The organism is Granulicella cerasi (assembly GCF_025685575.1).
Taxonomy (GTDB): domain Bacteria; phylum Acidobacteriota; class Terriglobia; order Terriglobales; family Acidobacteriaceae; genus Granulicella; species Granulicella cerasi.
Genome location: NZ_JAGSYD010000002.1, coordinates 690054 through 746278, shown reverse-complemented (window position 1 = coordinate 746278; position 56225 = coordinate 690054). Strand labels below are relative to the sequence as shown.

Sequence of the window (56225 nt, the reverse complement as noted above, 5' to 3'; positions counted from 1 at the left end):
AGGTGGTGAGCGCGGTGGACCTGCTGATGGACGCGGGCGTGGAGCAGGTGACGTTGGCCGACACGGCTGGTGTTGCCGACGCGAATCTCGTCGGCGCGGTGATGTCGCTCGCGCTGGACGTGCATGACAACGTGGAGATCGGCGTGCGTCTGCGCGGTGGACGCAGTGAGATGGCGGGCAAGGTGAAGGCTGCTTACGCTGCTGGTTGCCGCCGCTTCGATAGCTGTGTCGCTGGTCGCGGGGCGCTCGAGCTTGTCGGCGATGCAGCTGCTCCGATGCTGCCGACGGAGGTGTTGATCGCCGCGCTGCGAGAAGCGGGGGCGGAGCTTCCGCGTCTGCGTCCGCTCGATGGGTTGGTAACGGCGACGGCTGATCTGGCGAAGCGTTTTGGCTGAGCGCGCAGGTACACTATCGCCGATGGAAGCTTTGCTCGAACGTGGATTCTCCGAGACTCGGCTGCGCGTGCGCTATGCCGAAACCGACCAGATGGGCGTGGTGTATCACGCGAATTATCTGGTCTGGATGGAGGTGGGCCGCGTCGAGTTCGTGCGTGAGACGGGCTTGGATTACGCGGCGATGGAGCGTGAGGACAACGCACTGATCGCCGTGGTGAACGTCAACGTGCGCTATAAGTCGCCTGCTCGTTATGACGATGAGATTCTGGTGCGGACCAAGCTTGCTGAGGCGCGTGGATCGATCATTCGTTTCACGTACTCCGTGGTGCGCGAGAGCGATGGCGCAGAGCTTGCGACAGGCGAGACGGTGCACGTGGTCGTCGATCGCGAGATGAAGCGGACGCGGATTCCGGCGCGTTTTGCGGAGCGATTTGAGAAGCTGTTGCCTGCAAAGGATGAGGCATAGACGATGCTCGCAAACGGCACACGCATTTCTGTCGCGATGATTGCGCGCAACGAGGAGAAGAACCTCCCACGCACGCTGGCGGCGCTGCAGGGATGGGTTGACGAGATCATCGTGGTGGACTCGGGGTCAAAGGACCGGACGCCGGAGATCGTGCGCGAGCATGGTGCGCAGCACCACTGGAACCTCGACTTCAAGGGGCATCCGGAGCAGAAGAATATTGCCATCGCGAAGTGCACAGGGGACTGGATTCTGCTGCTCGACGCGGATGAAGTCGTGACGTCGGAGTTGGCTGCAGAAATTCAACGAGAGCTGGGCGCGCAGCCGCAGTTCGAGGCGTATTACATTCCGCGGCTGAACATCTTCATGACGACGTGGATGCGTCATGGTGGCCTGTATCCGGATGCAAAGCTGCGTTTGTTTCGTCGTGGCTCGGCGGTGGTGGACGAGTCGATTGGTCCCCACGGTACGCCGCAGTATGGCGGCAACAAGGGATTGCTGAAGAGTGATCTGCAGCATTACGGCTACCCTGACTTTGCGAACTATCTGGACCACATGAACGAGTACAGCTCAGATGCTGTGCCGGCGATGTTGCGCAAAGGCGTGAAGCCAGGCGCGATGCTCGTGCAGTCGTGGGTGAATCCTGTCTTCAGCTTCGTGAAGAATTACATCTTCCGTGGCGGCTTTCTGGATGGTTACGACGCGCTGATCTTTCACGTGAACCATGCGGTGTATGTGCACTGGAAGTATGTGAAGGCGTGGGATGCGCTGCGTCGGCAGCAGTGAACTCTAACGCACCGTGCGGGTAGCGTGGAGTTCGATCTGCTTGAGCGTGCGCAGGTCGCGAAGGCCTGATTCGCCGGGGCTGCGGAGGGTTTCGCCTTCGCGGACGCAGGCGGCAAGATGCTCGGCCTCAAGCTGGAAGAGTGTGGGCGCTTTGCTGTCGTCGGCGAGGGAAATGTCTTCGCTCCCACGACGGCGTAGTTCGGCTTCGAGCTGTGTGCGCTTGTAGCCGAAGGCGTTGCGCAGTGTGAGCATGCCGCTAGAGCCGCGGACGGCGAGGATGTCGGCATCGCGTTCGATGTAGGACGAGTGGCAGGTGAAGGTGGCGCCGCTCTCGAGCGTGCCTTGCCAGCGTGTGTCGAGTTCGAGATCGTTGGCGTTCTGCAGGATGTGTGCGGCGGTGAGCTTGGTTTCGCCGAAGATCTCATGCAGGGCGTGAACGGGGTAGACGCCAACGTCGAAGAGCGAACCACCGCCTGCGGTCTCGGTGTTCATGCGCCAGCCGTCTTTGGCGACGATACCGAAGTTCGCGCGCACATGCTGAATGATGCCGAGTGCGCCGCCTTTGATGAGGCGCTCGGCCTCGCGGTGCATGGGATCATAGTCGAGGCGGTAGCTGAGCATCAGCAGGCGATTGGCGGCGCTGCACGCAGCGATCATTGCTTGTGCGTCGGCGACAGTGGCGGCCATCGGCTTTTCGCAGAGCACGTGCTTACCCGCGGCGGCCGCTTCTTCGGTGAAGCGGCGATGCAACGATACGGGCAGAGCGAGGTACACCGCGTCGATGTTGCGGATGGATCCGAGCGAGGAGATTTCGTCGTAGGTGAACGCCTGCGTGACGCCATAGCGGCGACCGAAGCGTGCAGCCTTTTCGCGGCTGCTGGAGACGATCGCAGCAACGCGCGCCGTCTCCGAGTGGCGCAGCGCTTCGCACATTTTTTCTGCGCCGTGGCCGGTGCCGAGCACGGCATACCCAAAGCGACCGTCATCACGGTTGCTGTGGCGTGCAAAGAGCGAAGTGAAGAGGGACATCAGGCAGCGGCGGCGTTGACGTCGGCGTTGGGAGCCTGACGTTGCGGATTGCTGGGGATGCGGCGGCTGCGTTCCCAGGTCTTGGTGAACTTCCAGCTCGTGTAGGTGGCGTGATACAGGTGCAGCAGCAGACCCTCGCGGCCGTCGAGGAAGCCGAGCAGGATGAAGTACGTCCAGAGGAACTTCAGGTGCGGCACGAGGAACGCGCCGAGGAAGAAGCGGAAGTACGATTTGCTGAGTTCGCGTCCTCGGCTGGTGGCAATTTCAGCGCCCATGTTCGAGTAGCGGTCCATGTGCTCGATGTAGTGAGAGAGCGTGGGGTACGCGTGGTGCACGAGATCGTAATCCAGCGTGTCGATGGCGCCTTCGAACTGGATGACCTCGTGAACGGGCCGGTCCTCGAACTGCGGCGTGGCTTCAAAGCTTGCAGCGGTGCGGCGGAAGAGACGCAGCTTGCGATCGGGGTAGAATCCTCCGCGCTTGATCCAGCGACCGAGGAAGAGATTGCGGCGCTTCAGATAGTAAGCGTCAACGGGCGGGTTAGTCGGCAGCAGCATGCGGACCTGGTGCTGCAGCTCGGGCGAAAGTTCTTCGTCGGCGTCGAGCGAAAGCACCCACGTGCCGCTGCATTGGCCGATGGCGAAGTTCTTCTGCGCGGCGAAGCCCGGCCAGCAGCGCTCAATCACCTGCGCGCCGTAGCTGCGCGCGATCTCCACGGTGCGGTCGGTCGAGCCTGAGTCGACAACGATGATCTCGTCGGCCCACGCGACGCTGGCGAGCGTGCGGCCGAGGTTTTCTTCTTCGTTGAGCGTGATGATGGCAACCGAAAGCAAGGGCATGGGCAAGAGTTATTTCAGCTGAATGCTGTCATCGTCAAGTTGCTCGCGCAGCAGACGCTCGGTGAGCGTGCGAAGGTCTTCGCCTGTGCGAGGCAGCGTGAACGCTGTAGATGCTTCATTCCACTCGAGCTTGAAGCTGGTGGAGAGGGCCGAGATCCAGATCTGGCGCACGGGCGTATTGGGGCTGAAGACAAAGCGTGCGGAGTCGTCGTCCTCGAAGAGGATGTTGAGCACGCCGTTCTTCTCTTCCACTTCGAAGTCGCCGCTTTCTTCAGCGCGGATGAGCGCCTGCTTCAGGGTTTCGAGTGCGCGGTCGGATTCGTTGCGGAAGGTCGATTCGTCGATCATGTGTCGAGTGTAAATGGGAGCGAGTTCGAGGAAATGTAGATCCCTTTCGGGAAACCGAAACAAAAGGCTACTGTTTCGGCTCGACGATGTAGACGAGGCCGTTCCAGTCGTCGGTAAGCAGGAACGTATCGGGGCCGAGGCGCAGCAGCCCGCAGGGGCGGCCGTTCACGTGGAAGTGTGGATTGGCTTTGGTGGGGCGGGTGAGGAAGCCTGTGATGAAGTCGTGCGGCTTGCGGTCCTTCGGGGTAAAGCTGACGACCGAGTAGCCAGCGCCGATGGTGACATCGCCCGAGCCGTGCAGCGCGACGAGGAAGCTGTCGTGCAGCGTTTGGCTGGCGTCGCCGAAGTAAGCAAGGCCGAGAGGCGCGGCGTGCGGCGCGAACCACGCGTAGGCGGCAGGGACGTGTTCACAGGAGTGAAGCGGTTCGGGTGCGGGGCCGAGATCCTGCCCCACGGCGGCGTGCTGCTGCGCGGCGAGGTTGGTCCCGGCGGCGTGGATGTTCGCGCCCTGCTTGCCGTAGACGGAGTCCTTTGCAACGGGGTGCTCTGCGACTCTGGCATCGCCGTCGTTGGCCATGGCAGGAAGAGGCGTGTCGTCGTGGACAGGCTTGCCCTGTGCGAAGTAACAGGTGGGCCAGCCGTAGTGGGGTGCGGGTTGCTGGACGATGGGGCCGGGGTGCTGGTTGGAGTCCAGCTCGAAGAAGGGGTCGTCGGGCTCCTGCTTGCCGAGGTGGTCGTCGCCCATGTTGGTGGCAACGAGTGCGCCGCCGTCGAGTTCCGGGACGAAACGTAGATCGACGGCATTCCTCATGCCGTGCGCGACGATGCGCTGGTCGCTGCCGTCTGGGTTCATCGAGGTGATGGCGGCGCGCGCGGCTTCGTTTTCGCGGCAGTAGTTGCAGGACGAGCCGACGGCGACGTAGACACGCGTCTTGCCGTGGAGCGTGGCGACGTCCACGGTGCGGGTGAGATGCCAGCCGCCGTATTTGTAGTTCAGGCCGTAGTCGGGGTAGCGCGCGAGGACTTCGGGTGCGGTGGTGGGGCGGTTGTCGCCAGCTTTGTAGCGGTAGCGGACCAGCTTGTCGGTGAGCGGGATGTAGACCCACGATTGCTTCGTGGCCGGGTCGGTGTAGAAGGCGAGGTTATTGGGGTTGCGCAGGCCGGTGAGGTAGGGCGTGACGCGCGTGAAGGTGTGCGTGGCAGCGTCGTAGCCGTCGAGGATGTAGATGGCGCCGCGGGTGTTGTCGGCGAGGTTGTACATCGTCGTGACGAAGATGCGACCGTCGGGCGCCTGCGCGAAGAAGCGAGGACGGTGGAAGCCGCGCGCGGCGATGTGGACGTCCAGCGTGGCGGGAAGCGTGAGTGTAATGCTCTTCGCGGGCGCGATCTGCAGTGTGTGGCTGGTCGTTTGCCCTGTCAGGACAGGCGCAGTGAGGGCTAGAACGGCTGCAAGAAGACGCGGGAAGAGACGCATGGTGGGTTAGACGCGTCGGAGCTGCGGGGAGTCGCGGATTCCGACGCGCAGAGGACTCGGCGTGCCCGACAACTCTCTTCCAGGATGTCGGGCCGCGGGGATGATCGCTCCGTTAGCGAGCCTGGGGGCCGACCAGAGTCGTCGGGCAGGGGCCGTTGGGGCCGGTGGGCTCGTAGCGTAGATGCAGGTCAGAGAACGTGAACTGCTGGCAGGTGAACTCGCGCAGCCGGGTGGACTCGAAATAGCGCGAGCGCGCGATGAAGATCTCGGCTTCCTTCGGCGTCAGGTGGCCGGTGGCTGTGACGAGTTGAAAGCGCCGGGGGCCGTTCGGGACCATCGGCTCTGGTTGCAGCCAGCGGTGGGTCAGCTCGCAGGTGGGGCGGCCTCTGTGCGTGGGCGTCACCGTCTCGCAATGCTTGGCGTCGGAAACGAAGCTGATCGTGATGATCGCGTGGCCGTTGAGCACGCGCATGTGCGCTTCGTTCTCTTGATACTCGCCGTCGGTCTGGTTTTCGCGGGCGTGGAAGACGGCGCGGTACTTGGTCGGGTCGAGCAGCGAACGGTTCGTGCGGACGAAGGTTGAGGGCGTCGAGTTCGGGTCGGCGTAGCCGGTGGGGAAGACGAGCGTAGCAACGCGGTGCCAGCCACCGTTGTCCGGGGCGAGAACTGCGGTAACGAGGTGGTGGTCCAGTTCGACGGTGACGAGCGCATCGGATTCGGAACCGGTGCCGAGAGGAGCGAACTCCACCTGAAGGCTGTGCGGGGCGGGAGTGGGCTGGTCCTTGGCGGTGTACTGCGGCGGCGCGCCCATCGCGGTCAGGGCGTTGCGGCGGGTGCGTTCGTCGTCGGCTGTGAGTTGGCGTGCGAGCGACTGCGGCGCAGGTACTCCAAAGTTGACCGGGTAGAACTCGATGGCCCCGAGGCCGCTACTGACCGGCGCGAGCGGGTTGACCGTTGCAGGGGCTGCGGCGTGGGCTTCATGCGCGGCGGGTGGAGCGGTCGGCGGCGCAGTGAAGCTGGAATGACGTTGCGCCGTTGCGCTCAGTCCGGTGACGGAAAGAGCTGCAACGGCGGCAAGGGTGAGGATAGAGGTGAAGCGCGCAGAATGTGCGGGCATGATCGTGTTGTTCAGGGGCCTTTAGAAAGGGATGTCGTCGTCGGTGATGCCCTGGTCGGCGTAGTCGGGCGCCGGCGCCTGAGCATACGAGTTGGACGCGGACGATGCGCGCGAGCCGCCGGAGTATCCGCCGGAGGAGCGCTGTTCGTAGCCACCACCACCGGAGCCACCTTCGCCGCGGCCGCCGAGCAGGCTCATTTCGTTCACGAGGATCTCGGTGCGGTACTTCTTCTGGCCGGATTCCTTGTCGTCCCAGGAGCGCGTCTGGATCTTACCTTCGACGTAGATCTGGGTGCCCTTCTTGACGTAATCGCGGATGATTTCAGCGGTGCGGCCGAAGGCAACGAGGTTGTGCCACTCGGTCTTATCTACCCACTGTCCGGTCTGGTCCTTGGCGCGGTCGGCGGTGGCGAGCGAGAAGCTCGCGATGCTCATGCCGCCTTGCGACGCGCGGATTTCGGGGTCCTTGCCGACGTTGCCGAGCAGGATGACTTTGTTAACGCCTTTAGCCATGGGTTGTTCTCCGTTTCGCTGATAAAGATAGCAGAGGGAAGTGCGTGGATTTCTAAGCTTTTGACCGATCGCCGAAGATCTTGGATATGCCGAGCGCGAGCGTCAAAAAACCTGTGGGCAGGCAGCCCATCGCGATCATCAGCAGAAACCAGCCGCCGTTGGTGTGCGGACCCAGTCGAGAGACGCCGCCGCCGATCGTGAAGAGCAGCACGACAGAGAGCAGACCTGTCCCGAGAATGCCTGTGCCAGTGCGTAGAAGAGTGCGTGTGTCTTGCTTCATCCGTGGGCCTTACTTGTAGTACGCAAGCATCGCGTAGACGGCCACGCCGGAAACCGAGACGTAGAGCCAGATGGGGTAAGTCCAGCGCGCGAGCTTGCGATGCGCCGGGAAACGTCCTGTCAGCGACAGGAAGAACGTGATGAGGATGAGCGGAAGGCAAACGACGGCCAGCAGAATATGCGGCAGCAGCAGCACGTAGATATACAGGATGCGTGCCGTCGCGTGCTCCCTGGGGAAGAGCATGTCGCCGTGCAGCACGTGGTTGGCGATGTAGGCCACCAGGAAGACGCTCGAGACGATGAACGCGCCGAACATCGCGTTGCGGTGCGCCTTGATGTTGCGCTGCTTGATGTAGTTGAAACCGATGATGAGGAAGATGGCGCAGAGGGCGTTCAGTACCGCGTCCAGCGCGGGAAGGAACGCGAGGTGCGTGCCCGCGACGTCGACCGGGGCGTGGAAGTAGACCAGCCAGCTCAGAAAGATGGACGCGACGGCCGAGACGCCGATGATGCTCCAGATGACCGAGGCCGGGGTGCGGGCTTCGGTGGGGTACTGCGGATTGGTCGGGGTGGTCATGGTGTTTGTCCGTTAGCGAAGCAGCAGGTGGCCTTGCGCGTTGAGTGCCATCGCCATCAGCAGCAAGGGGAGATAGATGACCGAGACGCGCAGCAACTGGCGCGCGACCTTGCGGTTTTCAGGATCGTTCGGGTTCTTCGTAATGCTGGCGAAGCGGATCGTCGCGACGAGGTAGTAGATGGAAAGCGCAAAGGCCGCGATGGCGTAGGGCCAGCCGGTGATGTGGAGGAAGGTCGGCCACAGGGCGACGGGGATCATCAGCACGGCGTAGAAGAGCGCCTGCGCGACGGTGCCGCGGGCTGCGTCTTCAATGGGGTCTTGGGTGGCGGCGACGCGGATGCCTGCGAGCTTGTAGTCGGCACGATAGAGCCAGCCGATCGCCATGAAGTGCGGGAACTGCCAGACAAAGAGGATCGCGAAGAGCGCGATGCCCGGCCACTCGATGACGCCGCGGGCCGCGGTCCAGCCGATCAGCGGCGGCAGCGCGCCGGGGAAGGCACCGATGAAGGTGTTCAGCGAAGTGATGCGCTTCAGTGGCGTGTAGATCGTGACGTAGGCCACTGCTGTGAGCAGCGTCAACGTGCCGCTGAGAAGGTTCGTGTACAGCGCGAGATACGCAGCGCCGCCGAAGGTCAGCAGAAAGCCGAGGATGAGTCCGTGTGCGAGGCCGATGCGATGCTGCGCCATGGGGCGCGCGGCGGTGCGAGGCATCATGCGATCGGTGGCGCGCTCGAGCGCCTGGTTCAGCGCGCCGGATCCGCAGGTGACGATCGCAACGCCCAGCATCGTGTGCAGCAGCAACATGCTGAAGGGACTGATGCCGGTGCGCAGGCAGCCGAGGTAGAAACCGCCCGCGGCGGTCAGCAGCACCATCGCAGAGACGCGTGGCTTGAAGAGCACCGAGTAGTCGCCGAGCAGCGAATGGCTGCGTTCGGCGGCGTTGGTCTCGGTCGAAGATGTGGTGGCTGTGGACACTGTCTCAAGGATATCGCGGCAGCGCGTTCGTTTGCGCCGATTACCGCCAGATGTAGACGATCAGCCCGCCGGCGACGATTAGGGTTCCGCCGAGCAGGACCGAGGGTGTGGGGACAGCGCGGAAGAAGAGGAAGTTCGTGATCTGGAAGACGACGAAGAGCGTCGCGATATAAAGTCCGGTCACGGTGGCGAATTCCACCGGGGCGAGGTTCAGCGAGGTTCCGTAGAGCGTGAGGCAGGTGGCACCCACGGCGAAGAGCAGGATTCGTGAAGCAGGCGAAGACGAGCCGAGCGCCACGCGGACGACCGCATCGCCGGTAGCCTCGAGCACCGTTGCCATCAGGACAAAGAGAAAGACCTTCATGGAAATATTGTCGCAGGCCGAACTCGGTGTGGTTCCTGGCGGATGGCGCAAAGGGGGTTGCGGCGAATCCCGTTCGGGCTTATGCTGCGGGTAGAAGCGCGACTGGTGTTTCTTTCTGTTGCGCCGCGAGTGAGGTCCGTCTTCAGCAGTGAATGCATGAAGGATGTACGGCTCGGAAATGGTGGCCCGCCCGGCCAGGAAGGGCGCGCGGCTGCCGGATGGCGCGCGGTCACTCGCGTCCTCCGAAGTTACGCTCTGCGGCTTCGCCTGGCGGTTGCGAGAGCCGGGCATGATCTTGCCGTAACGCTTACCCCCTCGACGTGTCAGCTTTGTGATGGCCCTGTGCTGCAGTTGAACCGCGTACGTCTGTGCGACGACTGCTTGAGCGGGCCGGAAACGACGATGGTCGGTAACAACGAATGTCCCCGCTGCGGAGTCGCGATGGGGTGGGAGTCGGCCCGGATGGCCGCTTCCTTTGGTTTCCATGAATGCACGATGTGCCGGCTTGCGCCCCCGGATTTTGCGCGAGCTGTGAGTTATGCCGAGTACGGCGACGTCGTTCGCGATCAGCTTTTCCTCCTCAAATATCAGCACCAGCGTGAGACCGGAACCCATTTGCTGGGGGCGCGGTTGGCGCAGGCAATTGTCACGATGCGCGGCGATATGTCCGCCGAGGTGATGGTTGTGCCGGTGCCTCTGTACTTCGCTCGCGAACGCGAGCGCGGCTTCAACCAGGCTCTGCTGCTGGCTCGTGGAGTGCTGGTGCGGCTGAAGCGCACAGCACCGGAGTGGAAGCTATCGCTGGCGACGAATGTTTTGGAGCGCGTGAAGCCCACGCCTGCGTTGTTTTCGCTATCGCCGAAGCAGCGCCGCGAGCGTCTGCAGGGTGCGTTCAAGGTGATTGCGCCCGAAGCTGTGAAAGGTCGCGAGGTGTTGTTGATCGACGACATTATGACGACCGGTTCGACGGCTCGAGAATGCGCGCGTGTGCTCAAGCGCGCGGGCGCAGCAAAGGTGTTTGTAGCGACGGTGGCCCGGGCGCAGCCGCACGGCAGCGCATGGATGCACGATGCGTCGGCCGAAGCGCATGCGGTGCCTGCCGGAGTGGCGATGTGGGACGGTGGAGGCGCGCCGGTTCACTAAAGGTTTGGTTCAGAGTTTTGTAGCAGTTCTTTTCGGAAGGTCAGTCAGGTCTGGAGGAGAGAAACGATGCAGCAGGCAAAGCGGATGAGCAGTGACCACAAGAAGATCGGCCACGGCAAGCGCCATCACACGACGACGCCGGTGTCGGGCACAGCGCGCGAGCAGGCGATTGAGATTCGCGCGGGCGTGTTTCGCCAGCCTGCGATGCAGACGCCGGTGCTGGTGCTGAATGCGAGCTATGAGCCGATCAATATCTGCGGCGCTCGCCGTGCGCTGGTGTTGGTGCTGAAGGGCGTAGCGCGCACGGAAGAGCAACAGGGATCGCTGCTGCATTCGCATCGGCTGCAGATGCAGATGCCGAGCGTGATCCGCCTGCTGGAGTATCGCCGCATCCCGCACCAGACACGCGCCTTGAGCCGCAAGAACATCCTTTTGCGCGATCGCAACACCTGCCAGTACTGCCAGGTCGTGCAGACGAGCGCGGAACTGACGCTGGACCACGTTCTACCGCGCTCCCGCGGCGGCCTGTCGACGTGGGAGAACCTGGTGGCGTGCTGCAAGGATTGCAATCGCCGCAAGGGCAACACGCTGCTGCATGACCTGCACGACATGAAGCTGCTGCGGGAGCCGCGTCCGTTCTCGCTGCATACATCGCGTCACATCATGCGAATGATTGGCTCGGCGGATGCCAACTGGCGGAAGTATTTGTACTTCGAAAACAATGCTGCGGCGTAGCTGTTTTGTAGTGATCGCGTGCTGGTTGCTGTGCCTCTCCTCGGCTGCGCAAACGAAGCCGTCCTGTAAAACGTGGGAGCCGTTTGAGGCTCCCGTGAAGGACTTGCCGCGGGGGCCTGCGGATGAGGATGCTCACCCATGCGACGAGCTAACGATCTACTACGAAGGGCATGGAGCAGAGCGCTTTCGTGAGGCACGTGATTGCGCGTTCCGCAGCGTGGGCGAATTCCAGACTTCCGCTGGAAAGCGCTCACCGAAAAGCGGCGACGTGAATGGCGACCCTGTCGCGATCCTTATGCTCGCTATGCTTTATGCAAACGGCGAAGGTGTGCCGCGCAACTTGAATATTGCACGGCACTATGTGTGTCAGGCTGAGGATTGGTTCGAACCTGAAGAGGCGGCGAATGCCTTGGCCGCGACAACGCGCTTTGAAGAATGTGGACCCGATGGTGGCTCGGGGCGAGTCGTGAACTTTGCCTGCCTCAACCTACGCGCGGCTGAGGTGAGTGCTGCTTTGAGCTCAGAGGAGAAGCTGGTTGCGTCTTCGTTGAAGCCAGAGCTTCATCCACTCTTCGTGCAGCTCAAGACCGCGCATGCGCGCTTCCGCAAGGCACGGGCAGCGGAAGACCCTAACGGCACAAGCGGTGCTGTTCAGTCGGGCATGGCTATGGAGTTGGATCTAGATCGTGCGTGGCTGGAGGAGCTGACGGCGATTCTGGCTCGACGCAATCTTGTGATCAATACGACTGCGAGTTCGTTTGCTGCGGAAGATAAGCAGCTGAATGAAACCTACAAACAGAACCTGGAAGACGCTTGCAAAGAAGACTGGTGCACGACGGCTGAACAGTATCGTGCTGCTGCTCGTGCGTGGCTTGCTTATCGCGATGCGTGGGTGGGATTCGGTACGGCCTATTGGGCGAAGAGTACGCCTGAGCAGTGGCGCTCGTGGGCGACGCATCTTCGCAATGTCGAACAGAATCAAGGTACCGATCAGCTACTTCAGGAACTGACTGCGGCGGCAGCGCGTTAGCGGAACGCTGCCGACGAACTACTTCGCGTGATGCTTGCCGCTGGTGTACTTGGCGAGGACAAACTCCTGAAGCAAGGTGTTCAGCATGCGTCCGCCGGTGATCACCGCGGCGGTCGTAAACGTCAGCGACACACCACGATCCGACGGGGGATAGTAGATGTTCGACGCGGCGCCGGAGATGAGATCGCCGCCGATGCTCGAGATGTTGAACTCGTTCTTGCCGTTGTCGCCCTTGGTGATGAACGGTGCAGATAGTGCGTGCTTCAAGCGGTCCTTGGTGGTTCCGGTACCCTGCACGAAGTAGCGCGGATCCTGATGGAAGATCGTTGGCAGAATTGCGCCGCCGAAGATGATGTCGACTGCGCCATCGGCATACTCCGCTCCGACGCGCTGGCCGTAACCCTTAGCACCTTGCACATAGGCAGGGCGGTCCGCCGCCTGGTTAAGGCCAGCAGCGAAGGCTGCGGCTCCGAGTGTCACCGGATCAATGAGCGTACGACCGACGAGCTCAAACTTGAGCTTCGTTGTCAGCGGTGCATAGGGCTGGTTCGGATAGACCACGTAGAAGTTTGGGATAAGGCCGAAGACGCGCTGCGTTTCTTCTTCCTTCACTTCGATCGCCGCGGCTTGCTCCGAGGTGATCGCATCGACGTCTTCTTCGATAGCGGGGGAGAGCACAACGGCGTTTAGCTCCAGGGTCTGTCCACCGCTCAGCGTAAAGGGAGCCAGCGTGCGTTGCGTAAAGCCCTTGGCCTGGGCCTTCAGCGTATAGGCGACACCGGCGTGCAGGCCGTGCAGTGTGAAGCTGCCTGAATCGTCTGAAGTAAAGACAAGATGGTCTGCGGGAGTGGCTCCATCAACGACGATCTCTGCGTGAGGAATGGCCGCCTGGTCTGGATCGACGGTGCTACCGGTCACCGTGGTCGCAAGCTGCGTTGACGGTGCGTTCGGCAGCGATTGAGCGCGTGCGGCGGAAGAAACTGGCAAACAAAAGATAGCGCCAAGAAGGCAAAGACTACGAAAGTTCATCGGAAATAACGACCTATTGCATCTGACGACGCGTTGGCCGGTTTCGGTGCAAATTCTTTGGTGAATCTGAAGATTCTTTATCAGCTTCCTGATATCGCTGCGGATGCTCGTTGAAATGCTTTACTTTCTGCAAAAGATCGTGGATGCTGGTCGCCATGTTCCTGAAGAACTTCTGCGCTGTTGCCACATTGGTGGCCCAGGGATTTCTTGGCCTTACGGCCGTGACCGCTGCTCAGCAAGCGATTGAGCCAAAGGGCGCGGCCATGCGCCCTAACGCGAATGGCACCTATGCGGCTGTGCGCGCGGCTGGTCCGGCAGGTGAGAGCTGGGCGGTACATTCGTTTACGCTGGCACGGTCTGGCGGCGAGTTCACGTTTGAAGAAGGCAACTTCCAATTCTTTACCGCCGTGCAGGGACACGTCACCGGTGCTGTGTTTTCAGGCAAAGGTTCGTTTCGCTACACACCGGCGGATGCGAGCGAAAAGCAGTCGCTCAAGCTACTCACGAAAGGCGCGGCGATGGAGCAGAGTTTTACTTCTCTCGTGCTGCGATTTACGGACGGGACTGCCAGTGAGATTCGCAACGTCGCAACGAAGAGCTCGACCGCTCCAGCGGCAGATATGGCATACAGTTTGCGAGATGCGTTTCGGGAGAAGCTCCACGAAAACATAGACCTGCGCATCACGAAGGACTTGTTTCTAAGCTCACCAACCGATGAGGGCGGGTTCTTTCTCGCGTCGTTTCGAGCAGGCGGCTTCTGGAAGGGCAAGGACCTGCTCTTCATCGTTGATCCGAATGGGACATTCCACGCTGCTCCTGATCAGGTAGAGCTCTCCACCTGGTCTACAGATGATTATGCGAATGTGTGGGCTGCGGCGCGTTTGGCCAACGAGCATGGATTGGCAACGGGGCTGCACGTTTCAGCAGAAGACCTCGATGTGCATATCGCTGGCAACGGCAGGATGAAGAACCGCGCTATCGTGACGCTGCAGCAGCGGGACAAGGGATCGCGGCTTGTCGATCTCGACCTGTATCCGACGCTGCGCGTATCGGGTGTTTACGCAGAGGATGGCACGCCGCTCGACTTCATCCAGGAAGATCTGAAGCAGGATCCGGATTTTGCGTTGATCCTTCCGCAGGGGACGGACCTTCGCGCGCCGACGCGTGTCCTCGTCGAGTATGGCGGCCCTGATGCGATTCGTAAGAGTGGCGATACGATTTACGATCTTGCTCACTCAGCACGTACGCGGTGGTACCCCTCGGGCCATGAGGTCGGTGGTGGATTCGCGAATTTCCGGATGACCTTTCACATCAAGAAGGGACTGAAGGTGGTCGCAACCGGCAGCCAGGTGAGCTACGAGAGCGACGCGGAGGGGCAGAAGGTGGTGTGGGCTACGACGACACCGATTCCCGTCGCTGGATTCAGTCTTGGCATGTTGCAGAAGGAAGAAGTGAAGACGCCGCAGGGCTTTATCGTCGACGCTTATGCGCAGACCGAGGTGCCGGATTTTGTGCAGGGTGTGGCGAACAACGGGATGAACGGCGGGATGTCCACGGTGGGTGGGCTCAAAGAGCAGGTGTCGATGGGGAGCGCCGCCGTACAGATTTATTCCGACTACTTTGGCAAGCTGCCTTATGACCATGTGTCTCTCACGCAGCAAAGTTCATGTCTCGATGGGCAAGGCTGGCCGACGATGGTGTATCTGCCCATCTGCGCGTTCTGGGATGGAACGATCCGCAACAATCTCGGGTTGATGGCGTTCGGCATGAGCTCGTTCTGGAATGAGGTAACAGCGCATGAAGTCGCGCATCAATGGTGGGGCGACCTCATCGGTTGGTCGAGCTATCGCGATCAGTGGATGAGCGAAGGCTTCGCTACATACTCTGCGGGGCTGTATCTGCTGCACACGCGTACGAACAACAAGGATTTTCTGAAGTACTACGCGGATCAACATCGCACGCTGATAGAAAGAAACACCAATGGCGTACGGCCTATCGATGTAGGCCCGGTGACAATGGGCTACCGCGTATCGAATGAGAAGACCGGCGATGTCTATCAAGCGCTGGTGTACAGCAAAGGCGCATACATTCTGCACATGCTGGAGCGCATGTATTGGACGCGCAAGTATGGCGAACAGCCGTTCCGGAACGCCATGCAGCAGTTCGTGAAAGACTATGCGGGAAAGTCTGCAACGACGGAAGACTTCAAGGCTTCGCTCGAAAAGACGATGCCACCGTGGGTGGATCTGGACAACAACAAAAAGCTCGACTGGTTCTTCAACGAGTATGTGTACGGCACAGAGCTGCCGAAGTATGAGGTGGAGTCCACGTTCACGAAGAATGAAAACGGCACCACCATCGCTCACATCAAGCTAACGCAGAGCAAAGTGTCGCCAGAGTTTCGGATGGTGATACCGCTGTATCTGGAGCTCAAGAACGGTGATTCGTCCTGGATGGGATCGATTCGAATTCAGGGAGACACGACAAAGACCCTGGACGTTCCGCTGGGAAAACTCCCCGGCGAGCCGAAGCGGTTCTTCCTGAACGCGAACGCCGATGTGCTGTGTGAGTAGCTACTTCTTCGGCTCGTCCTTCTTCGGCGGGGCCTGCTGGATCTCCTCGTTGCCGTAGAAGACCCGAACCTTGGTGCGGAAGTTGGACTTCTTGTAGTCGGTGTACTTCACAGTGTTGCGAAGGTGAACGGCCTGCGAAAGCGAGCCATTCGCTGCCGCGAAGTGCAGCACGCCTTCGGCCTTGGTGTATGTGGGGAACCAGTATTTGCCGTCGATCTGCTGATAGTACGTCGTGAACGGTGGCGACAAATCTTCTTTGCCTGCGCGGGTTTCCTGCGGCACATTCAGGCCGTTGACGAGGACGATTTCGAAGTCCTGCTGATCGACCCAGATGCGGCCCTGGAAGTAGCGATGGCCTTTGACGATCTGTTTCGGCGCTGAGTCGAAGACGTAGGTGTCGAGATCGTCGACCTTCTGCCTGCCAACGTAGGTGAGGTTGTAGTCCGGCAGTTGCTCGGTGGTGAGGATGAAGGGCAGACGCTCGGCGACGTCTTTCATGTCGTTCTCCGTCAGAATGACGCGCTCGATCGTGTTCTGTGGCGCGAAGACGACCTTCTCCACGCGGTGACCATCCTTGGGGTCGAAGGTGATGTCGGTGACCTGCATGTACTCGCCATCGGGGCGGTTGGTATCGTCGGCAATGGTGTTCATCTTGACGGTCTGGCGGAATTCGTAGTCCTGACGCGCCTTCTCGAATGCGGATTCGCGTTCGCCCATGCGCTTGATGAGGTCGGGCACCATGATGCCTGAGGGCGCGGTGGGGTCGATGGGGCCGAAGCCTTCCTGCGCGTGAGCGGCGAGCGTGGTGAGAGCGAGGGCGGCTGCGAGGGTCAGGGCGATGCGCATGGTCATTAGGTTAGACGACGAAGCGCGCGGCAAGTTGCGGGGAGTCCGGGGTGTTGCCGATGACGTGGCGCGAGTGGAAAGCTTTTGACGGAAAGAGCGCGACGGACGCCAGGGGACTCGACGGAATCCGAGGCGTCACTTGGCACTCTTTGCGCGAATCGGGTGCCCCAGGTCTCGATTTTTGAGACCTGGGTTTGCAGGATGCTCGGGGAGTTGTGGCCGCCCACCCGGCCCGATGAGGCCGCGTACAAGCGGCGACCCATATTTCCGCTCTGGCGTACACTGGCGGCGATGCGAAACCTTCTTGCTGCTGCGATGCTCCCTGCTGCGCTGGCTTTTGGCTGCGTATGTACTTCTGCGCAAACGCCCGCGCCTGCCAAACGACCGATGACCTTTGCCGACCTGATGGCGGTGAAGCGGGTGAGTGATCCGCAGGTGTCGCCGAGCGGGAAGTGGGTGTTGTTCTCGGTGACCGATGTGTCGCTGGAGAAGAACTCGAAGGTGAACCACCTGTGGGCGGTGCCGTCGGAGTCAGGGTCCAGCGTCCAGGGCTCAGGGTCCAGTGAGAAGCAGGTGACTACAGGGAGCGGCGAGTCGAATGGGCGCTTTTCGCCGGATGGCAAGTGGGTGATGTACACGTCGAGCGAGACCGGGTCGTCGCAGATTTGGCTTGCGCCATGGGATGAGAAGGCGGGCAGGCTAGGCGCAGCGCATCAGGCGACGGCGCTCGAGACTGAGGCTGATGGTGCGATCTGGGCTCCGGATTCGCGGCACATTTTGTTCACGTCGAGCGTGTGGCCGGAGTGCGAGTCGAAGCTGGCGGCGGGGCCTGCGCATGATGATGCGGAGGCGAAGTGCAACGCCGACAAGGACGCGGCGGAGACGAAGAACCCGGTGAAGGCGCGGGTGTTTGATTCGCTGCTCTATCGCCACTGGAACCAGTTCATGGGGCCGAAGCACTCGCACATCTTTTATGCGGATGCGCTGGCCGGTACGCATGTGTCGCCGACGGACGTGACGCCCGCGAGCGTGGTGGGCGAGCATGAGGCGCCGACGTTCTCGCTGGGCGGCCCGCTGGGGTATGCGATCTCGCCGGATGGTAAGGAAGTCGCGTATGTCGTGAATCTGGATAAGGTTCCGGCGGAGTCGACGAACAACGATGTGTTTGTGCTGGCGGTGGGCGCTGATCCGCATACGGCGAAGAAGGTGTCGACGGCAGCGGGGAGCGATGATGGGCCGCAATATTCACCGGATGGGAAGTGGCTGGCGTGGCGGAGTCAGGCGCGGAATGGGTATGAGTCGGACAAGTTTGATCTGGTGGTGATGGATCGGGCGACAGGGAATATCAGGAACCTGACGTCGAAGTTTGATCGAGGTCTCGATGAATTTGCTTGGGGAAACGCTTCATCTCTCGTGACCTCGAGTTCCTACCGCGGCCACACCAATATTCAGCTTGTTACGCTGGAAGGCAAGCTTAGCAACACGTATAACCCCATTGAAGCTGGTTCTAGAGGTGAGTACAGCGACATCGTTCCGTTGCACGCCGAGGATTCAGTCATCGCGATTCGTATAGCTGTGAAGGAACCTGCTGAGATCGTGAAGATTTCAAACACAATGGATAGCGGTGTAACTGAAGATGGCAACGGCTTCTATCACTTTTTCGGGACGCGGCATAAGAATCTCTCGCATCTGAACGATGCGCTAGTCGCTTCTTTGGAGTTGTCGCGACTAGACGAATTTGAATTTGCCGGGGCAAACGGCACGAAGGTTCAAGGCTTCCTCGTGAAGCCGCCGAACTTCGATCCGGCGAAGAAGTATCCGGTGAAGTTTTTGATTCATGGCGGGCCGCAGGGCGCTTGGGGCGATGCGTGGTCGTATCGGTGGAACCCTGAGTTGTTTGCCGCAGACGGCTATGTCGTCGTGATGGTGAATCCGCGTGGGTCGAGCGGCTATGGGCAGAAGTTTTTGGAGCAGGTGAGCGGTGATTGGGGTGGGCGCGCGTATGAGGACCTCATGAAGGGGCTCGATTATGCGGAGCAACATTACTCGTTCATCGACAAGGACCGCGAGTGTGCGTTGGGTGCGAGCTATGGCGGCTACATGGCCGACTGGGTGCTGACGCATACGAACCGCTTCAAGTGCATCGTGACGCACGATGGCATGTACAACCCGCAGAGCGCGTTTGGCACGACGGAAGAGTTGTGGTTCAACGAGTGGGAGTATCGTCCGCTGGCGTCGAATGCTCCTGATGCAGTGGTGGAGCAGACGAAGCCTGCCCATCCGTGGGACTTCTACGACAAGCCGGTGAGTGAAGACCCGTTCCGCAAGTGGTCGCCGATGCTGCACATCAAGGACGCGCATACGCCGACGTTGGTGGTGCATGGTCAGCGGGATTATCGCCTCGACGTCTCGGAGGGCTTCCAGTTGTTTACGGCGCTGCAGTTGCTTGGCGTGCCGTCGAAGATGCTGTACTTCCCGGATGAGGGGCACTGGGTGATGAAGCCGAAGAACTCCGAGCTTTGGTACGAGACGGTGAACGACTGGTGCGACAAGTGGACGCACTCGGGCAAGTATGCGATGCAGGGAGCAGGGGTTGCGCGATGAGTTTTGGAAGACCGAAGAAGCCGCGCGCGCCGATGGAGTTTACCGAGTTGCTGGATTGTGCGGCGAAGTCGCTGGGCGCGAAGATGAAGAGCGAGCGCGACCTGCGGCGCAAGCTGGCGGAACGCGCTACTCCTGATGAAGACGGGCGTGCGGATGTGGAGCGCGTGATGGCGAAGCTGAAGGAGCTTGGCTATCTGAGCGACGAGCGTTTTGCGGCGGACTATGCGCGACTTCGCCAGGAGAACGAGAAGCTGGGGCGTCGGCGCGTGCAGCAGGGGTTGATGCAGAAGGGCGTGCCGCAGACGGTGGCGAACGAGGCCATCGGCGCGCAGTATGACGAGGTGGATGAGGCAGCGCTGGCGCGGCAGTATGTGGAGCGCAAGCGGCTGAAACCGCCAAGCGGCGATCGCGAGCAGAAGGCAAAAGAGACGGCGAAGATTATGCGCCGGCTGGTGGCAGCGGGATTTTCGTCGCGCGCAGTGTGGAAGGTGCTGCGCGACTGGGGCGGCAGCGAGGTCGAGGAAGTGGATATGGCGGATGAGGCCGAGTAGCTTCCGGCACTCTGGATAACTGGACGACTGGCACTCTGGAGTGAACATTGGCAGTTGAGAAAGCAAAGGCGAACGCAACGAGCGCGAAGGACGCAACGGTACGCGACGGCATTGTCGGCTCGCCGCAGCGTCTGGTGGCGATTGATTGGTCGGGCCGTATCGATGTGGCTGGGCAGCGGCGGCATATCTGGGCGGGTGTTTGGACGCGTTTGGCGGATGGCCGCGTGCGCGTGCAGCTTGAGGCGGGGCGCACGCGTGAGGAGGTGGCGGCTTGGCTGATCGAGCTTGCCGCGGAGACGCCGAGCATGGTCGTCGGCATTGATGCGTGCTTCAGCTTTCCGGCGTGGTTTCTTGAGGAGCATGGATGCTCGGATGCATTTGCGTTTTGGCGCAAGGTGAATGCGGGGCTGGCCGAGCAGTGGCTTGCGCGCGAGGGCGATGAGATAGCTCGCGACGAGCGCTTCTGGGGCAAGCCGCATAAGCGGCCGGAGCAGTTCTGCGGCGAGGGGTATCGGCGGATGTTTCGTTTCGCTGACTACGACAATAAGATCGCGCAGGGCGAGCCGGGCGGCGACCCGGAGCGTGCGGCGAAGATGCGTGGGATCACGGCGAAGTCGCCGTTTCAGATTGGCGGATCGGGCTCGGTGGGGACGGGGTCGCTACGCGTGATGCCGATGCTGGAGCGGCTGCGCGAGGCGGGGTTTCGCGTGTGGCCGTTTGAGGCGTCGGCGATCGGCGCGAACCGGCCGCAGCCGCTGGTGTGCGAGATGTACACGCGCCTGATGACCGGCGCGGTGGCGAAGTCGAATGCAGAGGCGCGGCGGGCGTATCTCGCGGCGAAGCGCAAGACGGATGCGCTGTACAAGCATGTGGGCCGCGCGGTCATGAGCAAGGCGCTGGGCAGCGAAGACGCGTTCGATGCGTTGGTGAGCGTGGTGGAGTTGGCGCGGCACGCGGAGGAGTTTGCGGGGCTGAAGGCTACGCGGGATGCGGAGTTGAGGCGTGAAGGGCTGACGTGGTGGCCGGGGATTTCAGCCTGACTCGCTGATAAACTAAAGCTCTATGCGTAACTTGTCCGGCAATCAGATTCGTGAAGATTTTCTGCGGTTTTTTGAAGGGAAGGGGCACCGTCGTGTGCACTCTTCGTCGCTGGTTCCGGCCAATGATCCGACCCTGCTGTTTACCAATGCGGGTATGAACCAGTTCAAGGACGTGTTCCTTGGCGCGGAGAAGCGTGAGTATACGCGCGCAACCACGTCGCAGAAGTGTGTGCGTGCCGGTGGCAAGCATAACGATCTGGAGAACGTCGGCTTCACGCGTCGTCATCACACGTTCTTTGAGATGCTTGGCAACTTCAGCTTTGGCGACTACTTCAAGAAGGACGCCATCGCGTATGCGTGGGAGTTGCTGACCTCGCCGGATTGGTTTGGGATTCCGAAGGACAAGCTTTACGTCACCGTCTTCGAAGGCAACGACAGTGTGCCGCGCGATGACGAAGCCGAGGCGATGTGGATCGAAACGGGCGTGCCTGCTGACCGCATCTTCGGCATGCCAGCGAAGGACAACTTCTGGCAGATGGGCGATACGGGGCCGTGCGGTCCTTGCTCGGAGATCTTCTACGATCTCGGCGTGGAGGCTGCAGAGGAAGCAGGTACGGACAAGCCGTTTCCGCAGGACGATCAGCGCTATGTCGAGGTGTGGAACCTGGTCTTCATGCAGTTCGATCGCTCGAGCGATGGCACGTTGACGCCGCTGCCCAAGCAGTCGGTGGATACGGGCATGGGGCTCGAACGCATCTCGGCTGTATTGCAGGGCAAGCTGTCGAATTACGAGAGCGATCTGTTCACACCGCTGATTACTGCAGCGCAAAGGCTGACGGGCTTCCAGTCGGAGCTGTCGTTGGATCAGCTTGCAATCAGCGATACGAAGGGTGCGCCTTCGCTGCGGATCATTGCAGACCACGCACGTTGCGCGACCTTCCTCATCAGCGATGGTGTGTTGCCTTCGAATGAAGGTCGTGGGTATGTGTTGCGCAAGATTCTTCGTCGCGGCATTCGTCATGGACGATTGCTGGGGCAGGAGAAGCCGTTCATGCACGAGATGGTTCTCGCTGTGCGTGACGAGATGAAGACGGCTTATCCGGAGTTGGTGGAGTCCGCTGAGCGCGTGGCGAAGGTGGTGCTGGCGGAAGAGCAACAGTTTGCGCGCACGCTGGAGCTCGGTCTGCGCAATATGACCGAAGATGTGTTGCGAAATGGGGCGAAGGCGTTCTCGCTGTATGAGACGTTTGGTATGCCGCTGGACTTTATGGTCGATGCTGCGCGTGACGCGCGCATTGAGTTCGATGTCGAGGGGTTTGAGCGCGCGAAGTTGGAAGAGCAGCAGCGTGCGCGTGCTTCGTGGAAGGGCGGATCGCAGAAGACGGCGGCGCCGGTGTATCGCGAGCTCGCGCAGACGGTGTTCGAAGGCTATGGCGCGACGCGTGTCGATGGCGCGAAGGTGATTGCGCTGGTGAAGGATGGCGTGGGCACCAACGAGTTGAAGGCCGGCGAGCGCGGCGAGGTTGTGCTGGATGCGACGAGCTTCTATGCGGACTCGGGCGGACAGGTGGGCGATGTGGGTTGGCTCTATGCGGCTGATCATCAGACTGCTGTGGCTGAGGTGAGCGGCTGCAAGAAGCCGGTGCAGGGTGTGTTCGCGCATCAGGTGGTAGCCAAGCACACGATCGCTGTAGGCGACACGGTGGACACCGTGGTGAACGCTGGGGTGCGCAATGCGACGATGCGTAATCACACGGGCACGCACCTGCTTCATGCAGCGTTGCGACAGGTGTTGGGCACGCATGTGAAGCAGGCGGGATCGTTGAATGATCCGGGTCGTCTGCGCTTTGACTTCTCGCACTTTACGGGTGTGGCTGAGGAAGAGCTGCAGGAGATTGAGGACATCGTCAACGCGCAGATTCTGGCGAACACGCCGGTGCAGACGATGGTCGATGTGCCGATTGATGTGGCTGTGCATGAGTTGGGCGCGATGGCGCTGTTTGGCGAGAAGTATGGCGAGCGCGTGCGCGTGGTGAAGATTGGCGACTTCTCGACGGAGCTTTGCGGTGGCACGCACATTGCGGCGACGGGTGAGATTGGCCTGCTGAAGCTGGTGGGTGAATCGAGTGTGTCGAGCGGCGTGCGTCGCGTGGAAGCGGTGACGGGCGCGGGTTCGCTGGAGCTTTTCCGTCGCGATGCCGAGGTGTCTAAGGTAGCGTCGCAGGTGGCAGGTGAGGCGAGTGCTTCGGCGCTGGTGGCGCGACTGACTTCGCAGGATGAGGAGCTGAAGAAGCTGCGTCGTGAGTTGGAGCAGATGCGCATGAAGTCGGCTTCGGCAGCGACGGCGGATGCGGCTTCCAATGCCGTTGAAGTGAAGGGCGTGAAGGTGCTCGCGCAGCGCGTCGATGCGTTGGATAAGTCGCAGATGCGCAACCTTGTCGATGAGCTTCGCGGCAAGCTGGGCTCGGGCGTCGTAGTGCTTGGCGCGGCGACGGATGAGGGCAAGGTTTCGCTGATTGCTGGCGTGACGAAGGACCTCACCGGCAAGGTGCAGGCGGGCAAGGTCGTTGGTGCGCTGGCGGCGAAGGTCGGCGGCAAGGGCGGTGGACGTCCTGATCTGGCTGAGGCTGGTGGCTCGGATGTGGCGGCGCTGGATGCGACGTTGCAGGCTGCGGCTGAGGTAGTTGGGGAATTGTTGGGGTAGTGGTGAGATCCTGCGAACCCAGGTCTCAGAAGCGAGACCTGGGGCACCCGGTTTGTGGTGAGTGGAAGGGGCGGCTGCGCGTGATGCGTAGCCGCTTTCGTTTTGGGCGTTGATCAGCACGCGAGGTTTTGGTGGTGTCAATGCGTGGGTATCCGGTGGGGTACGTGGCGCGATTCACAGCGCGAGCGGCGGCGTGCGAAACCTAGACTGGAAGGGATATGGTCGGGCTTCGCCATCGTCGCTTCGTAGGTGCGCTGCTGTGTGCGTGCGCGTTGTGTGTCCGTGCGCAGAGTGGAGCGTGGGACGCGGCGTTGCAGGCGCGGCAGAGCTTTGAGGCGCAGCCGCATCACTCGAAGGCGGAGTATCGCCGCGTGATGGACAACTTCCGCGCGATCTACCATGCGAACCCGGCGGATGTTCATTCTTCGCGCGCGGTGCAGCAGGTGGCGGAGTTGCTCGCCGAGCAGGGCCGCGAGTTGCAGGACGGCAAGAGCCTGAACGACGCGATGGGGCAGTATGAGTTTCTGCGACAGCAGTATCCGCGGTCGTTGGCTGCACGTGAGACGGCGACGGTGACGCTGGATCAGTTGAAGGACGGCAGTGCGCCGAAGTTTGCAGCGGGTAGCGATAGCGCGGATGCAGCGAGTGCCGACGGCCCTGCGGCGGGGGATGATCATTATCATCGACCGGTGCATGCGGAGGCTGCTTCTGCGGCTACGATGCCTGCTGAAAGCCTCGACGCTAAGAGTGCGAAGGCTACGCCACGGGAGCCGCAGTCGGAGCCGGTTGCGGAGGCTGCGCCGAGTGATAGCAAGAAGCCGATGGCATTGGTGTCGGGGATACGGCATTGGTCCACGCCGAGCTATACGCGTGTGGTGATCGACCTTGGCGATGAAGTGACGTACGAAGCGGCGCGTGTGGAGCATCCGGACCGCATCTACTTCGACTTGCATCATGCGAAGCTGGCGCATGAGCTGGTGGGCAAGAGCTTCAACGTCGTCGATGATGGCTTCCTGACAAAGATGCGCGCGGCGCAGTTTTCGAATGATGTGACGCGTGTTGTGCTCGATGTGCATGAGGTCAGCGAGTACTCGGCGTTCTTGCTGCCGAATCCGTATCGCTTGATCATCGACATTCATGGCAAGGGCGAAAGCGCTCCTGCGGGTGATGCCGTGGTGCCCACGGAGAAACCGGAAGCGAGCCTTGCAAAGCCTGTACCGCGGGAGCCGGTGGTTGAAGCTCCGCGAGCAAAGAGTACGGAGACCTCAAGCCTGCCGCCGATGGCTGTGACAGATGGTGGCGATAGCTTCGGGCTGCCTTCGCGCACGGCTCCGGCGACGACGAGCAAAGTCGCCGCGCCGCGTGTGGTGATTCCGCAGAAGGCCACGGCCGCAAGGCCTGTGCCGAATGCGGTGGTATCGAGCGTGAGTTCGACGACGCCGGATGTGGCTGCGGTAAGTTCGCAGCCAGGACGCGTGAATGCGACGCATAAGCCGACCTCTGCCCCGATCTCATCGAAGACGGCAAGGGATGTCGCGGATGTGGCGCCCTCACCCAAGCCGTCGAAGCATGTCGCGGGTGAGCCTGCGCAGGTCGCTCCGCCCACAGCTGCGGGCGAGACGTCATTGATGCGGGCGCTGGGTTTGAAGATTGGACGCATCGTCATCGATGCGGGGCATGGCGGGCATGACTCGGGCACGCTCGGTGCGGATGGCATTCAGGAGAAGGACGTCGTGCTCGATGTAGCGCTGCGTCTGGGGAAGCTTTGCCACGAGCGTCTCGGTGCGGAGATTGTGTACACGCGTGCGGATGACACGTTCATTCCGCTCGAGACGCGTACGGCGATTGCGAACAAAGCGCAGGCCGACCTGTTCATCTCCGTTCATGCGAACTCGTCGAGTGATCCGACGGCGCGTGGTGTTGAGGTGTATTACCTGAACTTCACGAGCGATCCGGATGCGATGCGCGTGGCAGGTAGAGAGAATGCGGTGTCGACGCAGAGCGTGCATGAGCTGAGCGATCTGGTGAAGAAGATCGCGCTGAAGGACAAGATCGAAGAGAGTCGCGAACTGGCGAGTGATGTGGATGATTCGTTGTATGCGGGGCTTGAGCGCAACAACGGTGCGCTGAAGAATCGCGGAGTGAAGAAGGCTCCGTTCGTGGTGCTGATCGGTGCGAATATGCCATCGATTCTGGCGGAGATTTCGTTTGTGACGAACCCGCGCGATGCGGCGCAGCTGCGTACGCCGGAGTATCGTCAGCGTGTGGCGGAGAGCTTGTTCGGTGGTGTGCGTCGTTATGCTGAGGGCATCAACGGGGCTTCATCGAAGCGGAAGATGGCAACGCAGCGAGCGGCTGTGGGGCATAGCAGCAACGATGACAACTAGCCAGCCGACGGGGTTTTATCCGGCGTGTCAGCGGGTGGTCTAGCGCTTGTTCCAGACGATAGCTTCGAAGCGTTGCAGCAGGCTGAAGCCGAGTGAGTTGTAGAGCTTCAGCGCCTGCGCGTTGTCTTCTGTGACGGTAAGCGACACATGGCGCAGGCCTCGCTGCCAAAGTTGTTGCGCGCAGATGGTGAGCATCATGCGGCCAAGGCCGAGGCCTCGCAGCGAAGGCGCGATGCACAGTTGCGTGATGTGTGCAGTGTCCTGATGAACGCGCGAGCAGAGCAGCAGGGCCTGCGGCTTTCCGGAGTTTTGGTCGACGAGGACGAGTGAATGCTCGGCGTCAAAGTCTCCACAGCCCGGGAAGCGGATGATGTTGTGCAGGAAGCGCTCTGCTCCGGCGACGGTGCGGTACTGGTCGTTGATGAGCGCATCGCCGTGGTCTTGATAGGACCGCTGAATGAGGGCCGCCGCGCCGTGCATGTGCTCGGGGCGCCAACGCTCGAGGCGCAGGCCGGATCCGGGAACGAGCGGCATAGCTGGCTGCTGGAGTTGCGGTGCGCTGAGCGGCGCCATGAGGAACTGACGCGGGAAGCTTTGGAAGCCGTAGCGGTCCAGTGTTGGAGCGAAAGACCCCGGCGGGTACATAAGCAGCTGCGATTCGATGCGATCGATGCCGGGTGAAGCCATCAGCATTTCGAGCAGATGGTCCAGCAGCCTGTTGACGAGGGGGCTCGGGCGACCTTCTGCTTCGTCGAAGGCGTAGATATCGCCGAGCACTGCTTTGTTCGCCTCGTAGACGCAGAAGCCATAGCCGACGACGCTGCGTGTAGCGCGGTCGTAAGCCGCGTATCCGGGCAATACGCGGGTGTTCAGGTACTCGAGCAAGAGGGTGGCGGCGGAGTCATATTGCCAGTGCAGTCGGGCCTGCCAGCGCTCGGCCTCGTCGCGCAGCAGCGGGGCAAGCTGTGCGCCGGAAAAGTGGCGCAGATCGAGGACGTCGACAGATGGCTCGGCGAGGGACATGCTTGTTTGGCAGTATCGCAGAGAGTGTCGCGCGAGAGTGAATACTACGCTGGTTCCGCGCCGTGCAGCGGTTGAAGGTTTGCCCGGCAAAGACACATGCACTTCCTTACATTCGGCGCTTGGAGCGGGTTGCCGGTTGGTGTGACACTGAAGCGAAGGAAATGTCCATGGAGCAGAAGTTGACGCAGGACGCGGAAGCAGGCAAGGCCCGGCCTCGCGTGCTGCTGGTGGATGACGACAGGGAGCTCTGTGCGGGGCTCGAGCGCCTGCTGCGCATGGATGGCTTCGAGGTAACGCCGGTTTACGACGCGAAGGATGGATATGCGCGCGCGACCGACGGGACGTTCGATCTGGTGGTGCTGGACGTGATGCTTCCGGGCGGCGACGGCCGTGTGTTGTTGCGGCGCATCCGCGTGGAGTCCGAGGTGCCGGTGATCATGCTGACCGCGCGCGGCGATGAGAAGGACCGCATCTCCGGCCTGGAAGCGGGCGCGGATGATTATCTGCCGAAGCCTTTTCACGTTCGAGAGCTGGTGGCGCGCATGCGCTCCGTGTTGAAGCGCCGAGGGCCCGTGGCGGCGGCTCCTTCTTCGATGGAGATGGGCGACCTCGTGATTGATGTGGCGTCACGCCGAGTGCAGCAGCAAGGCCGTGAGGTCGCGCTGACGGGAACCGAATACGAAATCCTGTTGCTGCTGATCCGCTCGTATGGGCGTGTGGTTTCGCGTGATGAGATCGCGGAGGTGTGCCTCGGTAGACCGGTGGGAGCCTTTGACCGCAGCGTCGATAACCACGTGAGCAATCTGCGGAAGAAGCTGGGCGCGATGTACGAAGGCAAAGAGCGCATTCAAAGCCTTCGCGGCGCAGGCTATGCGTACACCGGCGGAGAGGCCGCGTGAGGATCTTTCGCTCGCTGTATGTGAAGATTTTTGGCTGGTTCTGGCTGACCTTCGCAGCGAGCGCGGTGTTGGTGGTCGCGGTGACACTGCTCACAGGCTCGCGCCCGATTGGCACGCGCTGGACGCGGATGACGCAGGACCTCTACGCGCATACCGCGATTGATTTCTACACGAGCGGTGGCGAGGCTTCGCTTGACCGCTACCTGGACATCATCGATAAATCTTCCACGATGAATGCGGCGTTGCTCGATGCGCAAGGGCGTAGCGTATCGTCGCGCCCGGTGCCGCCGAACATTGGAGTGGTTCTCGAAGCGAGTCGCAGGACGGGTGAGTCCAGGCAGCGCCTCGGGCGCGTGTGGGTGACCTCAACGCCGCTGATCTCGAATGGGCAGCGGTACTATTTCGTGATCGAGATTCATCCGAAGTTGGGTGGCTTCCTCGATGGCACGTTTGCGCGGCCGATCGGTGTGCGTCTGCTGCTCGCTGCGTTGATTGCGGCGTTGCTCTGCGTGTTGTTGACGCGGCATATTGTGGCTCCGATGCGTGCGCTGCAGGCGGGTGCGCTGCGACTGGCGAGCGGAGACCTCAGCACGCGCGTGCTGCCTGCGGTGTCGCCGCGCGAAGATGAGATTGCAGACACAGCGAAGGCGTTCGACCAGATGGCCGAGCGCATGCAGGTGCTGATTGAGCGCCGACAGGAAATGCTCGCGGACATCTCGCATGAGCTGCGTTCGCCACTCACGCGCATCTCGGTTTCGCTGGAGTTGATGAGGCGCGGCGAGATGGATGTCCTCGATCGCATGGAGACCGACGTCGAGCGCATGAACGCGATGATCGGGCAGATCCTGTTGCTGACGCGGCTGGACATGCAGCCTTCTTCAATGGCGCGGGAGAGGATCGAGCTGCGGTCGATGCTCGAAAGCCTCGCTCAGGATGCTTCCTTTGAGGCGCAGTCCGAGGACAAGCACGTTCGTGTCGAAATGTCGGACGCGATCGTGCTGCCGGGAGACGCGAACCTTCTACGCAGTGCGCTGGAGAATGTTGTCCGCAACGCTGTGCACTATACCGCGCCGCGAACAGCGGTGGTGGTTCGTGCGGCGCGCCGCAATGTGCAGGGCCGCGTGATGTGCGAGGTCGTCGTGGAGGATTGTGGACCGGGTGTACCCGATGACGTGCTGCGCAAGCTCTTCGATCCGTTCTTCCGCGTCTCGGAAGCGCGCGAGCACGACGTCAAGGGCTCTGGCCTGGGGTTGTCGATCACGCGACGCATCGTCGACCTGCATGGAGGCATGGTGTATGCAGAGAAGTGCGCTGGCGGTGGGTTGTGTGTAGTGCTTCAGTTGCCGCTGGAGTAGCAGACTACTTCTTCGCGTAGACCTTATAGACCGCGAGGCCTTGCGTGTCGTAGAGGAAGAGCTGCTGGTACACGCGATCGGGGACGATCACCGGTAGCTGCTCAGCCTCGCGCGTGGGGATCACCAGGATGTGTGTGGTGTCCGGTACGCCATCGGTGCGGTAGTGCTCGATGATCTGGTTGCGGTAGAACGCCAGGCCGTAATCTAGGTCGCGGCGGACGTCATGCACGGCAACGGTCTGCACCTCGGGCGCTGCCTGCGCGATGGCCTCTGCAAGCGGGCGTGCGGAGTAGTTCAGGTCGAGCAGACGACCGTTCAAGCCCAACAGGAAGAAGAGCAGCAGCGCGAGCGGGATGAGCGTGACCGTACGGATGCGCGCGGTTCCCCAGCGACGCACCACGAGCACGATCAAGGCCCCGGTAGCGAGCGCGCCGATGATCGCTACGGCCATCGGGCCCCTCTGCGGCACAATGCGCTGGTACACCATGTACTGCGGGCAAAGCAGCAGCACGAAGGTAAGGATCGCGGTGAGCGTAGCGTGCGTGTAGAGCAACCAGGTGGAGATGCCGATGCGGCGGATGCGGTAGAGGTAATCTCCGGTCAGGATGGCGAGCGGCGGGATCGACGGCAGAATATAGCCGGGCAGCTTCGAGCCGGAGAACGAGAAGAAGAAGATGGGGAAGAGCGTCCACAGAACGAGGAACTCGGGGAACGCATCGCCTGCGCGAACGTGTCCTACGTAGCGAGCCGGCTTGTGGCGCACCTTCCACTCGGCGACGGAAGTGGCAATGCCGTTGGCGAGCGCGCGGAAGGAGAGCGCGGTCCACGGCATCAGGCCGAGGATGAGCACGATGACGTAGTAGTACCAGGGCTGGTGGTGCTGGTACAGGTTTGTCGTATAGCGCTCGAGGTTGTGCTGCAGGAAGAATTCGCGGAAGAAGCCCGGGTTGCGGCGTTGTACCGCGATGTACCAGGGCAGCACCATCGCAAAGTAAAGCAGGATGCCGGGCAGCCAGATGGTGCGACGCAGCGCCGACCATTCTTTGCGCAGGCCGAGGAAGCAGCAGATGATCGCCAGCGCCATGAAGGGCGCCACCGGGCCTTTGGCGAGCGTGGCGAAGGCGCCGAAGAAGTAGAGATCGAAGAGCCAGAATTTCTTGCCCGTCTCATACCAGGCGTACCAGCCGAGCATTCCTATACAGAATGGCGCGGCGAGTTGCATGTCAGTGGAGGCACCGCGCGCGAAGCCGACGATGGCCGCAGCCGAAACCATGATGAGCGCGGCGTCGAGATGTCCGCCGGGACGGAACCGTCGCAGATGAAGGAACGCGAGGATGATGAGCGCTGCTGCACCACTGGCGGAGGGCAGTCGTGCCGACCAGTCGCTGACGCCAAACTCCTTGAAGAAGCCCATCGCGCGCCAGTAGTAGAGCGCGGGTTTTTCGAGCCACGGCTTGCCGTAGAGGATCGGCGTGATGGTGCCACCGACGATGCAGACATAGCTGGCGTGTAGTTTTTGGGGACGCAGCGAGTTCGGAATCATTCGTGCGTGGACTACGTGGCAGTCCTCGGAGTGCGCTTCGAGCATCTCGCGCGCGATTTGCGCGTAGCGAGGCTCGTCAGCGCCGACGAGGCCGATCTGCGCTCCGCCGACCCACGGCACGAGGCCAAAGAGCAGGAAGTAGCCTCCGACGAAGAGCAGGATGACGAACTCGACGAGAGTGCGACCGGGACCGGTGCGCAGGCCGCGCCGCAGCATCGCGGGGCGGAGCAGAGCGCGGACGGTGCGACCTACCGAATGGCGATCGCCTTGTTCGCGAGGAGGCGTGGCGGCGGCGGTTTGGGGATAGAAACTCAAGAGAGCAATCGTCTAAGTGCCGCGCGGGGCGGCGTAAACCAGCTTAAGGCTATCAAAAGCCGAGGGAGAACGTTTGCGGGGAGCCTTGGAAGAGTCCTGTACAGAGAAAGCGCCGCCGAGGGTGGTCGGCGGCGCTGAATGGGATGCCGAGCTAGGCCGTGGGACGGAGCGCGTCGTCGCAGGCACGCTGCAGGCGCGTGGTGAGGCGTTCGATCGCGACGTCGAGCGGGCCGTCGATGGAGCCGCCCGATGCGTTGCGGTGTCCGCCACCGGCAAACTCCTGGGCGACGCGGGAAACGTCAACAGCTCGGCGGCTGCGGAGGCTGATGCGGAACTCCTGCCCGCCCGGCTGCTCGCGAAGGAACGCCGCGGCGCAGATGCCGGCCATGCCGATGAGGTAGTTGACGATGCCTTCGCAGTCTTCCACGGTGGCTTCGAGCTCGACGAGGTCCTGCTCGGTGACCCAGCTCCAGGCGACTTCGCCACGAATCTCCATACGGGTCAGGGCCCTGGCCAACAGGCGCATCTTGCTGCGTGGAGTCGAGAAGAAGACAGCCTGCGTGACCGCGTAGGAGTCGGCGCCCGCGTAGAGCAGCTTCGCGGCGATCGCAAAGGTGTCCGCCGTCGTGGTGGAGTAAAGGAACGAGCCGGTGTCCGTGACGAGCGCTGTGTAAACGCAGGTGGCCATGGCCGGAGTGATGGGCTGGCCGGAGACCTGTGCCATGTCGAACACCATCGCACCGACGGCCGGAGCTTCCGAGTCGATCCAGTTGTAGGTCGCATACTCGCGCCCCGACAAGTGGTGATCAATGTTGATCGTGCAGTCGGCGGGCAGGGCGGTGTAGCCCGAACGCGCAATGCAATCGCACTCCATCAGGATGGCACATTCGACGTTCTCAGCCGGAAGGTCGTGCCGGATGCGTTCTACGCCGGGAATGGCTGCATAGATGTCAGGGACAGGGTCTGCAAAGCAGACGGCAACGTCTTTGCCCATGCCGTCGAGCAGATGCATCAGAGCGAGCGAAGAGCCGATGGCATCGCCATCGGGGCGGGCATGCGAGGTGATCAGGAAGCTCTGGCGCTTGCCGATTTCGGCCAGCAGCTTTTCCATTGATTGCATGTTCGCGGGGCTGGTGAACATTACTTGTCGTCCGCCTCTCGTGTTTCAGATGCAGGACTGGAAGAAGTACGACGTTCGTCGCGTGCGCGTCTTTTATTGATGCGTCCGAAAATCTCGTCCATGCGCGCAGTGAGTTTTTCGGATCGGTCGATCGCAAAGGTGATTTCGGGAACATGGCGAACGGCCATGCGATCGCGAATTTCGGTACGGATGTACGCGCGAGCGGCCATCAGGCCTTCGAGCGTGGAGGCTTCTTCTTTCTCGCCGCCGACGACCGCAATGAGGACGCGACAGCTCTTTCCGCCGGGGGCGAGGATCACCTCGGTCACGTGGCAAGGCGCGATGCGGGGGTCAGTAAGCTCACCCTCCAGCATGGCGGTGATCTCTTCGGCGAAAGTGGACGCGACGCGGTCGCGGTGATGCTGGCGTGCTCTATGTTCAGGCATATTTCAAACTTCGACTAGTCAGGATACCACTGTCGTGACCAGCCTGTAACGCAACAATGGCTGATTCGATTCAGCTTACAACTCGTCGGTTGCCAACGGGAGATCGAACTCGACGAAGGTATCGATTACCTCACAGCCCAGCCCGACGGAGAGACGCCGCGCGGCGTCCTCCACCTCTTGCATCTGTCCGGCCAGGTAGCGTGCCGACGACGAAACGGCACAGATGCCGACGGTCGCTCGGTTCCACAGCGGCGTCTCGTCCAGCTCGGCGACGGAGACGTTGAAGCCGTGACGCAGCTTGTCTTTGAGCGAGCGCACGACCTGGCGGCGGTCCTTGAGGGAGTGTGCGTGTTCGATGGAGAGTTCGAGCGTGAGCAGGGCGACGGGCATGGCTAGGTTTGACGCTGAAGGTGCGCGGTGAGGTGACGCGCGGCGAAGTCGGCCCCGGCTGCGAACTTGAAGAGCGGGCTGAAGCTGTCTGCGGCCGCCGGGCCGATGACGTAGAGAGCAGCAATGCTGGTCTGGAATCGGCGATCAAGGCGTGGACTGCCGTTGGCGTGTGTGCGAATGCGGCTGCGAAGCTCCGGTGCGAGGAAGCGGAGGCGTGCAAGGTCCTGGCGGAAGCCGGTGCCGGCGATGAGGTGGTCGACGAGGAGCGTTTGCTGCGCGCCATCAACAAGGTTGCGCAGTGTGAGCGCGAGTCGGTGATCGTCTGTCGCGGACGCGGTGAGGATCTCGGTCTGGCGCAGGATCGGGAAGCGGTCGAAGACGAGCCCGTGGAGAGCAACGCCGCCCGCCGGGCCGAGGTGTTTGTAGTTCACCGCGTGCCGCAGCGGAGCGGGCAGTGCGTGGAAGAGCAGCGGCAGGCGCGACGAGGCCCACGAACGCCACGAGGGGCCGAGCGGCGATCCAGGGTGCCGCAGGCGCGCGCGCCAGGAGCGCGGGGAGCCATCGGACGGCCCGTGCACAAAGATGTTGCGCTTACGCGTGATGAGCGTGACGTGCGCGCCTGCCTGATGCAGCAGCGCGGCGGCGTTCAGCGAACTGGCTCCGCGACCCAGCACGGCGACGCGCTGGCCGGTAAAGCGGTCGAAGCGCTGATGCTCGGCGGTGTGGCTGACGTACTGCGGAGCGAGGGCTGCGAAGGCGGTGGGGAGGTGATGGTTCACGCTGAGGCCGGTGGCGAGAACGACGGCAGAGGCTGTGAACCGCTCGCCGTCTTCGAGGGTAAGCGCGAAGCTGCCGTCGGGATTGGTGTCGAGCGCGGTGACGTTCTGCGGCTCCAGCGTGGGAACGATTCGGCGCGCGAACTCCTCGCCATAGGCGATGAAGGTCGCGAGCGGGATCGCCATCGCGGTGGGATGGTACGGAAGCCCGCGTTCAGTGCAGAAATCTTCGAGAGTGAAGCTACGGGCGCGGCCAGCGTAGAGATTGGAGGCGAAGCCGTCGGATTTCAGGTGCATGTCGACGGGCATCTGCGTTTTCCACGTCTGCATGGGGCGGCCGAAGATGCGGAAGGGAACACGCGCCTCCGCCAGATGCGCGGCGAGCGAGAGACCGAAAGGGCCCGCGCCGACGATGACCACGGGCTGGCGGGTTGAGATGGGGTGGCGCATAGGCTCAGGTAGCACGCGGCAACGTGGGAACGCGGCACTTCCGATACTATCGTTTGCATTGACCCCACAGCAGACGGAGAGTAGCCAAAGGCTCGGCCGTGTGCGGCGGAGGCTGGGCCAAAGGATGAGCTGGTGATGGGAAACAAGCCGCGTACGTTGCTGGTGGCGAGTCGAGAGTGGGTTTCGACCGCTCGGCTGGCGCTGGCGCTCACGGCGCTTGGTTGCGAGGTCGGGCTGGTCGCTCCGGCGCGTCATCCGGCAGTGCTCGCGGGGCTGGCGCTGCGCGTATTTCGTTATCACGAGCTCATCGCCGAGAGGTGCCTGGCGGATGCGATCCGCAGCTTCGCTCCAGATGCTCTGCTGGCTTGCGACGAACATGCTCTGGCGGCTGCTTTGGCGCTGGCCGGTCGCGATGAAACCGTCTCAGCGTTAATGCGGCGATCGTTTGGCGGCGAGGATGCCGTGCTCGCCGCGTCGTCGCGACTGGCGATGGCGCAGGCCGCCGAGGCTGCACATGTGAGTGTTCCGCGAACGGTGGCAGTGAAGAACGCCGCGAGCGTGGAGCACGCGGCGGAGGAGCTCGGCTTGCCGCTGGTGTTGAAGGCGGATGAGAGTTTCGGCGGCCAGGGCGTGCGCATCGTGAAGACGCTCGAGCAGGCGCGCACAGCGTGGCGACGACTCCACGGCACGCCGACGGTTTTGCGCGCGGTGAAGCGTGGATTCGTCAACCGGGAGTGGAACCTGATGCGCGCGCGGCGGGCGGGCATGGGCCGCGAGGTGTGTGCGCAGCAATATGTCGGCGAGCCGACGGGGGAATTGACTGCGGCGGCGGTTGCGGCGAACGGCGCGCTCGTAGCGTGCACGATCTTTGCCGTCGAGCACGTGCAGAACTCGTTGGCGGCGTCGAGCGTAGTGCGCGTAGTCGAAAACGCTGAGGCGGTTGCGATGCTGCGCGCAATGGTCGAGCGGCTGCATCTCTCAGGCTTCGTCGGCGGCGATTTTCTGCCCGACGCGCAGGGACGTCTGCAGATGTTGGAGATGAACTTCCGCGCGACGCAGTTGGTACATCTGCCGTTGGGCGCGGGGCATGATCTGTGCGCTGCGTATGTGCGCGAGGTTCTGGGGCTTGCCGTGGAGGACCGCCCGGCGGCGACGATGTTGGATCGCATCGCGGTCTTCCCGCAAGAGATGCTGCGCGATGCTTCCTCAGAGGCGCTGCAAAGCGAGCGGGCTTTCCACGATGTCCCCTGGGAAAGCCCTGCGTTGCTGCATGTGTTGTCGAAGCGTTACAAGCTACGGCTGTAGTTACTCGAGACGGCCGGGGCGAGACATCAGTTCGCGAATCGCATCGCGCGGGCTCTTGTCCTGATGCAGAATCAGCGCCATCTGCTCGGTGATCGGCATCTCCACGCCATAGCGTGCAGCGAGGCCGAGCGCAGCGGTGGTGGAGCGCACGCCCTCAGCGACCTTGCCGTTGAGGGATTCGAGGATCTCGGGGAGCTTGCGGCCCTTACCAAGTTCAACGCCAACGGTGCGGTTACGCGAGAGGCCGCCGGTGCAGGTGAGGACGAGGTCGCCGATGCCGGAGAGGCCGCTCAGCGTCTCACGGCGTCCGCCGCAAGCGATGGCGAGGCGGGTCACTTCGACCATGCCACGCGTGATGAGTGCAGCTGCGGCATTGTTACCTAGCTCAAGCCCCGTGACGACGCCGGCGGCGAGTGCGATCACATTCTTCAATGCTCCGCCGAGTTCGGTGCCAGCCACATCTTCATTGCGATAGACGCGCAGCGAGGAGGACGAGAAGTCATCCTGCAGGCGCTTGCCGATCTGCTCGTCATCCGCAGCGATGGTGATCGCCGTGGGCATGGCGCTGGCGACTTCCTGCGCGAAGGAGGGGCCGCCGAGTGTGCCGTGCGGGTTTTCCGGCGCATAATTCGCCATGATCTGCGACATGCGCAGGAAGGTCTTTTCCTCGATGCCCTTGGAGGCCGAGAGCAGCACCTGGTCCTTCGTGAGCGACGGTGCGATCTGCTCCATCACCGAACGCAAAGCCTGCGACGGCGTGACACAGAGGACGACTGACGTGCCGTGGATGGCGTCCTGCAGCTTTGAGGTGATGCGCACGTCTGCCGGAACGATGAATCCGGGGAGGTAGCGCTTGTTTTCGCCGGTCTCGGCGAGCTCTTCGGCGTGCGCGGGAGAATGGGCCCAAAGTGTGAGCTCATGTCCGCCGCGGCGAGCGAGCGAGAGCGTGAGAGCGGTGCCCCAGCTTCCGGCTCCGAGGATAGCGATACGACTCATGCGGTGCGACTCCGTGCGTGCGGGTAGCCGAGGCTACCGGAGGAACTGGCTCTCGGTGCCAGCGCGAAGACGCGCCAGGTTCGAGCTGTGCTTGTAGACAACGAGGGCTGCGATCGCGACGCTGCAGAGCACGAAGAAAAGCGTGCGGTGCGGCGTCAGCAGCCAGGCGAAGATGGGCAGCGCGACAGCCGCTGCGACCGAGCCCACGGAGACGTACTTCGAGAGCACGAGTGCGACGATGAAGACCGCTACTGCAGCGAGCGCAGCAGGCCATGACAACGCGATGAAGACACCCAGCGCCGTAGCGACGCCTTTGCCCCCGCGGAAGTTCAGCCAGATGGGGAACATGTGGCCGACGACAGCGCAGAGTGCCGCGAGTGCAGCGAGATCCATCGCAGGGTTGGGCGAGCCGAGGTGAAAGAGCTTTACCCAGGTGTGCGTGAGCACGACAGCGAGCCAACCCTTCAGCGCATCGAGCAATAACGTGGCGATGCCGAGAGGTTTATTGGAACGCGCCACGTTCGTAGCGCCGATGTTGCCCGAGCCCGACTGGCGAATGTCCTCGTTCTGGAATGAACGCACGAGAATGTAGCCGAACGGAATGGAACCGAGCAGGTAGGAGACAACGATGGTAAGAATCCAGGCCATGGTTTGCGTGTTTGAGTGTACAGGATGATCCTTGCAGCCGCGCTGCACGATTGGATGCCGACGAGTGGGCGGCGGTTACTGCAAGGAGAGACGCAACATTTCAAGCGCGTGTTGCGTCGTCCAGTAGCGGATGCGATCGCGGTCGCCGCGAATGTTGAGCTCTTTCACCTGCGTGTCCTCGCCGTCAGCCAGCGCTACGTAGACCAGGCCCACGGGCTTGCCTTCGTCGGCGCCGTCGAGCGTGGAGGGACCTGCAATGCCGGTGATGCCAATGCCGATCTTGCTGCCCGTGACTTCGCGGATGCCCTCGGCGAGCGCGCGGGCAACGGGTTCGGAGACGGTGCCGTGCTCTGCAATAAGGTCAGCAGGAACATGCGCGAGCGTCGTTTTCTGCTGCGCGTTGTAAACCACAGCTCCGCCAGCGAAGGTGCGCGATGCGTTGGGAACGGCCGTGATGCGCTGCGCAAGCAGGCCGCCGGTGCAGCTTTCTGCCACCGAGAGTGTCATGTCGCGCAGGCCAAGCATGAGTTGCACAATCTCTTCGAGCGATTCGCCGTGCGAGGAGTAGATGCTGTCGCCCATCTCGTGCTCGATGAGTTCGGTCAGCGCATTGACGCGCTGCTCGGCCTCTTCCTGCGTAGGCTTCGTGCAGACGAAGTTCAGCGTAATCTCCGCATTGCCCGCGAGGATCGTCGTTTCGATGTCGGTGAAGCGCTGATAGATTGGCGCACATCGCGCATCGACCTGCGACTCGGGCAGCAGGGCCATGCGCAGCGTGCGGCGCGCGAGATGTCGCTGCGGCAGCGAAGCGGCCAGGCGCGGCAGGCACTCGTTGTCGAAGAGCGGCATCAGCTCTTTCGGCGGGCCGGGGAGCAGGATGAGGATCTTGCGATGGCCGTCGACAGTGGTGTCGAGCCACTGGCCGGGCGCGGAGCCATTCTTGTTGTCGAGCACAACGGCGCCGTCGAGCACTTCGGTCTGTCGCTCGTTGTTGGCTGACATGGTCATACGGCGCTCGGCGAAACGACGCGTGAGTGCGACCATGAGTTCGGGCTCGCGGTAGAGTTCGACGCCAAGCGCTTCGGCAGAGCACTCACGTGTGAGGTCGTCTTCCGTCGGGCCAAGGCCGCCGGAGAGCACCACGACGTCCACCCGCTTGAGCGCGATGCGGATGGCGTCGGTAAGGTGTTGGCGATTGTCGCCGACGATGCCTTTGAAGGCGAGGGAGACGCCGAGGCCGTTGAGGCCGCGCGTGATGTAAAGCGAGTTCGTGTCCTGGCGGTCCGGGGTCAGCATCTCGCTGCCTACCGCGATAATCTCGGCAATCATGCTGCTTTGGATGCTACGCCGATTTCAGCGGTGCTGCATTGTTTTATCGCTGCTGGCGTTTGCCGTTGACGAAGCGGAAAGAGATGTTTGTCTCGGCCGAGAGCAGGGAGCTTTCAAGCGCGCCGCGTGGCGGATTTTTGATCTTGTCGAGGTCGAGCTCATACTGGCGCATCGCGATGCCGATGAGCCCCTTTACACGTACGGCCATCTCTGCAAGCAGGTCACGGCCTTCTAACGCTGCAGTGATGCATGCGCGTTGCAACTCGGCCATCTCGGATCGGTCGAGGTCAACGCATTCCTTCTCGGATTGCGTGATGGCGAGGTGGAGTTCGCTGATCTGTGCGGCGAGGAACTCAAGTTCAGCTTCGATCGCCTGCTCGCTGTTCAGCAGCAGCACTGCGTCGAAGCCCCGCAACATGCGTTCAAGCGCGAGCCGATCGCCACGCCGCGCGGCGTCGTTGGCTTGCGCCATCAGGCGTGTGCGGCGCTGCTCGTCCTCGGCATCGGCGGCGAAGTCAGGATGCAGGCGCTTGGCGACTTCGCGAAAGAGCGCGCGCACGGTCTGTGCAATGTGTGCTCGCTGTTCGGCCAGCGGCACATCAGCGATGTCGGAGAAGTCTGGCGTATCGCCAGGGCGAGCGTGCAGTTCGTTGCGTTTGCGCTGCCACTCGTCGAGCTCTTTGTAAAGCAGGCCGACCTGTCGCAGATAACGGCCTTCAAAGCTGAGGAGTTGTCCGCGCAGATCGCCGAGCGCAAGCTCGCGCTCGGCGAAGATGCGTTGCAGCGTAGCGAGCTTGCGGCGTCGTACAAAGACCTCGCGCTCTGCCGGCGTGGGCTCGCGATAGAGTGCGTACCGCATCAGGCCCCAGTGCCGACCAGCGGTCTTCCTTCGATGCCGAGGTCGAGATAGAAGAGCGTGTTGTTGGTGGCGAGTGCGACGGTGCCGTCTTCGATAAAGCAGAGGCCGACGAGGTCGTTGCCCGAGATGAAGAGCTCTGCCTGCTTCGACGGCGTGATGCGCACGATACCGCGCGTGCCGTGCAGTGCGGCGGCCACGTAGAGGTTGCCATCAACATCAAGCGCCATGCCTTGCGGACGGCCGAGCCCGGAGAAGAAGGTGCTTGTCGAGCCATCGGGAGCGATAGCGAAGATGCTCTGGTTCGAGGTCGTCGTAGGCGCGGTGACGAGCAGTGTGCCATCGTCGCGGAAGCAAAGGTGATACGCGGCAACGGAGGGTTCGAGCGTGGCGAAGACGAAGATCTCGCCGGTCGAATTGATCTTGAAGATGGTGCCCGAGCGGTCGCCGACGAAGAGATTCCCTTCGCGATCAAACGCGAGACCTGTGGCCACGCCCATGCCCTCGGCGAAGGTGCTGATCGCGCCTTCAGGCGTGATGCGGTAGACCGTTCCCTCTGCGCGCGACGACGCGAAGAGGTCGCCACTGGGGCCAAGCGCAAGAGCGGAGATGTTCAGCAGATCCCGTACAAAGGGGCGAATCTGCAGATCGCGATCGATGCGATAGATGCTGACGGGAACACGCTCGCCACGCGGTCCGGAGACCATCGCGTAGAGGTTGCCGTCGCGATCGACGCAAGGGTTCGAGATCAGGTGCAGGTTCTCGGCCATCGGCACACCGATGTTGGCGAAGAGTGCGTTCGACGCGGCTCCGTGGTTGGATGCATCGCGCGACGTGCGCAGCGTGAAGTCGGAGGAGATGGCACCTTCGGGAACGCGTGCGAGTAGGCGCGAAGGGCGGACCATATCGAGCGATGCCGCGAGCTGCCCGAAAAATGCGAGCGGCATCTGTGGGCCATCGTTGGTTTGGAGCACAAGGTGCTCACCACGCACTTCGAAGAAGCCGCCGGGGATGGCCGCTTGCGGCGAAAGGGAGTCGAGGCGCGGCAGCGGCGTCGATGTGCGGATGGAGGACAGGAGGCTCATCGTGTACTCAAGGCTATCGCAGAGCGGGCACGAAGTGTGTAAGCAACTGCGCCGCGATGAAGGCGAACGCGCCCGCGACGACGTCGTCGAGCATGATGCCGGTGCCCTCAGGCAGATCTTCAAAGCGACGAATCGGCCACGGCTTCCAGATGTCGAAGAGACGGAAGAGCGCCAGCGCGAGTAGCGCATGTGGCCATGTGGGTGTGAGCGCGACGAGTGCGAAGAGTTGGCCTGCAACCTCGTCGATGACGACGAAGCCGGGATCTTCGCGGCCCGCTTCGCGTGCGGTGATCGTCGATGCGGGGATACCAATGAGCGTCGCTGTCGTCATCGCTGCGAAGGTTGCAAGCGTGAAGAGCAGGAAAGAAGGATGCCATAGATGTGCGGCGAGCATCCACAGCAGCATAGCTGCGGCAGAGCCGTAGGTGCCGGGGCCGGGCTTCAGGTTGCCGACGCCGACAAAGGTGGCGACGGTCCAGGCCCAGGGAGTGCGTTTTTCGATCGATGCCATCACCGTTGATTGTATTGAACGCGCGCGGTGAAGCACACTAGCTGCATGAAGAGTCTACGGACGTTGGGAGTATTAGTCGCGATGAGCACGAGTGTTGTAGCGCATGGTGAGGCAAAGCCGTTTGGCCCCGCAAACCCCTTTTACGCGAAGAGTTCGCTGCCGTTTCAGGCGCCGCCGTTCGACAAGATTCACGACGACGACTTCGCTCCGGCGTTCGATGCTGGCATCGCGGAGAAGCGCAAAGAGGTCGAAGCCATTGCGAACGATCCCGCCGCGCCGACATTTGAAAACACGATGATTGCACTCGAAAAGAGCGGACGTTTGTTGTCGCGTGTGCAGGCGGTGTTCTCGGACCTCGCGGGTTCGAACACGAATCCTACGTTGCAGGCGTTGGAGCGCGAAGAGGCTCCGAAACTCGCAGCGCTCAGCGATGCAACGGTGCTGAATACGAAGCTGTTCGCGCGTGTGGAGACGCTCTACAACGAGCGAGCGAAGCTGCATCTGACTTCAGAACAGGACCGCTTGTTGACGATCACGCATGACCGCTTCGTAAAGGCCGGCGCGCGCCTGAGCGAAGCCGATAAAGCGAAGCTGAAGAAGCTGAACGAAGAGCTCTCGGTGCTATCGACGACGTTTACGAAGAAGCTGCTGGGCGGTACGAAGAACGGAGCGCTGCACGTCGAAGATGCGAAGCCATTGGCAGGCATGAGCGCATCGCAGCTTGCAGCAGCGCAGACGGCGGCGAAGGCCCGCGGCGTGAGCGGCTATGTGGTGCCGCTGCAAAACACCACGCAGCAGCCTGATCTTGCGGAGTTGACCGACCGCGCGACGCGCCAGCAAATTTTCGAGAACTCATGGCTGCGCAACGAGCGCGGCAATGACGATGACACGCGAGCGACCGTGCTTCGCATCGCAAAGCTGCGGGCGGAGAAGGCAAAGCTGCTGGGCTTCGACAACTTTGCATCGTGGACGCTGCAGGACCAGATGGCGAAGACGCCTGCGAATGCATTGAAGTTCATGAACGACCTCGTCCCCGCAACGGTCGCAAAGGCCGATGGCGAAGCGCAGGTATTGCAGGATGAAATCAACAAGCAGGGTACGGGCTTTGAGCTTGAGCCGTGGGACTGGGAGTTCTACTCGGAGCAGGTGCGCAAGGCGAAGTACGATTTCGACTCGTCGCAGGTGAAGCCTTACTTCGAGTTGAACCGCGTGATCGAGGACGGCGTCTTCTACGCCGCGCACCAGATGTACGGCCTCTCCTTCAAGGAGCGCAAGGACATCCCGGTGTATCGTCCGGAGATCCGTGTGTGGGAGGTCTTCGATGCGAACGGCAAGCCGCTGGCGTTGTTCTATGGCGACTACTTTGCGCGCGACAACAAGCGTGGTGGCGCATGGATGAGCAGCTTCGTCGGGCAGTCTAAGTTGATGGGGACGCTGCCCGTCGTGAAGAACACGCTGAACCTTCCGGCGCCTGCTTCGGGTGAGCCTGCGTTGATTGATTTCGACGGCGTACGCACGTTGTTCCATGAGTTCGGCCACGCGTTGCATGGCATGTTTGCCAACAGCGAGTATGCGTCGTTGTCTGGCACGAGCGTGCCGCGTGACTTCGTAGAGTTCCCGTCGCAGTTCAATGAGCATTGGGCGAGCGAGCCGACGGTGTTTGCGCACTACGCCAAGCATTACAAGACCGGCGAGCCGATGCCTGCGGAGTTGAAGAAGAAGATCGATGCTGCTTCGAAGTTCAACGAGGGCTACATCTTTGGCGAGCTGTTGACGGCTGCGCAACTCGATATGCAGTGGCACCTGATCGGCGCTAATGCTGACGTGAAGGATGTGGATGCGTTCGAGAAGTCAGCGCTGGAGCGCGTGAAGATGAACATGGCGAAGGTGCCGACGCGCTACCGCACCAGCTACTTCCAGCACATCTGGTCGAATGGCTATGCGGCCGGCTACTACGCGTATCTTTGGAGCGAGATGCTGGACGATGCGGCGTTCCACTGGTTCGAGCAGCATGGTGGCATGACGCGCGCGAACGGTGATCGCTTCCGTAGCATGGTGCTTTCGCGCGGCAACACGGAAGACCTGCAGACGATGTACGACCGCTGGATGGGCGGACATCCTGACGTGGAGCCGATGCTCGAAGAGCGTGGGCTCGCGCCAGAGCACATGAAGTAAGCGAGCCCGCAAAACGGCCGCGTCCCATAAGGGCGCGGCCGTTTCGCATTAGTGCTTCCAGCGGTCTTCGTTGTTGCGGGCTTCGGCAAGCAGTTGCGACTGCTCGACTTCCTCGAGAAGCTCGGGATCAAGGATCGGCGAGCTGATCTTGTAGTCGCCCGAGGCCCAGGCGCCAAGGTCAAGCAGACGGCAGCGATCGCTGCAGAACGGGAAGTTTTCGTTTTCGGCAAGCACGGTCGTCTTGCAGGTGGGACAGAAGATAGCTTTGGTCATAATGCGCGACTCCAGCTAAATCATAGTGCTTACGAGGCCGCCTTCGACACGCAATGCTGCGCCGTTGGTGGCCGATGAAAGCGGGCTGGCGACGTAGGCGACGAGGCTTGCGACCTCTTCGCTTTCAATGAGGCGCTGCAGCAGCGAGCTGTTGCGATAGACCTCGAAGAACTTTTGCTCGGCCTGTGCGTCTGTAAGGTTTTCGCCGGGGAAGAGTCCCTGCAGGAAGCCAACGATGCCTTCGGAGCGCGTAGGGCCGGGGAGAATGCTGTTCACGGTGACGCGCGTGCCCTTGGTGGCTTCAGCGAGGCCGCGCGAGACAGCGAGCTGTGCGGACTTCGTCACGCCGTAGTGGATCATGTCGGCCTGCGTCTTCACACCAGACTCCGACGAGATGAAGATGATGCGTCCGTCATTCTTGGCGAGCATCAGCGGGAAGTAGTGGCGCGACAGGCGCACGCCGCTCATCACGTTCACCTCGAAGAGCTTCAGCCAGTCGGCGTCGGTGATGTTGGCGAACTCTTTGGCTTCGTAGATGCCGAGGTTGTTGATGAGGATGTTGGTGTTTGGCACGGCGGCGATGAGGGCCTCGCACCCTTCGGCGGTGGCCACGTCGGCGACGATCGGCTGCACGTTCGGAATGCCCGCGAGCGCCGCGTCGAGCTTCTCCTTCGAGCGGCCGGGGACGGTGACGATCACGCCTTCGGCGGCGAGCGACTTGGTGATGGCGAGGCCAATGCCAGCAGAGCCGCCGGTGACAATGGCGGTGCGGCCTTTGAGTTGCAGATCCATAAGTTCTCCTTCAAGAGAGGAGATGATCGCCGCTAAATCAAAGATGCAACCTTAAGTCGCTTCAGGGCGTGATAGCAAGCTTGAGATTACTTCATAAGCAAGGACAATCACGGTGATGCCTACGAAAGCGATCAAGAATGACGTTATCCAGCTATGGCGCGTCAAAACTGTGTCGTAGTAATGAGCTTGTTTCGCAAGATAGGCGGTCTTGCCTAAACGGAAGGAGCGCACTTTGAAGAAATGTTGAAGTGTTGCATCCGCGACGCTAATAGCGGATACAGTGCAAATCCGAGCTTTCTTATGGGGCATCCGACGATCTTACTCGAGGATCGTTGCCACCACGTCGTAGTCATGCGCTTCGGTAATCTCGGCGCGGTAGAAGGTGCCCGGGACGAGCGCTTCGTGGGGGCCGAAGTCGTTGATGAGGACCTTGCCGTCGATCTCCGGGGCCATGTCGAGCGAGCGGCCTTGCCAGAGGAGTTCAGTCTCTTCGCTTTCGCCTTCGACGAGCACGTCGACCACGCGGCCGATCCACGCCTTACGCGCGTTGCGGCTGATTTTGTTCTGCAGGCGCATGAGTTTGCGTCGGCGCGCTTCGATGGTGCGCTTCGGCACCTTCTGGTCGAGGTCGAATGCGCCAGCGCCCTCTTCGTCTGAGTAGCTGAAGACGCCGAGCCAGTCGAGCTTTGCCGCGGTCACGAAGGCGCAGAGCTCTTCAAAGTCTTCTTCGGTTTCGCCGGGGAAGCCGACGATGAAGCTGGTGCGCAGCACGAGGTTCGGCACGATCTTGCGCGCCTTCTCGATGATCTGGAGGAAGCGGTCGGCGGTGCCGCCGCGCTTCATGCGGCGCAGCACGTTGGCGGAGGCGTGCTGCAGCGGCACGTCGAGATACTTAGCGACGTTGTCGTGGCGCGCGATGGCTTCGAGCAGGCGCGTGGTGATCTTGTTCGGGTACGCGTAGAGGAAGCGCAGCCACTTGAGGCCGGGCAGGGGCGCGAGCGCGTCGAGCAGGTCGGCGAGTTCGGGGCGCTTGCCGGTTATCTCGTCCTTAGGTAGGTCTTCGCCGAAGCAGGTCGTGTCCTGGCCAATGAGCGTGATCTCGCGCACGCCCTGCGCGATGAGCTGTTGCGCCTCGCGCACGATGCTCTCAATGGGGCGCGAGCGGAACTTGCCGCGAAGCTGCGGGATGATGCAGAAGCTGCACGGGTGGTCGCAGCCTTCGGCGATCTTGATGTATGCCGAGGCCTTGGGCGTGGCGAGGATACGCGGCGTGTCGGCGGTGTAGAGGTAGGTGGGCAGCGCGGCGGTGGCGCCGTCCCAGTTCTCGCGGGAGAAGCGGCCAGCGGCTTCGCGGGCGTCGCCTTCTGGGCGCGAGGTTGTTTCGTTCGCGATCTGCGGCCCTGAACCTTCGGGGCGTGAGTGTTGGTTCACGGCCGACGCGTGGCGCTCGATCTGCGCGGTGGTGAGCACGTTGAACGGCGAGGCGGGAAGCTCGGCGGGCGCAGGGCGCTTGAGTCCCGCGGCGGCAATGATCGCTTCGAGTTCGCCGGTGCCGACGACGGCATCGACCTCGGGAATGTTCTTCTGAATCTCGTCGCGGTAGCGCTCGACGAGGCAGCCGGCGACGATGAGCTTTTGCGCGCGTCCGCCCTGGCCGACCTTGTGGTTCACCATCTCGAGGATCGTGTCCACGGACTCCTGCTTGGCGGAGTCGATGAAGCTGCAGGTGTTGACGACGAGGATGTCGGCGTCTTCAGCGCAGGGAGTGATCTCCGCACCGCCCGAGTGGAGCAAGCCCATCATGACCTCGGAGTCAACGAGGTTCTTGGGGCAACCGAGCGAGATGAAGCCTACCTTGGGGCGGGGCTTTTCGATCTGGTTTTCGGCTTCGGGCGAGAGTGTGGAAGAAAGGCTCACAATCCCTAAGTTTAGCACGATTATCGGCTATTTCTTGGGCCGGGCGGGGCGTTGTTTGAGCGTACGCAATGGTGAAGCGGCTGAGTGGTAGATGCGAAGAACTCGAACGCAATCGTCAGTGATTTCAAAGATGATGAGGTGTGACTCGTAGAGCTGTTGATGCATCAATTCCGCGAAGGCTTCTTGCTCAGGGATGCGAGGGCAGCGCGCGGGGAAGTTTGCTAGTTCTTCGATAACTTGGCGTAACCCTTTGAACCAGCTGTCTGCAGGAATCGCATCGTGGCTTCTGGCGCGGATAAAAGCATGATATTCAAGCGCATCTCGCTCGGCGGGAGCCGTGATCTCAACGACGTATGCCAAGCTTCTTCTCCATCTCGTCGAAAGCTTCGCGCACAGGACGCGTGCGGCCTTCTCGAACAGCAGTCAATCCCTCATTCACTGCTGCAACGAAGCGGCGTTCCTCTTCTAGAAGCTCGAGACGGTCCTGTTGTGCCTGAAACGTTTCTGCATCTTGTACGACTACAGATGCAGAGCCATTCACTGTGAGTACTAACGGGGATTTCGTCTTGTGCAGGCGGGTAATGTGCGCCTTGGTGTTGCGCGTGAAGTCGGTAAGAGGGCGGATATCTTCGAGGGCGATCGAGATGTTTGCCATGAGCAGATTATAAGCAGAGAATTCTCTGCTTGCGAAGCTCTAAATTGGCCGGCGGTTCAGCGGCTTCATCTCGAGGATGTTGAGCTTTTCTTCCTTCGGCTTTTGATGGCGCACGATGACGACGCCATTCGTTTCGAAGTGTTTCGTGCGGTGGTCGGTGCCGTGTTCGAGGAAGATGGCCTTCTTCAGCATCGCGATATAGCGGCGCGACTCCTCCTCGAAGTGGCGCGAGGTGACCCAGTCGTAATCCCCGGTGAGGTAGTAGGTGGCCTCGCACTTGGGGCAGTAGATCGGCTCTTCCAGCGTGCGATGGAAGGCCGCCGGTGGCAAGGGAACCACTGGGTCGGTGCCGGGTTGGATCGCGACGAGGATGTGGCGCATAAGGCAGAAATCAGAGATTAGAGATCAGAGATTGCGGCGGGGATTCACCGATCTCTGATCTCTCGTTTCTGATCTCTTGTTTTACCAGATGTGAACGCGTTGCTCGGGCGCGAGGTAGAGCTTCTCGCCGGGCTTGACGTCGAAGAGCGTATACCAGGCGTCGAAGTTGCGGACGGTGGAGGCGCGATACTGGCCGGGGGCGTGCGGGTCGCTAACGACGCGTGCGCGGTAGGTGGCTTCACGCATCTTCGTGCGCCAGATCTGGCCGAAGGCGAGGAAGAACTGCTGGTCCGGCGTGTAGGGGCCGACGTTTGCAGCAGGCTTCTTCTTCAGCGCCACGTGGAAGGCATCGAAGGATGCAGCCACGCCGCCGAGGTCGGCGATATCTTCGCCCAGCGTCTGCTTGCCGCTGACGTGTACGCCGGGGAAGGGCTCGTACGCGTCGAACTGTGCGGCGAGTGCGCCGGTGACTTGCTTGAAGTGCGCGTAGTCGGCGGGCGTCCACCAGTCGCGCACTTTGCCCTTGCTGTCGAAGGCCGCGCCTTCGCTGTCAAAGGTGTGCGAGATTTCGTGGCCGATGACGGTTCCGATCGCTCCGTAGTTCGCGGCGTCGGGTGCGTTAGCGTCGAAGAACGGCGGCTGCAGAATCGCGGCGGGGAAGTTGAGGCCGTTGTCGAGCGGCAGGTTGACGGCGTTGACGGTCTGCGGCTCCATGCACCACTCGGCACGGTCCACCGGCTTGCCGATGCGGCCGAGGCTGTAGTGCAGCTCATGCACGGCAGCGCGACGCAGGTTGCCGCCGAGGTCGTCGGGCTTGATCTCGAGACCAGCGTAGCTGCGCCAGTGGTCCGGGTAGCCAATGCCGACGTGCAGCGTGGCGAGCTTGCGCAGCGCTTCGGCCTTCGTCGAAGGCGTCATCCAGTCCAGCGCTTCGAGCCGCGCGTGGAAGGCGGCGAGCAGGTTGTTCACCATCGCCTGCGCGCGGGCTTTCGCCTCGGGCGAGAAGTTCTGCTTCACGTAGATCTGACCGACGGCGTCGCCGAGGATGGAGTTCGTGAGCGCGATGCCGCGCTGCTCACGCGGACGCTGCTGCTGCGCGCCGGAGAGCGTCTTGCCGTAGAACTCGAACTGCTCATCGGCGAAGGCCTTCGAGAGGCTGAGTGAGTTCGCATCGAGCAGATGCGCGGCGAGCAGATCCTTCCACGCGGCGAGCGATTCGGACTGCACAAGCGCGGCGTTCGCGGTCATCGACGCAGGCTGCCAGACGTAGAAGCTCGACTGCTTGGCGAGTCCTGCGGCGGTGAAGTACGTTGCCCAGTCGATGCCCGGCGCCTTCGCTGTGAAGTCGGACTGCGCCCACACGTTGTTTGCGTGGTGAATGTCTTCGGAGTCGGCGAGTGAGGTCTGCACCTTGGCGATCGCGGTTTCGAGCGCGAGCACGCGTACGGCGCGGGCATCGGGCTCGCTGTACCCGGCGAGCGTGAAGAGCTTGGCGAGGTGTTGCTTGTAGACCTCGCGCACGTGCTTCATGTGCTCGGAGTCTGCAAGGTAGTAGTCGCGCGCGGGCAACAGACCGCCACCGGTGAGCAGGTACGGCGCGTAGTGGTCGGGGTCGTTGAAGCCCGGCGCGACCCAAACGCCGACGAGGTTCGCGGTATGGAAGTTCGTGTTGTTCAGCGGATCGACGTCCGCGCGCAGCGAGCGGCCAAGCGCGGCGGAGAGTTCCTTCTTGTCGGCGATCTTGTCGATGACGGCGAGCATCGGCTTGAGGTTCGCGAGGCCGTGCTGCTCGATCGCCGCTTCGTTCATGTAGGCGGCGTAGAGGTCGGCGACGCGGCGCGTGTCGGTGTTCGCCGCGCCGGGGTTGCTGGCGACGTCGGCGAAGATCTGTTTCAGCTGCGCGTCGGTCTTGTCCGCGACGATCGTGAAGCTGCCCACGGAGGTGCGGTCGGCGGGGATGGTCGTGTTCTTCATCCATTCGCCGTTGGCGAAGAGGTAGAAGTCGTCGCCGGGCTTCACATTGTGGTCGATGTTCTCGAGGTTGATGCCGTTGGTTTGGGCAAGCGCCGTCGACGCGAAGAGCGCGGAGGCAAGCAGGTATTTACGCGAGATCATGTGTGCTCCTAAAGCTGCGGTTTCGATTTTAGGACGAAGTGAGGTGCGCGTGGGCGCCGAGGCGTTGAGGAGCTGCTGAAATGCGGCAAGCCGCACGACCGGGTGCCCCATGTCTCGTTTTGAGGCATGGGTTTGCAGGGTGCACGCGAAGTCGTGGCGGCCCACTCGTCCGCACAAAGCCGCGTACGGATGCCGAGCTCGAGGAGGCTGCATGCAAGAGCTACGAAGGAGCGCGGAAACTATCGCTGGAGCGAAGAAACTCTACGCACGATGCACCTAAACTCTTGGCGAGGCACGAACGGTAGGGCACGGCTTTCAGCCGTGCCGTCGCTCTTGTGTAGGCAAGGGGCTTCAGCCCCTGAGGTGAGCTTGGCGGTTGAGGTAACGGCTATGTCTCCACCAGAGTGTCAGGGATTCCGAATGCGAGTGTGTCAGCACGGTGGTGGCGACTTGATGAGCGCTATCTGTGGACAAATCCTGCGAACCCAGGTCTCAAAACTCGAGACCTGGGGCACCCGTTCGTGCTCCGCGCAAAGAAGATGGCCTCACCGTTAACGGTGAGGCCATTCGTATTTCGTCGAGCTTTAGATCTCCCAGCGCAGCAGTGTTGCTCCCACCGTAAAGCCTGCGCCGACGGCCGCGAGCAGGACGAGATCGCCCTTCTTCAGGCGGCCTTCTTCGAGCGCGGTGTTGATCGCCAGCGGGATCGTTGCGGCGGTCGTGTTGCCGAAGCGGTCGATGTTGATGACGACGCGCTCGAGGTCCATGCCGAGGCGCTCAGCTGTAGAGAGGATGATGCGCTTGTTCGCCTGATGCGGGATGAATGCGCCGAGCTCTGCGCCCGTGAGGCCGTTCCGCGTGAGCAGGCCTTCGGCGCTCTCGGCCATCTTGCGGACCGCGAACTTGTAGACAGCCTGGCCGTCCTGGTGGACGAAGTGTTCCTTGGCGTCGATCGTCTCGTGCGAGGCGGGCTTGCGCGAGCCGCCGGCGGGCATGTTCAGCGAGACCGCGCCGGAGCCGTCGACCTCGTGCCAAAAGTCGATGAGGCCGACCTCGCCCGCAGCTTCATCGCAGGGCTCAAGCAGCACGGCGCCCGCGCCGTCGCCGAAGATGATGCAGGTCGTGCGGTCGGTGTAGTCGATGATGGAGCTCATGACGTCGGCGCCAATGACGAGCACCTTCTTGTGCGCGCCGCTTTCGACGAGCTTTGCGCCAACCTGCAGAGCGTAGGGGAAGCCCGAGCAGGCGGCCGAGAGGTCGAAGCCCCATGCGCCCTTGGCGCCGAGCTTGTCCTGCACGAGGCAGGCGGTGGCCGGGAAGGCCATGTCCGGCGTCACGGTGGCGACGATGATCGCCTCGACTTCCGTAGCGTCGATGCCGCGTCTGGCGAGGCAGACCTTTGCGGCTTCTGCGGCGAGGTCGGAGGTGGCTACACCCTTGTCGACGAGGTGGCGCGTCTTGATGCCGGTGCGCTCGGTGATCCACTCATCGTTGGTGTCCACCATCTTTTCGAGGTCCGCGTTGGAGAGAACGCGCGGCGGAACGTAGGTTCCTACGGACGAGATCTTTGCGCGAACGGTGGTGCGGGGCTTCAACTGCAGACTCAAAACGGTGGTTCCTCCAATATGCCTAGGGCCAAGAGGATTCTACCGGATGCACGCAAGCGAAGCTTGTGAGCCAGAGCACATGCGTTGAATTTTGAAGGGGGATAATGCGCCGGGTTACCCTACTGCGCCCGCGGTGACCCGTTGCCGTTGCTTCCTTCCGGACCTGGCGGGGTTGGCGGGACCGCGTCGCGTAGGACCCGGCACACGATCTAGTGTACCAGCTTGCGGCAGATGGATCGAGAGCAGCAGCCTGTGCATTTTGTGGCAAATGCGCGCGACTTCGTGGACCGCATTTGCGTCTCATGAGCTACATGCTCCGTGTTCAGTCCATCCTCGCTGGTTTGGCGATCCTGTTGTTCGACAACAGCGGCGGCTTCATGTCGCACCTGTTTCATCTCGGGCTGGTGGGGCTTTTCTTCATCGCGGCGGTGGATAGCTCGTTCGTGCCGCTGCCGATTCCCGGCGTGACGGACGTGATGCTGCTGCTCTATGCGGCGGCTCATGCAAACGTGGCGCTGCTGCTGGTGATCTCCACGGTGGGCTCGGCGTTGGGTGGGTATCTTTCGCATGCGGTGGGGCAGGCGGGCGGAGAGCAATTCCTCGAGAAGCACGTGCCGAAGCACATCCTTACGCGGGTGACGGAGTGGATGGAGCATCACGCGATTCTGTCGGTGGCTCTACCAGCGATTTTGCCGCCGCCGGTGCCGCTCTCGCCGTTTGTGCTGGCTGCGGGCGCGGCGCATATGTCGCGTAAGAAGTTCATGACGTCGTTCACGATCAGCCGGTGCGCGCGCCACGCGATTGCGATCTGGCTCGGCGTGCACTACGGGCGCAGCGTGCTGGGCGTGTGGAAGAACTTCTCGACGCGCTGGGGCGTGACGATTCTGGTGGCGTTCTGGGTGGTGGTGGTTGTGTTCACTGCGATTGGAATCTGGAAGCTGGTGAGGACATCGCAGGACTTGAAGCGTAAGAAGCTGTCGGCTGCGTAGACGCTTTCGGCTGTGCGCGCAATTTGCTACGCCTTGAGGATATTCAACTCACCGAGTTCCGGCAGCGTGCCGTTCTCGGCTGCGAGCTTGCGGAAGAGCCTGATCGTCGCGAGGCATTCGTCATCGAGCACGTAGTGAATGTTGCGCGTGAGGTAGTGCTGCACGACGGTGCGCGGCAAGCCGAGGCGCGGTGACCACTCGTCCACCAGTGCGGGTGTGTTGGCCATGCCTGCGTTGCGGCTGTCGATAAGGTCTCCGATGACCTGCGCGGCGGCGATGTTTTCACGCGCGAGCGCTTCCGGGCGGAACGCCCAGACCGCGGCGACCCACGGTAAGCCGGTGTGATCACGCCAGAGCCTGGCGAGGTCCAGCCAGAGCAGTTTGTCGTCGGCGTGCTTGGTGTCGATGGCATCGCGATGCTCGCGGGCAAAGAGTGCAGGGTCGCCGATGAGCAGCGCGGCGTCGTGGTGTTCGAGCATCGCGAGCGGATCGGCGGAGGCTTCCTCAAACTCCGGGCGCGTGGCGTTCCACAGCTCGAAGAGCAGATGCGTATACGCCTGCGAGGAACGGGATGCTGCGTCGGCGGCGATGGTGCTGACGCGCTGCAGCGCTTCTTCGGCAGCGAGACCTTCGGGGTTCTTCACCAGCAGCAGGATCGAGCGAACCTCATCGAGCGAAGCGATGGTGCAACCGGGGATGATGGCCAGTTCCGGCGTAAGCGCTGCGATGGGGATGAGGCCGAGGTCGGCTTCGCCGGTGAGCAGGCGACGCGCGCATTCGCTGGGCAGCGTGTACTCGACGTCATAGCGGCTACGAAGCTCAGTGGCTTTCGGCTCGTGTTCGAAGTCGTAAAGCAGTGGAGCAGGATTCAGGAACGAGATGGCAGCAACGCGGAGTGGCACATCTTCGAGGATACGCCTCTGAAGCGAGGGGAGGGGCTGGGGGAAGGGGTGTTAGAAAGGCCCATTCGTTTATCGGTGTAGAGCTTTGAGCGAAACCCTCTCGCCTGAACCCTGTCCCCTCGCGCTCCTCTGTTACTCTGTCGGCACTGATTCGCAGTTGAGAGGTGAGCGAGTGGAAACGGTAAGTATTGCCGTGGCGGAGGAGCGCCGTCTGGCATGGTTGGCTTTGTCTTTGAGCCCGGAGATGGGGCCGACGCGCATTGGGCGCGTGATGCAGCGGTTGGATCGCGCCGATCGTGTGTTTGCGATGTCGCTGACAGAGCTTGAAGGCTGCGGGATGCCCGCAAAGGCCGTGCAGTTCATCGCCGATGGACGCGCCCGTTCAGCAGCGGTTGCCGAAGCGGCGCGCGCTACGGAGACTGGCGTTTCCCTGCTTTGTCCCGAGGACGAGGAGTATCCGGCGGGGCTTCTTGGAATCTATGATCCGCCCGCGATGCTGTGGGTGCGGGGCAATGTGAAGGCGCTGAATCTACCCGGCATTGCGGTGGTCGGCACGCGGCATCCTTCGCCGTACGGCGCGGGCATGGCGACGATGTTGAGCCGCGAGTTGGCGCAGCGTGGTGTGGGTATCTTCAGCGGTATGGCGCGCGGTGTGGACACGGCCGCGCATCGCGGCGCGCTCGACGCCAAGGGCGTGACGGTCGCGGTGTGGGGCACAGGCATCGACGTGATCTACCCGAAGGAAAACAAGAAGCTCGCGGAGGAGATCGTCGCCAACAACGGCGCGCTGGTGAGTGAATTTCCGATTGGCACGTTTCCCGCGCCGCAGAACTTTCCCATCCGCAACCGCACGCTGAGCGGCATGAGCGTTGGCGTGCTGGTGGTAGAAGCCGCAGAGCACTCGGGCACGCGCATCACGGCGCGGTGCGCGCTGGACCAGGGGCGCGACGTCTACGCCGTGCCGGGCAACGTGACGAATAAGAACTCCTGGGGGCCGAACACGCTGATCAAGCAGGGTGCGAAGCTGACTGCTACCTGGGAGGACGTGTGGGAGGACCTGCCGTCGCAGGTGCGGATCGAACTGGAAGACGCGCAGATGTCCGCACGTGACCGTGCACCGCATGAGGCGCCCTCTTTATTTAGTCAGGAAGGTGCGGTGCAGATCGGACAAACCGAGATGGCCGTGCTCTCGACCCTCAAAACGGACGAGCCCACGCAGCTGGACGAACTCATCGAGCGGCTGGAGGGCAAGCTGGCGAGCGGCGAGATCTTCACCGCGCTGTTTGAACTGGAGCTTGCGGGCAAAGTGCGAGCGATGCCGGGGAAGAATTATTTGAGGGCGATGTAGCGATGTGTGATCAATGTGAAAACTTGTGCCAGGGATTCAAGATGAATGGCCCTGCCGAATATCGTCAGAAGGCCGCCGCTCTGGAGGCTATGGTCAAACGTGGAAGCCTGCGGGTAATCGATGATCATAATGTCGCGCTGGAGGAGATCGTTCAATCAGACACGTGGCCCGATGACATTTTGATCACCGACCTTGAATGCACCATGTGTGGCGAAAAATTCGAACTCTTCGCCAACACCTACCATGGCAGCGCTCAGTGGTCGGGCGCCAAAGGCAAGTAGCTGCTTTGGTTGTATCGCCCTCCGACGAAACTATTTCCCAACCGCTGCGTCTGATGCTTCGGCTGAGAGATTGCGAAACGGGGCGAATCCGGGAAAGTTTGACTTGGCCTCGGCGTTCCGTGTTAGTTTCCTATCTCATTGGCCGGTTTCGGTGGCAGGTGAGCCGGAACAGAGGGTGTCAACGACGGGTTTGTGGCTTGCAAACGGGCTACGGGCTTAGTGGAAGCGGCGCAGGCCGCAGGTAGTAGAGGGAAGCACATGGCAAAGAATCTGGTCATCGTAGAGTCGCCGGCAAAGGCGAAAACGATCGGCAAATATCTCGGCAGCGATTATGTGGTGGAGGCCTCGGTAGGCCACATCATGGACCTGCCCAAGAACGACATTGGCGTGGAGTTGAAGCGCCGCACCTTTGAGCCGACGCTGATCGTGTCGCCGGGCAAAGAAAAGGTTGTAGACCGCCTGAAGAAGCTGGCGGCGAAGTCCGACGCCGTCTTTCTGGCGCCCGATCCTGACCGCGAAGGCGAGGCGATTGCCGCGCATCTGAAGATGCAGCTTCTGCCGGCGGTGAAGAAGAACGTGCCGGTGAAGCGCGTCACCTTTAACGAAATTACTAAGAAGGCCGTGAACGAGGCTTTCAAGCACGTTCGCGACGTGGACGAGAACCGCGTGGACGCGCAGCAGACGCGTCGTGTGCTCGATCGTCTGGTGGGCTATCAGATCTCCCCGCTGCTCTGGGACAAGGTGAAGCGTGGACTCTCCGCAGGCCGCGTGCAGACGGTGGCGCTGCGTCTGATCGTGGAGCGCGAACGCGCGATCGCGGCGTTCCCCGAGACCGAGTACTGGAATATAGATGCGGTGTTGACGCCGCAAGCAGGTGGCAGCGAGTTCACGGCGCGTATGGTGGGTGTCTCCGGCCAGCCGGTGCGTGTGGAAGACCGCTCGGAGGCGGGCAAGTACATCGCCAACGCGCTGCCCGACAAGGGCGCAGTGGACGAGGTGCTTGCGCAGCTTGAGCGCGCCAAGTGGAGCGTGCGCTCGGTCGAAAAGAAGGAAGTGCGCCGCAAGCCGAAGGCGCCTTTTACGACCTCGCAGTTGCAGCAGCAGGCCGCGGGGCGCCTGGGCTTTGGCGTGCGCCGCACCATGGGCGTGGCGCAGCGTTTATATGAAGGCATTGAGCTCGGGCCGGAAGGCACGGTCGGCCTCATCACCTACATGCGTACTGACTCCACGCGTATGAGCCCGGATGCGGTAGATGCGATCCGCGAGCATGTGCGTAAACAGCTTGGCGACCAGTACATTCCGGCGACGCCGAACACCTACGCGTCGAAGAAGGACGCGCAGGACGCGCACGAAGCGATTCGTCCGACGAGCGTGGCGTACACGCCCGAGTTTGTGCGGAAGTATCTCAGCGATGAGCAGTTCCGCTTGTACTCGCTGATCTGGGAGCGCGCGGTCACGAGCCAGATGGTGCCTGCGGTTTTCGATCAGACGACCGTAGACATTCAGGCCAAGGCCGACATGAGCTATGACTTCCGCACGACAGGTTCGGTGCTGAAGTTTGCGGGCTATCTCTGGTACGACGAAGAGAACAAGAAAGCGAAGGCCGCGCGTGCGGATGCCGCTGCTGCAAAGCTCGAAGCGAAGGCCGCAGAGAACGCCGCCGATGCTGAAGCAGAGGCCGAAGCCGCCAAGGACGCCACCAGCGATGAAGGCGCGGCGGACCGTCGTCTGCCTGCGCTGGAGCAGGGGGCTGCGCTGAAGAAGCAGTCGATCGACGCGCAGCAGAAGTTCACGCAGCCGCCACCGCGCTTCAACGAAGCGTCGTTGGTGAAGACGCTGGAAGAGAACGGCATCGGCCGTCCTTCCACGTACGCGTCGATTATCAACACGATTCAGGAGCGCGACTACGTCAAGAAGATTCGCGCGAAGCTCGTGCCGACGG

Annotated in this window: 53 protein-coding genes and 1 other RNA gene (2 of these 54 cut by a window edge); 20 read left to right on the top strand and 34 right to left on the bottom strand. The window is 62.0% G+C overall.

Features of this window, described 5'->3' with window-relative positions:
• The 3 genes in view from OHL11_RS08690 to OHL11_RS08680 are tightly spaced (at most 22 nt apart) and all read left to right on the top strand, a layout consistent with a single transcriptional unit that may run on beyond the window.
• Nucleotides 1–395: the end of a beta/alpha barrel domain-containing protein gene (locus OHL11_RS08690; RefSeq protein WP_263371092.1), read on the top strand. 457 nt of this gene lie to the left of the window's left edge; 395 of the gene's 852 nt are visible here — the last part of the coding sequence; its start codon lies off the left edge, out of view; it ends in the stop codon at nucleotides 393–395.
• Nucleotides 396–417: 22 nt separating this feature from the next.
• Nucleotides 418–861, top strand: coding sequence for an acyl-CoA thioesterase (locus OHL11_RS08685; RefSeq protein ID WP_263371275.1), 444 nt, complete (start codon nucleotides 418–420; stop codon nucleotides 859–861).
• 3 nt (nucleotides 862–864) lie between these two features.
• Nucleotides 865–1644, top strand: a complete 780-nt coding sequence (locus OHL11_RS08680) for a glycosyltransferase family 2 protein (RefSeq protein WP_263371091.1) — start codon at nucleotides 865–867, stop codon at nucleotides 1642–1644.
• 3 nt (nucleotides 1645–1647) lie between these two features.
• Here the strand turns inward: OHL11_RS08680 and OHL11_RS08675 are convergent, their stop codons facing one another.
• From OHL11_RS08675 to OHL11_RS08630, 10 genes are all read right to left on the bottom strand, one after another.
• Nucleotides 1648–2673, bottom strand: coding sequence for a Gfo/Idh/MocA family protein (locus OHL11_RS08675; protein ID WP_263371090.1), 1026 nt, complete (start codon nucleotides 2671–2673; stop codon nucleotides 1648–1650).
• Nucleotides 2673–3512, bottom strand: coding sequence for a glycosyltransferase family 2 protein (locus OHL11_RS08670; RefSeq protein ID WP_263371089.1), 840 nt, complete (start codon nucleotides 3510–3512; stop codon nucleotides 2673–2675). The genes OHL11_RS08675 and OHL11_RS08670 overlap by 1 nt, the downstream gene beginning before the upstream one ends.
• 9 nt (nucleotides 3513–3521) lie before the next feature.
• Complete coding sequence (cyaY, locus tag OHL11_RS08665) at nucleotides 3522–3860, bottom strand: iron donor protein CyaY (protein ID WP_263371088.1); 339 nt, start codon at nucleotides 3858–3860, stop codon at nucleotides 3522–3524.
• A 67-nt stretch (nucleotides 3861–3927) separates the two neighbouring features.
• Nucleotides 3928–5334, bottom strand: a complete 1407-nt coding sequence (locus OHL11_RS08660) for a PQQ-dependent sugar dehydrogenase (protein WP_263371087.1) — start codon at nucleotides 5332–5334, stop codon at nucleotides 3928–3930.
• 112 nt (nucleotides 5335–5446) lie between these two features.
• Nucleotides 5447–6451 carry a hypothetical protein gene (locus OHL11_RS08655; RefSeq protein ID WP_263371086.1) on the bottom strand — a complete coding sequence of 335 codons (1005 nt, stop codon included), beginning with the start codon at nucleotides 6449–6451 and terminating at the stop codon, nucleotides 5447–5449.
• Between the two features lie 21 nt (nucleotides 6452–6472).
• Nucleotides 6473–6964, bottom strand: coding sequence for a single-stranded DNA-binding protein (locus OHL11_RS08650; protein WP_263371085.1), 492 nt, complete (start codon nucleotides 6962–6964; stop codon nucleotides 6473–6475).
• Between the two features lie 52 nt (nucleotides 6965–7016).
• Nucleotides 7017–7244: a hypothetical protein gene (locus tag OHL11_RS08645; protein WP_263371084.1), complete on the bottom strand. Its 228-nt coding sequence runs from the start codon at nucleotides 7242–7244 to the stop codon at nucleotides 7017–7019.
• Nucleotides 7245–7253: 9 nt separating this feature from the next.
• Nucleotides 7254–7820, bottom strand: coding sequence for a DUF420 domain-containing protein (locus tag OHL11_RS08640; RefSeq protein ID WP_263371083.1), 567 nt, complete (start codon nucleotides 7818–7820; stop codon nucleotides 7254–7256).
• 12 nt (nucleotides 7821–7832) lie between these two features.
• Complete coding sequence (gene cyoE / locus OHL11_RS08635; RefSeq protein WP_263371082.1) at nucleotides 7833–8795, bottom strand: heme o synthase; 963 nt, start codon at nucleotides 8793–8795, stop codon at nucleotides 7833–7835.
• A 40-nt stretch (nucleotides 8796–8835) separates the two neighbouring features.
• Nucleotides 8836–9774 carry a hypothetical protein gene (locus tag OHL11_RS08630; protein WP_263371081.1) on the bottom strand — a complete coding sequence of 313 codons (939 nt, stop codon included), beginning with the start codon at nucleotides 9772–9774 and terminating at the stop codon, nucleotides 8836–8838.
• Between the two features lie 15 nt (nucleotides 9775–9789).
• Here OHL11_RS08630 and OHL11_RS08625 point away from each other — a divergent pair, with 15 nt between their 5' ends.
• The 3 genes from OHL11_RS08625 (at nucleotide 9790) to OHL11_RS08615 (ending at nucleotide 12067) form a co-directional block, all read left to right on the top strand.
• Complete coding sequence (locus OHL11_RS08625; RefSeq protein ID WP_263371080.1) at nucleotides 9790–10302, top strand: ComF family protein; 513 nt, start codon at nucleotides 9790–9792, stop codon at nucleotides 10300–10302.
• Between the two features lie 66 nt (nucleotides 10303–10368).
• Nucleotides 10369–11037, top strand: a complete 669-nt coding sequence (locus OHL11_RS08620) for an HNH endonuclease (RefSeq protein WP_263371079.1) — start codon at nucleotides 10369–10371, stop codon at nucleotides 11035–11037.
• A 409-nt stretch (nucleotides 11038–11446) separates the two neighbouring features.
• Entirely contained in the window at nucleotides 11447–12067 is a 621-nt protein-coding gene (locus OHL11_RS08615) for a lysozyme inhibitor LprI family protein (RefSeq protein WP_263371078.1), read from the top strand.
• Nucleotides 12068–12085: 18 nt separating this feature from the next.
• Here the strand turns inward: OHL11_RS08615 and OHL11_RS08610 are convergent, their stop codons facing one another.
• A complete protein-coding gene (locus OHL11_RS08610; RefSeq protein WP_263371077.1) occupies nucleotides 12086–13054 on the bottom strand; it encodes a carboxypeptidase-like regulatory domain-containing protein in 969 nt (322 codons plus the stop codon).
• A 185-nt stretch (nucleotides 13055–13239) separates the two neighbouring features.
• On the opposite strand from OHL11_RS08610, the gene OHL11_RS08605 reads away from it, so the two are divergent.
• Entirely contained in the window at nucleotides 13240–15669 is a 2430-nt protein-coding gene (locus tag OHL11_RS08605) for a M1 family metallopeptidase (protein WP_263371076.1), read from the top strand.
• Here the strand turns inward: OHL11_RS08605 and OHL11_RS08600 are convergent, their stop codons facing one another.
• On the bottom strand, nucleotides 15670–16515 hold the full coding sequence (locus tag OHL11_RS08600) for a hypothetical protein (RefSeq protein WP_263371075.1): 846 nt from the start codon (nucleotides 16513–16515) through the stop codon (nucleotides 15670–15672).
• A 291-nt stretch (nucleotides 16516–16806) separates the two neighbouring features.
• Between OHL11_RS08600 and OHL11_RS08595 the strand changes: the two genes are divergently transcribed.
• The 5 genes from OHL11_RS08595 (at nucleotide 16807) to OHL11_RS08575 (ending at nucleotide 25801) form a co-directional block, all read left to right on the top strand.
• On the top strand, nucleotides 16807–19119 hold the full coding sequence (locus tag OHL11_RS08595; protein ID WP_263371074.1) for a dipeptidyl-peptidase 5: 2313 nt from the start codon (nucleotides 16807–16809) through the stop codon (nucleotides 19117–19119).
• Nucleotides 19116–19670 (top strand): regulatory protein RecX, encoded by a 555-nt coding sequence (locus OHL11_RS08590; protein WP_263371073.1) that lies wholly within the window; start codon nucleotides 19116–19118, stop codon nucleotides 19668–19670. The genes OHL11_RS08595 and OHL11_RS08590 overlap by 4 nt, the downstream gene beginning before the upstream one ends.
• A 47-nt stretch (nucleotides 19671–19717) precedes the next feature.
• Nucleotides 19718–20710, top strand: a complete 993-nt coding sequence (locus OHL11_RS08585; RefSeq protein ID WP_263371072.1) for a hypothetical protein — start codon at nucleotides 19718–19720, stop codon at nucleotides 20708–20710.
• A gap of 22 nt (nucleotides 20711–20732) precedes the next feature.
• Nucleotides 20733–23414 carry an alanine--tRNA ligase gene (gene alaS, locus OHL11_RS08580; protein WP_263371071.1) on the top strand — a complete coding sequence of 894 codons (2682 nt, stop codon included), beginning with the start codon at nucleotides 20733–20735 and terminating at the stop codon, nucleotides 23412–23414.
• 218 nt (nucleotides 23415–23632) lie between these two features.
• On the top strand, nucleotides 23633–25801 hold the full coding sequence (locus OHL11_RS08575) for an N-acetylmuramoyl-L-alanine amidase (protein WP_263371070.1): 2169 nt from the start codon (nucleotides 23633–23635) through the stop codon (nucleotides 25799–25801).
• 39 nt (nucleotides 25802–25840) lie between these two features.
• Here OHL11_RS08575 and OHL11_RS08570 read toward each other — a convergent pair whose 3' ends face one another.
• The gene (locus OHL11_RS08570) at nucleotides 25841–26824 is read right to left on the bottom strand and encodes a GNAT family N-acetyltransferase (protein ID WP_263371069.1); all 984 of its coding nucleotides are present in this window, start codon (nucleotides 26822–26824) and stop codon (nucleotides 25841–25843) included.
• Between the two features lie 167 nt (nucleotides 26825–26991).
• Here OHL11_RS08570 and OHL11_RS08565 point away from each other — a divergent pair, with 167 nt between their 5' ends.
• Both OHL11_RS08565 and OHL11_RS08560 read left to right on the top strand, forming a co-directional pair.
• A complete protein-coding gene (locus OHL11_RS08565; protein WP_263371068.1) occupies nucleotides 26992–27723 on the top strand; it encodes a response regulator transcription factor in 732 nt (243 codons plus the stop codon).
• The gene (locus OHL11_RS08560) at nucleotides 27720–29078 is read left to right on the top strand and encodes a sensor histidine kinase (protein ID WP_263371067.1); all 1359 of its coding nucleotides are present in this window, start codon (nucleotides 27720–27722) and stop codon (nucleotides 29076–29078) included. The genes OHL11_RS08565 and OHL11_RS08560 overlap by 4 nt, the downstream gene beginning before the upstream one ends.
• A gap of 4 nt (nucleotides 29079–29082) precedes the next feature.
• Here the strand turns inward: OHL11_RS08560 and OHL11_RS08555 are convergent, their stop codons facing one another.
• From OHL11_RS08555 to OHL11_RS08535, 5 genes are all read right to left on the bottom strand, one after another.
• Nucleotides 29083–30936, bottom strand: a complete 1854-nt coding sequence (locus OHL11_RS08555) for an ArnT family glycosyltransferase (RefSeq protein WP_317890638.1) — start codon at nucleotides 30934–30936, stop codon at nucleotides 29083–29085.
• 151 nt (nucleotides 30937–31087) lie between these two features.
• Nucleotides 31088–32077 carry a DHH family phosphoesterase gene (locus OHL11_RS08550; protein ID WP_317890637.1) on the bottom strand — a complete coding sequence of 330 codons (990 nt, stop codon included), beginning with the start codon at nucleotides 32075–32077 and terminating at the stop codon, nucleotides 31088–31090.
• Nucleotides 32077–32502, bottom strand: coding sequence for a 30S ribosome-binding factor RbfA (gene rbfA / locus OHL11_RS08545; protein WP_263371066.1), 426 nt, complete (start codon nucleotides 32500–32502; stop codon nucleotides 32077–32079). The genes OHL11_RS08550 and rbfA overlap by 1 nt, the downstream gene beginning before the upstream one ends.
• Before the next feature lie 75 nt (nucleotides 32503–32577).
• On the bottom strand, nucleotides 32578–32892 hold the full coding sequence (locus OHL11_RS08540; RefSeq protein WP_263371065.1) for a DUF503 domain-containing protein: 315 nt from the start codon (nucleotides 32890–32892) through the stop codon (nucleotides 32578–32580).
• Between the two features lie 2 nt (nucleotides 32893–32894).
• Nucleotides 32895–34118 carry an FAD-dependent oxidoreductase gene (locus tag OHL11_RS08535; protein WP_263371064.1) on the bottom strand — a complete coding sequence of 408 codons (1224 nt, stop codon included), beginning with the start codon at nucleotides 34116–34118 and terminating at the stop codon, nucleotides 32895–32897.
• Nucleotides 34119–34253: 135 nt separating this feature from the next.
• On the opposite strand from OHL11_RS08535, the gene OHL11_RS08530 reads away from it, so the two are divergent.
• A complete protein-coding gene (locus tag OHL11_RS08530) occupies nucleotides 34254–35423 on the top strand; it encodes an ATP-grasp domain-containing protein (RefSeq protein ID WP_263371063.1) in 1170 nt (389 codons plus the stop codon).
• On the opposite strand, the gene OHL11_RS08525 is transcribed toward OHL11_RS08530, so the two are convergent.
• The 6 genes from OHL11_RS08525 to OHL11_RS08500 all read right to left on the bottom strand — a co-directional run bounded on the left by OHL11_RS08525 (nucleotide 35424) and on the right by OHL11_RS08500 (nucleotide 40848).
• The gene (locus OHL11_RS08525) at nucleotides 35424–36419 is read right to left on the bottom strand and encodes an NAD(P)H-dependent glycerol-3-phosphate dehydrogenase (protein ID WP_263371062.1); all 996 of its coding nucleotides are present in this window, start codon (nucleotides 36417–36419) and stop codon (nucleotides 35424–35426) included.
• 33 nt (nucleotides 36420–36452) lie between these two features.
• Nucleotides 36453–37067, bottom strand: a complete 615-nt coding sequence (gene plsY, locus OHL11_RS08520; protein ID WP_263371061.1) for a glycerol-3-phosphate 1-O-acyltransferase PlsY — start codon at nucleotides 37065–37067, stop codon at nucleotides 36453–36455.
• Nucleotides 37068–37142: 75 nt separating this feature from the next.
• The gene (locus tag OHL11_RS08515; RefSeq protein ID WP_263371060.1) at nucleotides 37143–38396 is read right to left on the bottom strand and encodes a competence/damage-inducible protein A; all 1254 of its coding nucleotides are present in this window, start codon (nucleotides 38394–38396) and stop codon (nucleotides 37143–37145) included.
• Between the two features lie 43 nt (nucleotides 38397–38439).
• Nucleotides 38440–39255 (bottom strand): hypothetical protein, encoded by an 816-nt coding sequence (locus OHL11_RS08510; RefSeq protein ID WP_263371059.1) that lies wholly within the window; start codon nucleotides 39253–39255, stop codon nucleotides 38440–38442.
• A complete protein-coding gene (locus OHL11_RS08505) occupies nucleotides 39255–40337 on the bottom strand; it encodes an SMP-30/gluconolactonase/LRE family protein (RefSeq protein ID WP_263371058.1) in 1083 nt (360 codons plus the stop codon). The genes OHL11_RS08510 and OHL11_RS08505 overlap by 1 nt, the downstream gene beginning before the upstream one ends.
• Before the next feature lie 13 nt (nucleotides 40338–40350).
• Nucleotides 40351–40848, bottom strand: a complete 498-nt coding sequence (locus tag OHL11_RS08500; RefSeq protein WP_263371057.1) for a phosphatidylglycerophosphatase A family protein — start codon at nucleotides 40846–40848, stop codon at nucleotides 40351–40353.
• Nucleotides 40849–40929: 81 nt separating this feature from the next.
• Here OHL11_RS08500 and OHL11_RS08495 point away from each other — a divergent pair, with 81 nt between their 5' ends.
• On the top strand, nucleotides 40930–43023 hold the full coding sequence (locus tag OHL11_RS08495; RefSeq protein ID WP_263371056.1) for a M3 family metallopeptidase: 2094 nt from the start codon (nucleotides 40930–40932) through the stop codon (nucleotides 43021–43023).
• 48 nt (nucleotides 43024–43071) lie between these two features.
• Here the strand turns inward: OHL11_RS08495 and OHL11_RS08490 are convergent, their stop codons facing one another.
• The 9 genes from OHL11_RS08490 to ffs form a co-directional block, all read right to left on the bottom strand.
• Complete coding sequence (locus tag OHL11_RS08490; RefSeq protein ID WP_263371055.1) at nucleotides 43072–43296, bottom strand: DNA gyrase inhibitor YacG; 225 nt, start codon at nucleotides 43294–43296, stop codon at nucleotides 43072–43074.
• Between the two features lie 15 nt (nucleotides 43297–43311).
• Nucleotides 43312–44088 (bottom strand): SDR family NAD(P)-dependent oxidoreductase, encoded by a 777-nt coding sequence (locus OHL11_RS08485; protein WP_263371054.1) that lies wholly within the window; start codon nucleotides 44086–44088, stop codon nucleotides 43312–43314.
• A gap of 318 nt (nucleotides 44089–44406) precedes the next feature.
• Nucleotides 44407–46005 carry a 30S ribosomal protein S12 methylthiotransferase RimO gene (gene rimO, locus OHL11_RS08480; protein ID WP_263371053.1) on the bottom strand — a complete coding sequence of 533 codons (1599 nt, stop codon included), beginning with the start codon at nucleotides 46003–46005 and terminating at the stop codon, nucleotides 44407–44409.
• Nucleotides 46006–46032: 27 nt separating this feature from the next.
• Nucleotides 46033–46365, bottom strand: a complete 333-nt coding sequence (locus tag OHL11_RS08475) for a type II toxin-antitoxin system RelE/ParE family toxin (protein WP_263371052.1) — start codon at nucleotides 46363–46365, stop codon at nucleotides 46033–46035.
• Nucleotides 46349–46660 (bottom strand): type II toxin-antitoxin system Phd/YefM family antitoxin, encoded by a 312-nt coding sequence (locus OHL11_RS08470; RefSeq protein WP_263371051.1) that lies wholly within the window; start codon nucleotides 46658–46660, stop codon nucleotides 46349–46351. The genes OHL11_RS08475 and OHL11_RS08470 overlap by 17 nt, the downstream gene beginning before the upstream one ends.
• Nucleotides 46661–46699: 39 nt before the next feature.
• Nucleotides 46700–47041: a hypothetical protein gene (locus OHL11_RS08465; RefSeq protein ID WP_263371050.1), complete on the bottom strand. Its 342-nt coding sequence runs from the start codon at nucleotides 47039–47041 to the stop codon at nucleotides 46700–46702.
• Nucleotides 47042–47122: 81 nt separating this feature from the next.
• Nucleotides 47123–49156: a M13 family metallopeptidase gene (locus tag OHL11_RS08460; protein ID WP_263371049.1), complete on the bottom strand. Its 2034-nt coding sequence runs from the start codon at nucleotides 49154–49156 to the stop codon at nucleotides 47123–47125.
• A gap of 584 nt (nucleotides 49157–49740) precedes the next feature.
• A complete protein-coding gene (locus OHL11_RS08455; protein WP_263371048.1) occupies nucleotides 49741–50763 on the bottom strand; it encodes a beta-ketoacyl-ACP synthase III in 1023 nt (340 codons plus the stop codon).
• Nucleotides 50764–50867: 104 nt separating this feature from the next.
• An RNA gene (gene ffs / locus OHL11_RS08450) (signal recognition particle sRNA small type) lies at nucleotides 50868–50966 on the bottom strand.
• A 99-nt stretch (nucleotides 50967–51065) separates the two neighbouring features.
• Here ffs and OHL11_RS08445 point away from each other — a divergent pair.
• Nucleotides 51066–51752, top strand: coding sequence for a YqaA family protein (locus OHL11_RS08445; protein WP_263371047.1), 687 nt, complete (start codon nucleotides 51066–51068; stop codon nucleotides 51750–51752).
• A gap of 26 nt (nucleotides 51753–51778) precedes the next feature.
• Here the strand turns inward: OHL11_RS08445 and OHL11_RS08440 are convergent, their stop codons facing one another.
• Nucleotides 51779–52654 carry a menaquinone biosynthetic enzyme MqnA/MqnD family protein gene (locus tag OHL11_RS08440; RefSeq protein WP_263371046.1) on the bottom strand — a complete coding sequence of 292 codons (876 nt, stop codon included), beginning with the start codon at nucleotides 52652–52654 and terminating at the stop codon, nucleotides 51779–51781.
• Nucleotides 52655–52826: 172 nt separating this feature from the next.
• Here OHL11_RS08440 and dprA point away from each other — a divergent pair, with 172 nt between their 5' ends.
• From dprA to topA, 3 genes are all read left to right on the top strand, one after another.
• On the top strand, nucleotides 52827–54002 hold the full coding sequence (dprA, locus tag OHL11_RS08435; RefSeq protein WP_263371045.1) for a DNA-processing protein DprA: 1176 nt from the start codon (nucleotides 52827–52829) through the stop codon (nucleotides 54000–54002).
• 41 nt (nucleotides 54003–54043) lie between these two features.
• The gene (locus tag OHL11_RS08430; protein ID WP_263371044.1) at nucleotides 54044–54283 is read left to right on the top strand and encodes a hypothetical protein; all 240 of its coding nucleotides are present in this window, start codon (nucleotides 54044–54046) and stop codon (nucleotides 54281–54283) included.
• A 258-nt stretch (nucleotides 54284–54541) separates the two neighbouring features.
• Nucleotides 54542–56225: the 5' portion of a type I DNA topoisomerase gene (gene topA, locus OHL11_RS08425; protein ID WP_263371043.1), read on the top strand. Its footprint extends 1229 nt past the window's final position; the window shows 1684 of its 2913 coding nt (coding positions 1–1684); it begins with the start codon at nucleotides 54542–54544; the stop codon falls past the right edge of the window.

Bases quoted from the DNA above. Each gene is read 5' to 3' on its own strand.
- OHL11_RS08685 (WP_263371275.1), top strand. From the start codon at position 418: ATGGAAGCTTTGCTCGAACGTGGATTCTCCGAGACTCGGCTGCGCGTG.
- OHL11_RS08680 (WP_263371091.1), top strand. From the start codon at position 865: ATGCTCGCAAACGGCACACGCATTTCTGTCGCGATGATTGCGCGCAAC.
- OHL11_RS08675 (WP_263371090.1), bottom strand. From the start codon at position 2,673: ATGTCCCTCTTCACTTCGCTCTTTGCACGCCACAGCAACCGTGATGAC.
- OHL11_RS08670 (WP_263371089.1), bottom strand. From the start codon at position 3,512: ATGCCCTTGCTTTCGGTTGCCATCATCACGCTCAACGAAGAAGAAAAC.
- cyaY (WP_263371088.1), bottom strand. From the start codon at position 3,860: ATGATCGACGAATCGACCTTCCGCAACGAATCCGACCGCGCACTCGAA.
- OHL11_RS08660 (WP_263371087.1), bottom strand. From the start codon at position 5,334: ATGCGTCTCTTCCCGCGTCTTCTTGCAGCCGTTCTAGCCCTCACTGCG.
- OHL11_RS08655 (WP_263371086.1), bottom strand. From the start codon at position 6,451: ATGCCCGCACATTCTGCGCGCTTCACCTCTATCCTCACCCTTGCCGCC.
- OHL11_RS08650 (WP_263371085.1), bottom strand. From the start codon at position 6,964: ATGGCTAAAGGCGTTAACAAAGTCATCCTGCTCGGCAACGTCGGCAAG.
- OHL11_RS08645 (WP_263371084.1), bottom strand. From the start codon at position 7,244: ATGAAGCAAGACACACGCACTCTTCTACGCACTGGCACAGGCATTCTC.
- OHL11_RS08640 (WP_263371083.1), bottom strand. From the start codon at position 7,820: ATGACCACCCCGACCAATCCGCAGTACCCCACCGAAGCCCGCACCCCG.
- OHL11_RS08630 (WP_263371081.1), bottom strand. From the start codon at position 9,774: ATGGGTTCCGGTCTCACGCTGGTGCTGATATTTGAGGAGGAAAAGCTG.
- OHL11_RS08620 (WP_263371079.1), top strand. From the start codon at position 10,369: ATGCAGCAGGCAAAGCGGATGAGCAGTGACCACAAGAAGATCGGCCAC.
- OHL11_RS08605 (WP_263371076.1), top strand. From the start codon at position 13,240: ATGCTGGTCGCCATGTTCCTGAAGAACTTCTGCGCTGTTGCCACATTG.
- OHL11_RS08600 (WP_263371075.1), bottom strand. From the start codon at position 16,515: ATGCGCATCGCCCTGACCCTCGCAGCCGCCCTCGCTCTCACCACGCTC.
- OHL11_RS08595 (WP_263371074.1), top strand. From the start codon at position 16,807: ATGCGAAACCTTCTTGCTGCTGCGATGCTCCCTGCTGCGCTGGCTTTT.
- OHL11_RS08590 (WP_263371073.1), top strand. From the start codon at position 19,116: ATGAGTTTTGGAAGACCGAAGAAGCCGCGCGCGCCGATGGAGTTTACC.
- alaS (WP_263371071.1), top strand. From the start codon at position 20,733: ATGCGTAACTTGTCCGGCAATCAGATTCGTGAAGATTTTCTGCGGTTT.
- OHL11_RS08575 (WP_263371070.1), top strand. From the start codon at position 23,633: ATGGTCGGGCTTCGCCATCGTCGCTTCGTAGGTGCGCTGCTGTGTGCG.
- OHL11_RS08570 (WP_263371069.1), bottom strand. From the start codon at position 26,824: ATGTCCCTCGCCGAGCCATCTGTCGACGTCCTCGATCTGCGCCACTTT.
- OHL11_RS08565 (WP_263371068.1), top strand. From the start codon at position 26,992: ATGGAGCAGAAGTTGACGCAGGACGCGGAAGCAGGCAAGGCCCGGCCT.
- OHL11_RS08550 (WP_317890637.1), bottom strand. From the start codon at position 32,077: ATGTTCACCAGCCCCGCGAACATGCAATCAATGGAAAAGCTGCTGGCC.
- rbfA (WP_263371066.1), bottom strand. From the start codon at position 32,502: ATGCCTGAACATAGAGCACGCCAGCATCACCGCGACCGCGTCGCGTCC.
- OHL11_RS08540 (WP_263371065.1), bottom strand. From the start codon at position 32,892: ATGCCCGTCGCCCTGCTCACGCTCGAACTCTCCATCGAACACGCACAC.
- OHL11_RS08535 (WP_263371064.1), bottom strand. From the start codon at position 34,118: ATGCGCCACCCCATCTCAACCCGCCAGCCCGTGGTCATCGTCGGCGCG.
- OHL11_RS08530 (WP_263371063.1), top strand. From the start codon at position 34,254: ATGGGAAACAAGCCGCGTACGTTGCTGGTGGCGAGTCGAGAGTGGGTT.
- OHL11_RS08525 (WP_263371062.1), bottom strand. From the start codon at position 36,419: ATGAGTCGTATCGCTATCCTCGGAGCCGGAAGCTGGGGCACCGCTCTC.
- plsY (WP_263371061.1), bottom strand. From the start codon at position 37,067: ATGGCCTGGATTCTTACCATCGTTGTCTCCTACCTGCTCGGTTCCATT.
- OHL11_RS08515 (WP_263371060.1), bottom strand. From the start codon at position 38,396: ATGATTGCCGAGATTATCGCGGTAGGCAGCGAGATGCTGACCCCGGAC.
- OHL11_RS08510 (WP_263371059.1), bottom strand. From the start codon at position 39,255: ATGCGGTACGCACTCTATCGCGAGCCCACGCCGGCAGAGCGCGAGGTC.
- OHL11_RS08505 (WP_263371058.1), bottom strand. From the start codon at position 40,337: ATGAGCCTCCTGTCCTCCATCCGCACATCGACGCCGCTGCCGCGCCTC.
- OHL11_RS08500 (WP_263371057.1), bottom strand. From the start codon at position 40,848: ATGGCATCGATCGAAAAACGCACTCCCTGGGCCTGGACCGTCGCCACC.
- OHL11_RS08495 (WP_263371056.1), top strand. From the start codon at position 40,930: ATGAGCACGAGTGTTGTAGCGCATGGTGAGGCAAAGCCGTTTGGCCCC.
- OHL11_RS08490 (WP_263371055.1), bottom strand. From the start codon at position 43,296: ATGACCAAAGCTATCTTCTGTCCCACCTGCAAGACGACCGTGCTTGCC.
- OHL11_RS08485 (WP_263371054.1), bottom strand. From the start codon at position 44,088: ATGGATCTGCAACTCAAAGGCCGCACCGCCATTGTCACCGGCGGCTCT.
- OHL11_RS08470 (WP_263371051.1), bottom strand. From the start codon at position 46,660: ATGGCAAACATCTCGATCGCCCTCGAAGATATCCGCCCTCTTACCGAC.
- OHL11_RS08465 (WP_263371050.1), bottom strand. From the start codon at position 47,041: ATGCGCCACATCCTCGTCGCGATCCAACCCGGCACCGACCCAGTGGTT.
- OHL11_RS08460 (WP_263371049.1), bottom strand. From the start codon at position 49,156: ATGATCTCGCGTAAATACCTGCTTGCCTCCGCGCTCTTCGCGTCGACG.
- OHL11_RS08445 (WP_263371047.1), top strand. From the start codon at position 51,066: ATGAGCTACATGCTCCGTGTTCAGTCCATCCTCGCTGGTTTGGCGATC.
- OHL11_RS08430 (WP_263371044.1), top strand. From the start codon at position 54,044: ATGAATGGCCCTGCCGAATATCGTCAGAAGGCCGCCGCTCTGGAGGCT.